Source organism: Leptospira biflexa serovar Patoc strain 'Patoc 1 (Paris)', from assembly GCF_000017685.1.
Taxonomy (GTDB): Bacteria; Spirochaetota; Leptospiria; order Leptospirales; family Leptospiraceae; genus Leptospira_A; species Leptospira_A biflexa.
On record NC_010602.1, the window covers coordinates 2,622,501 to 2,680,171 of the forward strand.

Consider the following 57,671-nt stretch of genomic DNA (forward strand, 5'->3'; position numbering starts at 1 on the left):
GGTCTTGCCCACATTGCTGTGTTACTAGGTTTTGCCTAGTAGGGTTCCCCCATTCGGAAATCAACGGATCAAAGCTTGTTTACAACTCCCCGTTGCTTATCGCAGCAAACCACGTCCTTCATCGCCTTCTAGTGCCTTGGCATCCACCGTACGCCCTTAATTACTTGACCATATTACTCTTGTTAAAGAATAACATTTCCTAAAGTTTTTTTGTTCGTCTTTTTTGATGAACCATACATGACTCGGCGTCTGTATGGTCCTCGGCGCATTGTTTGTTTTCTTTACAATGTCGTATATATGTTGTCAAAGAACGAATGTTTCCCTACAGACTAATCACCCAGGAGTATTCTCGTGGAAAATTAAAATGTCGGTTATTCGTTTTGCTTTCGCAAAGGAAGTTCTTCCCCTTCCTCCGCACACAGTCGCCTGCATACTACCGGTTCCATGATTCGCTAAAGAATCATGCGGTAAAAACCAAAGTAATTTCAAAACCTAAGCAGTCAACTCAGTTTTATAAAAAAGTTCGCAGTTCACAGAGCAGGATGGAATTTTTTTTGCGAGTTTTGGGTTTGGATTTCTGGTGTCATGGAATGGATTTATAACGCAATGAGACATAATTCGGTGATGGGCGTTATGTATGTAATGATTGCAAAAAGATGGACTAATCGGCGTTAATTGGCAGGCGGCACACCACCAAACAAATGATAAATGGTATTCGTGTCCTTTTTGCGAAGAAAAATAACGCGACACAACACTATGATTGAACCTGAGTCCATTGTAACATAATGGCATCTAACTTTGATTTGTTTTTTTGTTTATTTTGTAACAAGACGACTCTCTTTCGGTCGAAGATCCATTTTTACATACGTAAGAAAGTCTCAGAGCGGGAGGTTGAAATGCCTTGGGTTTGGAATTGATGTGTTTCTAATGTAGTCGGAAATCCTGATTTGTATCCCCCTCTACCACCTGACGTCAAAAAGGTGAACTTGTTCGGATTATTTTTTTGTGAAGGTTCGTTTGTGGTGGGAAGTTTTCTGGTTCTGTGGTATATGGAAGTCATTGGGTGGCGGGTGGATTACCCCACCCAGTTCGATACGGGCGGGGATCTATACCTTTCCATTACTCCAAAATCCCCTTCCGAGTCAGTGATTCTATTTTTCACACCACCCTTTGAAAAGTTCCGATACAGCTCCAATGCTAAGAAAACCAAAAATGATTCAAACACATTCGAGGCGTATGCAAATAGACTGAATGCACGCTGACGTTGAAATAACCTGAAAATTCACTTGCAATTTCTTGAATGAATGTAAGAATTTCAGAATTCCGATTAGGACTTTATTATATGAAAAAATTCCTTTTGATTGCCATTATTTCCATCTGTACATTCCCTTTATTTGCAATCAACACAGTCATTTTAAAAAACGGGAAAACGATTAAAGGAAAAGTAACAAACCAAAACGAAAAAGGTCTTACTGTTCAAACAAACGAAGGGAACCAGACCATAACCAAATCACAAATCCTAAAAGTAATTTATAAAGATGTCAGTGACCAAGAAGCAGAAAAGATTAGAATCGCAGAAGAAAAAAAACTAAAAGAGAAAGAAGAGAAAGAAAAAGCCAAACTTGAAAAAGAAAGACTAATCGCAGAAGCCAAAGAACAAAAACGTCTTGAAGAAGAAACAAAACTTGCTGAGAAAAAAAGATTAGAAGAAGAGAAATCAATAGAGACCCAAGCAGAAAAAGAAGCAAAAGCAGAGGCTGAATGGTTAGCGACTCGACAACTCGGACCATCACCTGCCTCAACCAAATGTGGAGGTCGTTTAGCATTAATTTGGCGATCAGCTGTTTTACCTGGCTGGGGGCAATACTGCGGTGGACAAACGACTTCCGCAGGAACCTTTGGTGTTTTATTTTTTGGCTCACTCTTTTATACTTTGGGCCCGCTTCGCACAGAAGAGAAAAATGCAAAAGCACATTACGATTCGATGGTTTTGTTGAACCAAATTGCAGGACCAAGTACCAGATTCAACGCACAGAACATAAGTTTGCCGATTGAGTTCGTTGGAGGTTTCATTGAAACTTCCATAGCAGAAGATCTCATCGTCAAAAGTAAAAATAATGCTAAAGAATCGAATGTGAAGTTTTTAGCAGGTCTCGGAACTGTAGGAATTATTTATATCACCAATGTTGTTCATGCCTACATAATCGGTAAGGATCGTTATCCAGAAAGACCTGTTGTCCAATCCGGTGGAAAACAATTCAAAGAAGGTTGGGATTTCGAATCCAGTTGGGACAGACCAACGACTGTGACTTCCTATCGACCTCAGATGAATTCCATTTATGCTGAAGTTCGTTATTCATTTCTATTTTAAGGAGTTTGTATGAACCGTATTGTTTTATTGATTTTACTTTCCATTTTGTCATTCCAATGCCGAATCTTCAAACCATCTAACCTTGACCCTACGGAAGATTTGGGATCCTTACAGTCTTTACTTCGATTTTTGGCTTTAGCGGATGCATATAATACACAAAGCCAAACCGTTTTATTTATGAAATTTGCAGATTCCAACGGAACACCATATGTGAATGGTATCATTGAATATTCTGTTTATAATGAAGCGGATGAGAATGGCATACAAATTTCTCCTTACGGAGAATCTGGCAATGTCCAATCATATACAGCAACATTAGATGCATCAGGTAGAGCCTTTATATTCTTCAGTGAAAGGGGAATTGCCAATATTATACTCAAAGATTCTTCCAATAATTTTGTCGGATCTGTTTCATTTCGAATTTACAATGGTATCACCAAACAATCGTTTTCCATCTTAAGTCGAAATGGGGATGCTCAGTTTATTTTGGAAGATCTTGCAAATTACAGAAATCGATTGGCATCTTATGAATCCTTTGTACCCCTTGGTTCTGCGAATGGAAGGCAGTTTATATACTTACAGGTCCCAAGGACTTATTTCGGTATTAATGATTTTGTATCCGATGGATACATTGCCTCCAGTGCCGATGGAGAAAATTACGACTTAGTGACAAAGATTGATGGCGTCACATTAGAAAGAAAAGTAACCTATGAAACTATATTAGAAATTTCCAAACCGGTATTTAATGGTTATGAGTATGTATTTTTCCTCTCAGAAGAGAAAAGAGACTACCCTACAATAGCAAATTACCAAAGTAATCGTAATTTAGCATTACGGATTTCTGCTTTTTTTCCACCGGCCGCAAGTTCTGTGACCAGTCTTTCATTAGACTCTAATCTCTTTTTATTTAGAGATACCAACTTTCCTTGGATGTATCCTGTATTTTACTTTGGGAATGGTCGGTATCTGATAACTCCCACGCTTTATACTGCAGTGGAAGTCACACCCATCCTCCTCCATTCTGATTTTTCAGTGAACCAAAATATGGTATCAGGGTTTAGTTGTAGCCTTGCGGATTCTACGAGAAATTCTGTTGGTTTTCAGCTTGTAACCATTGGTGGAACTGAATATCTGCAATGTCCCAATTCTAGTTTTCCCATTCCGTCTCAATCCATAGAAGTTCGAAGCATTAATGGGAATGGACTAGAAAATCGAGCCGTCACGTTTGACGCGACACCACAAAGCTTTGATTCATACCCGATTTTTGTAAGAGGTAAATTTGTAGCTACATTTGGTGCTACTCCTATTGGTTATACTTTCAATTCTGAAAACTACTTATTATCTTCACCAACTTTAACAAGGAGTAGCACTCCAATTTCAGGTTTCACATCATTTCTTAACAATGGTAATACGAGCTCCATATTGAGATCTGTGAAAAGTTCCGGGAACGCCGATTATTTTCTCCTTTCAACAGTTCCATCATTTGTAACTCCCACAATCGAAATCTTTCGTAGCACTGATGGGTTATCCAGTGTGAGTCCAATTCCATCACTTCCAAGTTTGTATAGCACCTCCATTTCCAATCCTGAACAAATCCAATCGGCAAATGGAAAGTTAAACTACAGTTATTCGATTTCGGCAGGTATCGGAATTGGTTCTTTGCCAGTGTATCTGACGTATTTCACTCGTGATGACGGAACTTGGGAAGACCTACCGAAACTCATCAAAATTAGATAAATGAAGGTGAATGAAAACAAGGAAATCTCGAACAATGTTTAAATTGATAAAAGATCCGAATCCATTTTATTTACGCAGATTCGAATGCTTTTTCGATAGAAATTGAAATAATTATCTTTATGAATTCAAATGGAATGTCACTTGCTAGCGAGGCGGTATTCCTTTAAAAAAATCTCTATGTGGCCATCATATTCCTCAGTTAAGATTTTTTTTTCGTCTTTTAAAACAAAAGAGTCTTCATAATAGAAAATCTTTTTGAATTTTGTTTTTAGATTTTGAAAAATAAGTTCGGATCCACTTGGATCTATTGTTTTCTCATTTTTGTCATGCAGTAACAAAACTGGTTTCGTGATGAATTTTGCTGTATTGAGTGGTGATACGTCATTCACAAGTAAGTCCCCCCGTAATTCAGCAATTGATAAACTGAGAGGCGTTATGAATCGAATCATCCGAGAATAGGCAATCGAATAAGATTGTTCGACATAAGAACGCATGTCTTTGAAAGAAGTATCGGCAATGATAAATCCGTAATCGAATTGGCCATCCGCAAATTGTAACGCTGTGGCGGCACCTAAGTTCACTCCAAAGATTCCGATCCGATCTTCTGGTGTATTGTCAATTTCAGAGAAGTATTCCACTGCTCTTTCCAAATCCATTTTTTCATGGTATCCAAAAGTAGAATATTTTCCATCACTCTCCCCATGAGCACGGGCATCATACATAAAAAGACTGCAACCACGTTTCCAAAAACTAGGTGCGTAAGATAACATTTGCATTTTTGATTCTGAAAATCCGTGGAGTAGAATCATACCACAATTTTGTTTTTTAGAATGTTTAAAATACCAACCCCTGAGTCGTAAGGTTCCATTTTGGAAACGAATTGTTTCAGGCTCAGGTAAACTATAATCCTGGAACGATATATGATTTTTGTCTTTGCCTTCGTCTACTTGACTAAGAAGAGTCGGAGTCAAAATAAATGCAGAAAAATAAATGGAAGCAACTAGCAGGATCAAGGTGATGATAAGAAGGAATAAACTGAGAGGTTTTTTCATGAATGAGGACCTAGTAGGAAAATCTAGGAACAGAGGAAAGTGGAAAGCGAATTTTTCAAAATCTCCTAAATTAGCCCGAAAAAGAATTGCTCTCTTTCCAACATTACTTTCCTCTTTAAGGAAATCTATGAAACATTATTTAGCGTTTTTCTCTCTCATATTAGCCGTAATTTCCGGCAACTGTCGAACAATGGATGCTGCCATCCAATACCCAGAATCTGGAAAATCCAACTTAGGAATCACGAAAGTAGCAGTACTTGTTTTCGATATAGAAGAGGCCAAATGGGGAGATGAATTCACCGACGCGGTCTCTCTACAAATTGCAAAATCACTACCATTTAAGGTCATCGAAAGGGAACAACTTTCCAAAGTTGTCAATGAACAAAGTTTTTCGAAAACAGGGATCATTGACACACAAACAGCAGTTAGACTAGGGAAAGTATTGGGAGTGGATGCTTTGGTTTTTGGCCGAGGATCTGCTCTAAAGAAATTCGATGAAAAGGGCAAATTAATCCCCAATTTAGTTGATACGGTTTCTCTCAAGATTGTACACATCGAATCTGGCCATGTCATTGTCAATGCGAGGAAAAAACCTGGTGCCGATTGGACAATGGCACGCCTCCTTCAATATAGCCTTGGCCTTGGTTTGATTTGGAGTCGCGAAGATATTTTGATTGCGACAAGTCAATATGACTTTGTGGCAGAAAGTTTAGTCGATCGGATTGTGAGTGAATTAAAAAAATAAGTCACTCAAATCATATAGTTTGAAAATTTCATTAGATCAATATAAATTATCAATAAGGAGTCTAGAATGAAAATTAACATTGGAATTCCAGAAGAAGAAAGAAGTGCCATTTCCGAGTCATTAAAAAAACTATTAGCAGATACGTACACTTTGTACCAAAAAACACATAGTTACCATTGGAATGTAACGGGACCAATGTTCCAAACATTACACCTACTCTTTATGACCCAATACACAGAACTTTGGAATGCCATAGACCCGATTGCAGAACGAATTCGTTCCCTTGGGTATTATGCACCGATGGGCGGTTGGGAGTTTGCCAAGTATTCCAGTATCACAGAAGACAAAGAAGTACCCAAAGCCAAAGAAATGATCCAACATTTAGTCGAAGGGAACGAAGCTGTGATCCGTACCGCACGCGCCGCCTATGCACCAGCCGAAAAGGGAAATGACCAAGCGACCTTGGATCTTTTAACACAAAGATTGGATGTACATGAAAAAACCGCTTGGATGTTACGTTCGCTACTAGAAGAGTAATCTAAATAGTATTGGTTGGTCATTGCGAAGGAAGTTAAGTGAATTCACTTTGTAACCACTTCCCAAGTTGATCCAAATATTCTTTTTGGTGGGTAAAATGAATGTAATGCCCACCTCCTTTGATTCTGACCTTTTGATTCTTATCAAAAAACCGATCCATCAGGCTGAAATCTGACTCTCGAATGTAATCTGATTCTCCACCTAATAAAAACAAGGTTGGAGTTTCGGACGTTTGATCAAAAGTAAATACATCTTCAAACACTCTCCTTGCATGGTTTAGACCATCAACATTCAATTTCCAATGGTAAGATCCATCTTCCTTACGTTCCAAACTCATTTGCAAAAATTGGCGGATAAAACTATCCGAGACGAATTTTGCCATTTCCTGGTCGATTTCGGTACGTGAGGAAAACCCAACGAGAGGGAATGACATAGAAGCGATTTCATTGTCATAAGCGAAAGGATAAGACCTTGGCGCGATATCTTGGATGATGAGTTCTTGAAGTAAACCAGGGTGGGTCAAATCAAAGTACATGGCGACTAATCCACCCATTGAGTGGCCAAGTAAAACGGGTTTTTGGATTTGATGTGTCAGAATGAATTCTTCTAGATCACCTGCCATCACTTGGATGGAATGTTCTGCGCTATGTGGTGAATCTCCATGGTTCCTTTGGTCCAAAGTATACACATTCCCAAATTCGGATAAAAACTTTCCAACAGTCACCCAGTTTTTCGAAGAACCAAATAACCCATGTAAAATGATAATATCTCCAATTGATTTTTTATTTGAATCTTGATTTAGAAATGGGTAGAGTTTGTAACTTAATTTCACAGAAACTTCCTGCTAAATTATTTTCAGTTTTCGATTACCGAATACATTCTTTCTTAAGGATTTGCAAATGAGGCAGGATTTGTTTTTTTTCTCTTGGACCGATCTCAGACGCATACCGAATCATTTGGTTGATTTCAGATTTAATTCCTTCACTCACTGGTTGGAAACATGGAATTGAATCTGGATCCTTTGTCATAGATCCAAGTTCTTTTACCAAATCTTTGGTATAAAGCGAAACATAGTTTCCTGTGGGGAATAGATACAAATATCGCAATTTTCCTTTTCGTAACTCTTCCAATCGGCAACGTAAATCCACTCCGCAATCAACTAAGGGAAGACTCTCCGTAGCAAGATAACCTGCATAATCCGAATGTTTTGTTTTAGGGTACGATTCCAATAACTTCCAAAAATAATTTGAGTCCACATAGTATTTCCCGGATGTATAATCGTATAATAATTTTGTTTGGTGGTGTTTTAGAAATTCTAAGGTGGCAGGATCATTGTCAGGTTTGATCCCTTTTTCATTCATTAAATCCACGGTTTTTTTTAAGAAAAATCCTGCTTTGGCACGAATGAAGATAAACTCATCCCCTGTGAATTTTCCAGTGGAAGAAATGGTGAAAATTGAATCAGTTATCTCTTGTTTTGCTAAAAAATCAACCTGTTTCGATAAAATCATTCGTTCGGCTTCAAAGAGTAATGTGGATAAGTATTGTTTCGGAGGAACAGAACGAACAACGGAACGTTTGATAAATCCGGAAAGTCCATCGTTCAATTTCACAGGGATCCAATCTTCTTTTGGACTCTCTAATGAATTTTTATCGTATTGAACAGGCTCTCCAAATTTTAATTTTCGTAACACATCACTTTTCTCGTCAGCAAACAGGTGCAAGTTGAGACCTACAACAGGAATCACAATCTCTGAATGTGAATCACGTTTGATTAATTCCGATGGTTTTGTTTGTTTTTGTTTTTCTTGGAGAGTCGGTGCAGAATCTAGTGTCGAGATTGAGAAAAAAACAACGAACAGTAGATACAGTAAAACTTGTTTCTCCATAAATTGATTCATAAATCTATGACCCATATCCACAAAAAAAATCCTGCGCATATTCCAGAAGTTGAATCCTCTCTTCTGCGAATTCCAATCATATCTATATGATCGCCACAATTTTTCCGTGAACTTTGCCCCTCTACCAAGATATTTCAGTAAAGGGACAGGTTTCATTTTATTTTTGTAAATCCTCTACCATTTGTTTGATGCGAGAGACACCTTTTTCAATGTCTTTTTCACCTAACGCATACGACAAACGAATGGCTTTGTCATCTCCGAAGGCAATTCCTGGCACTGCTGCCACATTGTATTTCTCGAGGAGGACATCACAAAAAAGTTTGGAATAAGAAGTTTCTTTTGTTTCAGCGAGAAGTTTTTTGAATCCAGGCATTTCATACACACCTGTCATATATGGAAATGCATAAAAAGCACCTTCTGGCATCCGGCATTCCACCCCAGGGATCTCACGGAGTAACCCCACGATGAGTTTTCTACGTTTGTCAAAAGCCTTTAGCATTTCCGCTACTGGTGTTTGGTCTCCAGTTAGAGCCGCTTCAGCCGCCGCTTGGGAAATGGAAGAAGCGTTACTTGTGGATTGGCCTTGCATGGTATCCATGTTTTTCACAATCTCGGCATTGCCTGCCCCGTATCCAATCCTCCATCCTGTCATGGAATAGGCTTTGGACACTCCATTGATGACAAAGGTTTTTTCCTTCATCTTAGCTGAGATCATCGCAGGATTCACAAATTCCAATCCATCATAGATGATTTTTTCGTAGATATCATCGGAGACAGTGATGATGTCTTTTGGTTCCAAAACCTTTACAAGTGCTTCCACATCGGAACGAGTGTAAGCGGCTCCTGTTGGATTGGAAGGAGAGTTAAAAATAAACACTTTGGTTTTGGGTGTGATGGCTTTTTCCAATTGTTCCGCTGTGATTTTAAATCCACTGGAAATATCAGTAGCTACAATCACGGGTGTCCCTTCTGCCAATCGAACGATGTCCGCATAACTTACCCAATACGGCGCTGGGATGATCACTTCATCACCAGGATTGAGAGTCGCCATAAAAAAATTGTAGAGAACCTGTTTCCCACCTGTTCCGACAATGATTTGGTTTTTTTCGTATTTTAAACCATTTTCAGTTTCAAACTTTTTAATGATGGCATCTTTTAGGGAAACAGTTCCACTCACGGGAGTGTATTTTGTTTTCCCTTGGTCCATCGCTTTTTTAGCAGCTTCTTTGATATGATTTGGTGTATCAAAGTCAGGTTCCCCTGCTCCAAATCCAACCACATCAAGGCCACTCGCTTTTAACTGATTGGCTTTCGCCGTGATCGCGAGAGTGGGAGAAGGTTCTACGACATCGAGTCGTTTTGCTACAAGTTTCATTTTGTCCTCTATTTCGTGAGTGATTCTTCTGGAACCGTTTCTTTGAACTGGTCCAAAGTATAAATTTCGTATTCATACCCTTGTTCGGTGAGGAAGAGTTGTCGGTTTTGTCCGAATCTCTCTTCATTTGTATCACGCGAAATCAGTGAGTAAAAAATCGCAGTATTGTCCTGTGCTTTTGGACGTAGGATACGCCCCAATCGTTGTGCTTCCTCTTGTCTGGAACCAAATGTTCCCGATACCTGGATGGCAATGTTGGCATCTGGTAAGTCGATGGAAAAGTTTGCTACCTTTGAAACCACAAGTTGTTTGATCTGGCCTGTTCGGAACGCTTGGTAGAGTTCTTGTCTTTCAGGGAGTGGGGTTTTTCCAGTAATCAAAGGGATTTTGAAGGTATTGGAAATTTCTTCTAGCTGATTGATGTACTGCCCAATCACCAAAATATTGTTAGTGGAGTGTTTTTTCAAAATATAGCTGATCGCACGGAGTTTCTCTGGATTTTCGGAAGCCAAACGAAACTTTTCGCGGTCATCAGCAACAGAATACTTCATACGAAGGTCATCTTCCATAGGAACACGGATTTCTACACAATTGGCTTCGGCAATCCAAGATTTGGCTTCCAGTTCTTTCCATGGTACATCGTATTTTTTCGGACCGATGAGAGAAAATACATCTTCTTCCAATCCATCTTCACGCACAAGTGTTGCCGTGAGACCTAACCTACGTTTGGCTTGTAGTTCAGAAGTCATACGAAAGACTGGTGCTGGTAATAAGTGAACCTCATCATAAACGATAAGTCCCCAGTTATTGGCACTGAAGATATGAAAATGGGTAAAGTCCCCACCTTTTTTCTTTCTATGAGTTAAGATATTATAAGTTGCAATGGTGATCGGTTTGATTTCTTTCATCTCACCTGAATATTCACCGATGTCTGATTCTGGAATGTCCGTTTTGTCTAGGATTTCATTTCGCCACTGACGGATAGATAAAGTGTTCGTCACAAGAATGAGTGTTTCTGCCCCAACAATTTGCATCACTCCCATACCCACGATGGTTTTCCCCGCACCACAAGGAAGTACCACAACACCAGATCCCCCTTCGTTACGTCCACCTGCGTGAAAGGCTTCCACAGATGCTCTTTGGTAATCACGCATCCCAAACTTAATCCCACCTTTTGTCGTAGGACGTAAGTTAAATGGGTATTTGTTTCCTTCATCGTAACCAGCAAGGTCTTCCACAGGAAAACCAATCTTGATTAACGCTTGTTTGATGTGACCACGATATTCTTTTTTGATTCGGATTTTATCACCTTCCATTCCATCCACAAAGGGTTGGACGGCACGGTTGTTCGCAATTTCTGTGATGAAACCTTTTTCATTGGAGATGATGTACAATTCGCCGGATTCTTCTTTGACGAGCTTTACTTTTCCATACCGAGAGATTTGTTCTCGGATTTCGTTCATCACGTTTTTAGGAACAGAATAACGGGCAAATTTAGTCAGGCCTTCAATGATCTCTTCTGCCGTCATTTTGATCGATGCAGCATTCCACAAAGAAAGTGGAGAAATACGGTAGGTATGCATATATTCCGGGCTTTTTTCAAGCTCGGCAAACTTGGCAACGAGGTCCCGACACGCTTCAAATTCTGGGTTATCCACCTCAAGAAGCATTGTTTTATCACTTTGTACGGTGAGTGGCTTGGTCATGGTATTCCCTCTCAATTTAACCAGGCTGTGTAGAGAAACCGCCCTGTCAACCCATTTGATTTTAAGAGATTTTGGATGCATTTTCCTGCCATTTTTAGGGCAAAACCAAAAAATAGAGAACAAATCTCACGTAAGTACCGTCTAATCCACGTTATTCTATACTATTTTGATTGATCAAAATGTTCTTTGGTAGGAGGAAACAAACTCAAGTTCATTTAACTTCTCCTATTTGATTAGGGCGTTCCCAATTTGATTGTGTAACAATATTTTTCCGAGACATGGGCCAGGCTCCTTCGGGGTCCGCTCACGCTTCCGTCTTTTGTCTTCGTCTTTGCGACGAATCCAAAAGACCAAGCCCTTCGGATCCTTAACGCTGTAAATAGGATTCTAAAATGGACTCAGTGGCTGATGTTAGGTGCATTCCATTAGTGAAATACCTTCGAAATTCCCTTGCTCCTTTTTCGCCGTGGTACAATCCCAAAATATGCCGAAGTATGTGGCTGACTTTTCCGCCACTCATTCGTACAGATTGTACGTATGGAATCATTTTTTGTAAAATGGATTCTCTCGTGATTGTTCCCTCCTTGGAACCAAAGTAGAGGGAATCCACATCAGCAAATAAAAATGGATTGTCGTATGCCGCACGCCCGACCATCACTCCATCTGCTTTTGTTAGGTGAGTTTTAATTTCTGCGTGCGTTTTGATCCCTCCATTGATGGTGATCGGCAGATTGGGAAAATCTGATTTCAAACGATAGACATCTTCATAACGGAGAGGTGGAATGGTTCGATTTTCTTTGGGAGAAAGTCCCTCTAAAATCGCAATCCTTGCATGGACGATACAATGGTCCACACCCGCTTTTTGGATTTTGGATACAAATTGGTGAAGGTCTTCGTAACTTTCTTTTCCATTCACACCAATTCGATGTTTGACGGTCACAGGAATTTTGACCTTCGACTTACAAAAAGCTACCATCTCCGCCACAAGATCTGGTTCTTTCATGAGACAAGCCCCAAAACTGCCACTCTGTACCCGGTCCGAAGGGCAACCAACATTCAGATTGATTTCATCATACCCATAGTCTTCCCCAATTTTGGCACATTCAGCTAGAGCTTTGGGTGAGTCACCACCTAACTGGAGAGCAATGGGGTGTTCTTCCTTGGAAAAATCTAAGTATCTGTGGTTGTCTTTGCCACGAAGGATGGCACCTGTTGTCACCATCTCCGTATACAGTAACGCATGTTTGGAGATAAGTCGGATAAAATAACGAAAATGCCTGTCGGTCCAGTCCATCATCGGAGCAACAGAAATGCGGTGCGATGGGACTGGGTCTGTCAAAGGGATCTCCTTAAGCTTCTTGTGGGTGTTCCTCTCGCGATGGAAGGCTTAATACCGAGGCAATTTCTGTCGGAACCCCTCGATGGATTTCTTCAGAAGCAATTACTGCAAAGTTCCTTGGGGGTAGTTCCTTTGTCAAAAAGAATGCAAAGGCTTGTCTTAAGTACCTAGAGACTACAAAGATCAGGAATCTGTTTTCATCCAATGCCTTTTGTAGTTCATTGTAAACCGATTCTAATATTCTCACTCGAACATCATGAGGAAGGATGATGAGTTTACTTCCATCAGTTTCATCAAGTGTGATACTTTTGTTCATACGATCAATGATCCTCGGATCAATGGTTACCACATGGAGTTTTCCATCGGGAGAGAGGAAATCATTGATGATTTGTCGTGATAAGGCTTGTCTAACATGTTCCGCTAAATCAAATGGATTGTTCGTACGAGGGAGATGGTTCGCAATTGCATCCATGATTTTCGGAAGGTTCTTAATGGACAAACCTTCTGCCAAAAGATTCTGTAATGTTTGTTGGATGATCCCGAGCCTTCCTTGTTTGTCATAATCCAATTCCCCGACAAGGGTTGGGTGGGTTTGGCGGAGATGTTCGAGGAGAGCTTTCACTTCTTCTCTTCCGAGAAGTTGCGATGCATAATTGGAAATGAGTTCTTTGAGATGAGTGATGATGACTGTCGATGGATCTACAACCGAATACCCTTTGTTTTCCACTTCGATTTTATCATTCGGGTCAATCCAAGTCGCCTTTAAACCAAACGCTGGTTCGGTGAAAGGTTCCCCAATAATAGCTTCCAAATTACGCGTAGTATTGTTCATGGCCATAAGCCTGTCAGCTCGCACTGCAGATTGCCCCACTACCACCCCATTGATCCGAATGCTATAATTGTCATGAGGGATTTCTAAATTGTCAATGATCCGTATCGCAGGGATCACAAGGCCAAAATCAATCGCAAATTTTTTCCGCGTATTCGCAATTTGTTCGAGTAAGTGCCCACCAGAAGAGGCGTCCACTAACGGTAGTAAATCGCGACCAAGTTCCACCTGGATTGCTTCCACTGAAATTTCTTTGATATAATTTTCTGGCTTTTTTTCTTGGGTCTTTTCTTGGGAAACGGTTTCGATTTTTTTGATCTCTTCTTTGGCCACTTGTTCGATGGAATACCCTAAGTATCCAATGGCACCTGCCAAAAAGAGAAGGGAGAAAAAAGGGAGCCCCGGAATGAAACTTGCTAACCCAAGTGCACCCGCCACCACATACAATGTTTTGGCATTCCCAAAGAGTTGGTCTTTGATCTCGACAGTGAGTTTTTTTTCAGAACTAGAACGAGTGACAATGATACCTGTAGCAGTTGTAGAGAGGAGTCCTGGAATTTGGGAAACAAGACCATCTCCAATCGTAAACTTTCCGTAGGTTTCAATTGATGCTAAAAACGATTCCCCGCGAATCGTAGAACCAATGAGAATCCCACCGAGTAAATTGATGGCCGTGATGATAAGACCAGCCCTAACATCCCCTTGCACAAATTTGGATGCTCCATCCATGGCCCCATAAAAATCTACTTCGCGTTGGACTTTTTTACGTTTCACCTTGGCTTCTGCTTCCGTGATCGCCCCACTATTCAGTTCCATATCAATGGACATTTGTTTTTGTGGCAATCCATCGAGTGTAAACCTTGCAGCCACTTCCGAGATCCTTGTCGCACCTTTTGTGATGACTAACACCTGTACAATGGTGAGGATGATAAAGATAATAAGACCCACTACATACTTTCCAAGTCCCGATTCCCCACCCACAACAAATGTTCCAAAGGCTTCGATCACACTGGAATTCATCGCAGGGCCTTTGGAAAGAATCTGCCGAGTGGTGGATACGTTCAGTGCCAGACGAAAGAGGGTCGTGATCAGGAGTAAACTTGGAAAAATCGAAAATTCACTGGGTTCCGTCACAGACAAAGCGGTCATGAGGATGAGAAGTCCAAGCCCAATGCTCACCACAATGAGAATGTCCAAAACAAAACCAGGTAAAGGGACTATGAGCATCCCTAGGATCATCAATGTTCCTACACCTAAAATGACATCAGATTGTTTCAGGATATCTTTAAAGTTCATATGGTTATGCCATTCCTACTTTTTTTTTGAACTTTTCCAGAGTGATGAGGATCTGCACCACAGCTTGGAAGAACTCTTGTGGGATTTCATCTCCCACTTCTACTTGTGCATACAAAAGCCTTGCTTGTTTGGGACTTTCCACGATGGGAACATCGTTTTCACGAGCAATCCTTCGTATTTCCAGCGCTAGGCGGTTTTCACCCTTTGCAATCACACGAGGAGCAGAATCCCTTCCCATCTCATACGATAGAGCGACAGAATAATGAGTTGGGTTTGTGATCACAACATCTGCTTTAGGCACTTCGCGTAACATATTTCCTTGCATCATGTCGCGTGCCAATTGCATCCTGCGATTTTTCATCACGGGGTCGCCTGAATCTTCCTTCATCTCTCGTTTGGCTTCCGAAGGAGTTTGTTTTAAGGATTCTTCAAATTCTGATTTTTGAAAAAAGAAATCGGCAACAGCAATCCCAAGTAAGAGTAGTCCCGCTGCCATCATGATCTTAAATCCAGAGTATGTCACAAGTGTAATGGCCTGCATCATACCCATATTCCCCGTGAGTAATACTTTTAAAAAATCTCCAGAGATTAAAATATAACTTATTACCCCAATTAACACGACTTTGGCGAGCGATTTTACTAGATTAAACAATGTTTGGCGATTCGGCAAAACTCTTTTAAAATTGGGGGAGATGCGATCAAACCGAAAAGACAAAGCCCTTGGGGAAAACATAAACCCCACTTGCACCACATTTCCTACAATCGCAAAAACAAGGGTAATCGCAAGGACGGGCCAAAGTAGATTAAAAAAATCTTTGGAAACGCCAGATAAGATCACCCGAAATTCTTCTGCCCCAAACCGTTCATGGTGCATGCCCATCGGCAGGTATTTTTTAATAAAGATAGCTGTATTTTTGATAAAGGTATCACCGAGTAAAAACAAAACACCGGTTCCACCAAGTAATACCATGGTTGAGGCCACTTCGTTGGATTTGGGAACATTCCCTTTTTCCTTCTCTTCCCGCCGACGCCTTTCACTCGGAGGTTCGGTTCTCCCTTCATCTGCCGCCGCAAAAAGTTGCAGTTGGATTTCATAGATCCCCGTCGCATACCGAAGCGGGAATTCAAAACCGTTTGATTCAGAATCTTCGTTCGTTTGCTCTGAAATGATATGTCCGCCTACGATTACCTTACAGAAACAAATATACTTCCCCATCGAACCAATCGTCCTATGGAAGAAAGATTTTATTTTGGGAGAAAATATGAATTCACATATCAAATCATAGGTGGATACCCGGATTTGTTTCAAAGTGCAAAAAAGGGGATCTTTCTCTTTCATAAACTAGGCCACTCCCGAACGAGTAAACTTGCCTTGTCCATGGAGATTTGGATCCCTTGCACCATCTGTGTGGCGATAAAAGTTAACGTAGCAATGAGAGTGAGAGTTCCGATAAATACTTTCAAAGGGAAGGACATGGACATCACATTCATTTGTTGTGCCGCCTTTCCCATAAGCCCTTCCGCAAGAGATACCAAAAAAAGAATCCCCATCACAGGTAAGGCAATTTTAAATGAAACCACAAACATGGCCCCAATCGCATCTTCTACCAATCGGTAAAGCCCACTATTGACCTTTCCTGTAAACGATATGATGCGAATTTTTTCAAAGGAATAAGCAAGTGTTTCAATGAGAAACCTGTGCGCACCAATCACGAGGAAAAGTGCTGTGGCCATTAGGTTTTTCATCGTTCCAATGGCAGGGAGTGAGTTTTGTGTGACGGGGTCTAGGATCTCGGTGTAACCAAATCCAATTTGGTTATTAAAAAATTCACCTGCCATCTGGAAAGCACTGAACACAAGCGAAACAAGAAATCCAATAAAAACTCCAATGAGCATCTCAGACAAAATCATAATCCCAAAATTGATCATATGACCAGGCACAGGTGGCATATAGTTTGCCACCACTGGATACACGATGAGAGAAACCATAAAAGAAAAGATCATTCGTAACGAGAAGTTGATGGATTCAGAAGAGAAAAAAGGCGCAACGAGGAAGAGTCCGAGGATTCGAACTAAAACAAAAAGAAAGGATTGAAAGTGTAAAATGAATGCTTCCATATCATATCTTTTCGATCATAAAAAAAATTTCCCTCGTGTAGTCAGTCATCACTCGCACCATCCATGCTGAAAAAAAGACAATCACGGCAAAAATGGAAACAAGTTTCGGTACAAAGGCAATGGTAGGTTCTTGGATGGATGTTGTGGTCTGTAAAATCCCAACAATGAGTCCAACCACAAGAGCTGTAATCAAAATAGGACTCGATATTTTTAAGGTAACGATGAAGGCTTCTCGCATCATATTGACCACGTCAACTTCTGTCATTTATAACTCCTTACGAGTTCCAGAACGAGTAAGTTCCATCCATCAATGAGGATAAAAAGTATCAGTTTCAATGGCAAAGAGATCATTACCGGAGGTAACATCATAAAACCCATTGCGAGTAAGGCAGAAGCGACAATCAGATCAATCACGATGAATGGAATAAAGATATAAATACCAATGATAAACGCTTTTTTAATTTCACTTAACATAAAAGCGGGCACTAAAACATAAGAAGGGACATCTTCAAATGACTTTACATTTTGCACTTTTCCGATCTTCAAAAAGAGAGCCACATCCTTTGTTCCATCTTTACCGAGTTGACGGATCATAAATTGTCGCAGATGTTTCATGGATCCTTCCATAAAAGCAGACTGGTCAATTTTCCCATTTAAATAAGGTTGCAGAGCTTCATCATTCACCTTACCGATAGTAGGTGCCATGATAAAAAATGTAACAAAGAGGGCAAGCCCCATCATGACCTGGTTAGGTGGAAGGTTCTGAAGTGATAGTGCCCTTCTCACAAAATCAAACACAATGACTACTTTTGTAAACGATGTCACGCTCATCACAATCGCTGGAGCAAGCGAGAGGATCGTAACAAGGAAAAGGATCATAAGGGATAAACTGGTCTCTTTTGGCCCTCTCGCCTCATTTACGTTAAATGACAAATTTGGAATTGGAATTCGTGAACCCTTGTCCTGCGCGAGTAAGCCTGCAAATCCACTTGCCGATACCAAAAACAAAATACTAATGAGAAAAATAACTGATTTATGTCTCTTTACAAAGGAAAAAAAACGATCTCTCATGTTTCTCCTCCTTCCAAAAGTTTTCGGTGTTTGCGTAGCCGTTCCAATCCTTCTTTGGCTTTCCGTTGGATTTCCGCTGCCCCGTCCATTTCTAAAGTTTCCATTTGGTTGGGGTTGATTCGGATTTTTCGTTGTGCCTTCGACTGTAGGCTCTCGAGGACTGTTTCCAAAAAATTAGGAACGTAAGGATCAGCTTCCTCTTTCATTTTTTGGATTTGGTTTTTTTCATCGGGAGCAGTGACTTCTGTGAGTAAACTGACTGATCCATCGGCAACACCTAACACGAGTGTACGACCACCCACTTCAATGATTTGCACCGATTGTGTGGCAGACAAAGGTAAACTCGACAATACCTTCATAAACCCTTTCACTGGATACTTTGCCGATTTGGATTTTTGCATTTGCAAAATTAAATAATAACCTGCACCCACTAAAATCGCTAATACAAATAGTATTTTCAGTAATATCCAAGTGGCCGACGGAGAATCATCTTGGTTTTCGGCATAACGCTCTTGGATTAGGTTCGGTTCTTCTTTGTTTCCTTCAGAAGATGCCGACTGACTACCGTTTGCTTGGGGATTGGAAGTATTTCCATTTGCGGATTTTCCATTTGAGTTTGAATCGAAATTAGGATTGGATCCTGAATTTCCATTGGATCCACTATCAGATCCAACCGGTTTGGATTTAGTCTCACCCAACTCTTGGCGTAGGATTTGGTCCAGTTCCTTTGTATCTGTCGTTTGTGAAAATAGAGGGTTCAGTAGCGGGAAAAAAGAAAAAAGAAAGACAATCGAAAAGTACATAACTTCCCTACTTCCTTTTTTGATTTTCCTATCAGCTTGGATCATTTTTCGCCTTTGAGTCTGTCTGTGGGACTTACGATATCGGTGACACGAACACCAAAGTTTTCATCGATGACCACAACCTCACCCTTTGCAATGAGTTTGCCATTCACAAGTAAATCAACAGGTTCACCGGCTAATTTATCGAGCTCAATGATGGAACCTTCCCCCAAACCCAAAATATCTTTGATGTACATTTTGGTTCGCCCAAGCTCCACTGTCAGAGCCATTTGTACGTCCATCAGTAGATTGAGATTGGTTTGGCCAGGCCCTCCGCCAGCAGTGGCTAAAGAAGGGAAATTCACACCTTTGATTCCAACAGAACCCTGTCCTCCACCCATGCCCATGTTAGGCTGCATGTTGACATTCATTCCGCCGGATTGTTGTTGGGGTTTTTGACCTCCGCCCTTTTGGATATCTAGGATGGAGTTTGCCATGGATAATGCAATTACATAGTATACTTTAAAGGATCCGACTCCATCAATATTCAAACTGAGGGAAGTTTTCACCAAACTACTGTCATCTGGAAGTTGCAAGTCACGACCAGAATTGACAAGTGCAATCTCTGGTGGATTCCCAGACATCGTTCCGCCGAGTTTCATACCAATTTGAGCAGTGACTGTTCCAAGGATAGGTGCTAATGAATCTTTTAGTGTTTGTAATTGAGCGTTGTCGAGTTGGCCTGGAGGAGTCATCCCCCCCATCATCACACCTGCAATTTTTGCAGCATTTTCTTGGGCCATCACAAGGCAAACTCGCCCCGCCAAACTACCGCTAATTGTTGAAAACAAACTAACCGATTTTGAGCCTAATTCTTTTTGGATGTCAGCGGAAGAGCTCGATTCCGTGGCAGGGTTCATAAAACGAGTGTTTTTTGCCAAGATCGTGCCAAGTGTGTTCCCCGCCACCTGGAATGCAGAGCCGATCACATCTGAAATAATGTCGCGGTCAATCGGAGATAGGTTGTCCGATGACGAGCTGGATGCGCCACTTAAGGAAGAGAGGTCGAATGTATCATCCGCGCCTTGTAGTAATGCGTCTATCTCGTCTTGTGAGAGTGAACCTTCACCCATGCCCTTTTATCTCCGGAAAAACTTAGGATAATGAGACATAATACGAATGATTTTGTCACTCAGTTTTTTTCTGAATTGACAAAAAGTAACCAAACCCTAGTCAAAGGCGCTGGAATTTCCCATCGCGTAAGCCCTTAGGTGGTCGTAGGAATAAATTCCCGTGTTGTGGTAGTCGCTCCAAACGATCGAAATGGCATAACGGCCAACTTTGGTCCATGAAATGAGTTTGATGGACTCAATGTGACCTGTCGCCTGCCCTACTTTTCCCCCATGCCCACCCCGACAAGTGGCGCAGGGGCATTTTTTCCGTAGGTCGAGTAACGAATATTTGCTACCATGCCCATCCTTCCACTCGATGTAGAGATACTCATCATCAAAGGAAATTTCTTTCGGAAAGGTGGCAAGTTGAGAATTCATCATCTTAAAATTTGACCGGTAAACTTGTCTTTTTGGATTTAAAATGTCCTACCGTTGTCCCGTATTGGATTTTATCTCCGAGTTGGATGTTTGTCAAATCGATTGTGCCATTTTCAAAGACAAGGATGACAGTGGAGCCCATTTCAAAACGGCCCATTTCTGAACCCTTCTCAATCATGATCGAAACATCTTTATAGTGATGTTCTTTGGCAAAACGGATCCAGTTGTTTGTGACAATTTTATTGTCATACGTCACTCGGATTTTTCCTACATTGGAAGCCCCCACTTTGATCACGGCAATTTTACCATATTCTGTTTGTAAGAAGGTGATAAGCCTTTCGTTTTTTGGAAAGAGCCCCCGGATATTGAGTACGGCCAAATCGTTTACAGGAAACAATTTTCCTGGTTCATAATAATAACCTAAAATTTGACCTGCAAATGGACTGTGAATACGGTGGTAGTCTTGGGGCGAAAGGTAAAAGGTAATGTATTTTCCGTTAGTAAAATGAGGGTAAAATTTCTCAGAACCTAACAATTCTTTTACGGAATAGTCAATTCCTTTTGCTTGGATGATGGTCGACTGGTTGATGTTTCCAAAACTTGTGATTTTGGAATCCGTAGGAGACACCACTGCATTCGGAGCAGAGTCAATGATCCGCGCTTCTGCCCGGAGTGCTCTTGTGAAAAACTGATTGAGGGAAGCATATTCTTTGATTTCCAATTCCGCTTCACTCAAATTGATTTTGTATGCCTTTGCAAAAGCCTTTAAAATAGGGATCATCATAAATCTTGGTAACTTCATTGTAGAAAAGTAACCGAAAATTTTAGAGATCAAGTTTTTAGGAAGTAAGGTCAAAAAGAGTAAATAAATATCTTTAAAAATTTCATACCTTGCCCCAGACTCGGAGAGGTATTTTTTTAATTCAAAATTAGCGGATTTTCCGAGTAACATTAAGGAAACAAGGAGGGGCACGCTCGTAATGACAGCTGCCACATAACCCCAATGCATCACAAAGGATAAAACTTCGATTCCATATTTTACATATAAATAGGAAAAACCAAGCGTAGATCCGATGAATAACATTCTAAAAAAATTGGCAAACTTCTCACCAAACACATAAAATGCGTTTTGTTCACCACTATAAAACCAACCAGCAAGACTAAGGATCCCAAAACATAGAAACGATACAACAAAAAGGATCACAGAAATGGAATCCTTTTGCTCCAAAATCCGACCAGGGAAAGTTATGATGGTATCCAAATTAACGGCCCCATAGGAATACAATACATATCCCACCAAGGTTGCCATGATAAATCCCTCAAAAAAAGATGCGAGCATACTCACTAATCCTTGTTTTGCGGCGTAATCAGTTCTCACAACTCCTGCTATCCCTGAAGACTTTCCTACTGCGGTTTCTGTAGACAAAAAGAATGTACTGAGCGAAACCGAAAGTCCACGGAGGATCCCAAAAGCTCCACCACCTTGCAATGCTTTGATGGAAAACGCTTCTTTTGTGACATCAGACAAAAATCCAAAAAAGGAAATCATACCATTCGAAAAAAGAGAAACGTAACCAAATATAAAAAGAATAATCCCAATAGGGGCAAGGATACTCGCAGCCCTACCCACTCGCCTAACGCCGCCCACAACAATGAATAATAATATGACAGAAAGGGAGATCGGACCAGACAAACCCGATAAACTCAGTCCTTCTTTTGTCAAATATGTGAGTCCAACAAATGGAAAAATCCCACCAAATACCAAAACGGTGACAAGACTGGCCAATGAAAAGGCAACGGCGAGCCATTTTGCCCGTAAGGCCTTTTCGATAAAATACATGGGCCCCGAAAGGTAACGCCCGCTAGGGAGTTGGTTACGGAATTTTACCGCAAGCGTTGACGAAACAAACCGAATTGGCATCACAAGTAAGCTCATCACCCAAATCCAAAAAAGAACACCAATCCCACCATAGGCGATTGCGAGGGCGGTTCCAATGACGGATCCAGCAAGTAAGGAAGATCCGATCCCCGCAAAAAAAGCTTGGGAATGGACCAGTTGCCCTTTGGACCCTTTAAAATCCATATTCCCTGTGAGGATTTTCAAGGAAAGAAAGAGGAAGCGAATCTGCGGAAATCCCAACCGAAAGCTTAAGTAAACTGAGGCAATCAGGATGAGGTAAAAATAAGGACTTAGGATGTCAGATCCTAAAATGAGATTAAACTGAGATCCGTTTTGAAAGAGTGTTTCCATATTGGTTCTTCCTCACGAAATTGGATGAAATTGTTATGTCAAGATGTATTGTAATCCTTTCGTTTCTCGTTTTTTTGATTTTGTTTCTTCCGAACAAGGATCTCTTTGCGGAGTCTTCTGGAATCGAAGTGGGAATGCGATATGGAGTTGGAGAAAGAGTTCCTGGTCGGTTTGATGGTGACCTCAAACAATTCACCTCTACTTTCAATCCTATTATTTTTTCCGATGTAAACCTAAAAGGTGGGAAAACAACATATCTCTATGAGGGATTTTTACGGTTCCTACTAGATTCTCGAAATCGTGTGGGTTTTTTTGTCGGAAGGAATGATTGGCAGATTCTACAACTAACTGAAGTTACAAGCGACTTATATTATACAAAACTTAATTCAGAAATATATTCCTATCACGTGATGGGAATGTATCATTTTTCAATGCCAATCTGGAAAAATTGGGAATGGGAAAGTGGCCTGGGAATGGGCTTTACATCTGCAGATTGGAATGTGCGAGGGTATTCCATAGGAGAGCCTCTTCCTGATACACAATATTTCAATCAAAAAGGTAGGCTTCGTGGGAGTGGACTTGTGTATCGTGCGGAAACTGCCATCAATCATAGGTTATACGAAAATACTTTTTTCCAAATTGGTATTGGTTACCACCACATTGCAATCGATAAATTCAGCGGGAATTATAACGGCGAAACATCAAGTTTTTATATTCGTGCCGATGGCCAAGTTGGTGTGATCGATGATACAAGAATCATCGATGCAACAGTGAGCACTGCACAATCGTTTCGAAGGTTGGATATGAATTCAGGTGCATGGATTTTGTATTTTTCAGCCTTCCAAAGGTTTTTAGATTGACGATCCAAAAGATTGGATGAAATTCTTTAGGAAATTACATGAAATCCTCAAAAATCATTACCATCGGTATCAAAGAATTGGCCCACCAAAAGGTCATCCTAGCTGCTTGGTATAACTTTCTAAAAGAAAACTTCGATGCAAAAAAAGTTTCTGCTGAAGAGTTTACCTTGTTCTTGCAAGCTCATGTTATGTATGATTTAGATAAGGACCAAATTGAATTGATGTTATCTGGATCAGAAACCCTACTCGAAGAATTTAAAAAGTCAATTTTTGGATGAATCTCCAGATCTTCGGAACAAAAAAATGTAAGGATTCTAAAAAGGCCCAACTTTTTTTCCAAGAACGACGTATACCATTCCAATTCATCAACCTGCAAGAGAAGGAGATGAGCAAAGGGGAGCTCAGATCGATTCTTGGTAGTGTCAAACTGGATGACCTCATTGACACAGAATCAAAAGTTTACGAAGATAAAAATCTAAAGTATATGTTATATGATAAAGAAGAGGCACTACTAACAAACCCTCTCCTGTTTAAAACTCCCATTGTCAGAGACGGTAAAAGGGCCACAATCGGCTTTGTTCCTGAAATTTGGAAACAGTGGATCAATGATTCCAAAAAATAAATGATCGAAACCAAAGTTGAAACGTTAATTCACAAACCCATCACTGAAGTTTTTTCCTATGTTCGAAATATGTTGAATCAAACTTCCTATAACAAAAGCATTCATTCGGTAGAAGCTATCAACCCAGAAGCAACTGAATATAAAATCAAAATTGATTTAGGAATCTTCCATTTAAATGAAATTTATAAAATCGATGAAGTGAAAGAAAACAAACTGATCATTGCAAGTTGTACTGCCAATGGAATGAAGTTTACTGATAGATATGAATTTATAGAAGATGGAAACCATTGCCATTTGGTCATTTCCGACAAAATGGAACTCAATGGCCTTTTCAAACTGAGTGAAGGCCTTGTCAAAATGAATCTCAAATCACAAATGAACGAAAATCTTCAGTCTTTGAAAAAAAATATAGAATCAATCTCTTTATAATGATTTAATTCTCTTTGTTTTTTCGTTTTGTGTGTTCCTTTGCAATTTCAGGTAACATTGGCAAGGAAGTGTGAATGCGATGCATCTCGAGTGCTGGCCTTGCGGGAATTCCAAAATATGCTGTTTTTTCTTTTGAATCTTCCGTTAGACCAGAAAGTCCCAATAGAATTGATCCTTTTTTCATCGTTAGGTGTTCTGCGACTGCGGATTGACCCGCCAAAAAACAACCATCTTCAATTGTGACAGAACCTGCAAGCACTGTGGCTCCAGCAATGTACACATAGTTCCCCACTCTACAATTATGACCAACATGTACGTGATCATCAAATTTTGTAAAATTTCCGATGGTTGTCGATTCTAAAGCCGCTCTATCTACCGTACAATGTGCGCCCATCTCGACATCATCTCCAATCACGACATTGCCAATTTGAGGGACTTTGTATCGTATTCCGCCATAATCATAAAAACCAAATCCATCGGCACCGATGACTGTGTTAGCGTGGATTAAATTTCTTTTCCCGATTTTGCAATTATAGTAGACCACAACACCAGATTTAATCTCAGTATCATTTCCTACTTCCACGTTCGATTCAATGACAACATTTGGGTGTAAAACCACATGATCACCGATCACAACATTTTCTTGGATCACGACAAAGTCCATAATGGTAACATTTTTACCGATCTTTGCTGAAGGATGGATACTTGCTTTTTGTGAAATAGAAGGTAAATGGTTTGGTTTTCTTTCGAAAAATGAAATCACTTGGATGAATTTCACTTTCGAACCTTCTTCAGGAATGATGATGGCATTTGGAAACGAAGAGGCAAGAGAATCAATCGTTAGCGCAATTTTAACATCAGCTGCTTTTTTATGTTTATTTAAATATTTTTTAGATGCCACATAATAGATGCTATTCGGATCAACAGATGAGTGGTGTTCTAAATCTTTGATTCCATTTACTTCCAAATCACCGTTCCCAGTGAAATTTGCTTCCAATCGTTCAGCTAACTCTCTTAGTTTCATTTTAAGACCTTAAGTGAGAAAATAATGGTAAGGGACATATTTCAATCATAATTTTCAAAGCCTCCCTTCTGAAAATTTGAAAACATACCGAAGATTAAAATATGTCACGATTCCAGTGGAACAAAGCACTCTTCTTCATTTTTTTAACTTACACTGTTCAATATTTTCTGAGACCAAACTTCGATTTGTTGGCAGAAGAAGGAGTGATTTTTGAAAATCCATATCAAAAAACTGAAAAACAAACAGACGTTACTTCGTTTACAATTTATTTTGCAAAAAAATCGAATTTAATACCCAAACCTGACTTAGTCCGCTTACAAACGGTAGCCGATTTTCTGAATCGAAACCGAAACTATGAAATTCATATTGATGCTCATGCTGTGGAGGGAAAAAATAACGAAGAAAATATAATGATCAGCGAAAAACGATCTTTAGAGGTAGAACGTTTTTTATTGATCCACTTTGTGGAACCGAATCAAATCAGGCGTTTGTTCTATGGAAATACTAAATCTCCGAACCAAACAAAGGAACACGAAGCATTGAATCGGCGAGTTGAGATCCAATTACATCCAATGAATTAATGATTTTGTTTCCATTCCTTCCAATCTTCAACCGTGTCAATGTCATTTAATTCTTCTAATAATGTAAAGGTAAGGTTTTGATCTTGTATCCTTTTTATGGTCAAAGGTAAAACAGATTCCGTACTCCAAGGAATTTCTAAAAAAACATTCGGAAAAAATTCTTTCATCCCAAGTAAATAATACCCGCCGTCTTTTGCGGGTCCGATGACAAAATCTGATTTCTCTAATTCTTTGTATGCCTTCTCAAATGTTGCTACCGTGAGATAAGGACAGTCAGTACCGATGATGAGAGTTTGACATGGTTTCGGATCGAGTTCATTTTGAAATGCTTTCCCCATTTTTTCTCCCAGATCTCCCCTTGATTGAAGACTATGTAGGAAGCCATTTTTAAAAAAGTGATTTGGTATACTTGGAATTTCATCCCAATATACGATTTTTTGCACATCCAAAGTTTCAGTGATGGCATTTGTAAAAGTTAATAATTCTTGGTATACATCCAATGCTCTTTCATCACCGATGGAATTAGCCAATCGTGTTTTAACTTTGCCAAGGAATGGCCGTTTTGCGAAGATAATTAATTTCTTTAATTCCATAGATACCAAAACCAATTAAGGATAAAATCCAATACAAATAAAAATACAACTCAGAAACATAAATGAGATAAGACAAAAAGGCAAGAATGATCACTAAAGTTTGTAATATCGGATTGATACGACAAATCATTCCCAAAATTACAAATAAAATCCAATACCAAGAATGGATCACAGGTGAAAACAGAAGGAAGATAGTGTATAAAAGGAACAATCTTCTTTCTATCGGAAGAGACAAAAACTTTTCATTCAAAAATAAATTAATCAATAAAAATGCAAAAGTACTTAACGATAAAATTCCAGACAAATATGAATATCCGAAAGAATGTAAAGTTATATAAAAAATAGGTTCGAGAATCCCTGCAAAACGAAAGGAATGAAAGAATAAACCAATCCCCCGGCTCCCTTGCGACTCTAAATTGCTGAAAACTGTTATTTTCCAAACAACAAGCGATAATAGAATTCCGAATGCTCCATACAATATTTTTTTTCTTTGGTGTGAAAAACCTAATAAAAATAAAACAGTGTTGATCTTGAATTGTGTAAGAATGATCATCGCCAACTCACGTATCCATAGATGGTTGGTTTGAACGAAAACCAGTAACCAAGGCACAAACAAAATTTCAGGGTGCATCTGAGATACCCCTTCAATGATAACAAGTGGATTGGCAAAATAGATCCAATAAAAATGAAATGATTCCTTTGGATAAAATCTGCGAATCAAATTTAAATTCAAAAAATCGAATAACAAAAAAATAATTTGGATTCCTAAAAACTGAGTTTGTAAGAGAGAATTTAATACAAAACCAATCAGAAAGATCGAAAGAAGTAACAGTGGATATACGGAAAAATAATTTGGGCTGTTCATATTTGTAAGTAATTCCTTCATATCCCCAAAAGGCATTTGGTTTGCGACAATCCAGGCGGAAGGTGTTTGCACATAAGGAGAAAATCCATTGAACAATAATTTCGCATCAAAAAGATAACGATAAATATCATCACTCAGGTTTGGATGGGAACCTAAAACAAAACAACGTAAGATTACAGAATAACATAAAAACATCCAAAACCGATTTTCAAACACATACAATTTTGTTTGTAAAAAAAAGAAATAGAGTCCAAGTGAAAATGTGGATGAAAGAATGGAAATGGTATCGCTACGATCGATTCCATTCGCAACAAAAAACAGAAGTAATGGGTAGATCAAAAAAAGGAACATTCTCTCTCTAAAATTTCATTTACCGAAAAGAAGTAATTTTAAAAAAGTATAAAGAATTTTGATTCCTACTCGGACTGACATGGAATAGGTTCCTGATATTTTCGAAACTCCAGCGATACGTTTACGATAATTGACTGGAATTTCAAGTATCTTCATTTGATTCTGTAAGGCCTTGACATGCATTTCTATATTCCATCCCCAAGTTTCATCTTTCATTTCCAACTGAAGGAGAGAATCGTAACGAATGATTCTGAGTGGGCCCATATCAGTGAATTTTTTTCGAAAGAAAATTTGGATGAGTAAACAAGTGAGTGCATTTCCAAAAATTTGAATGGAAGATAAAGAACCAAATTCTGCCACACCAAGTGTTCGGGAACCAATGACTAAGTCGGCATTAGTATCTCTTATCGTTTTTATGATGGAAAGGATGTCTTTGGGATCGTCTGAACCATCAGCATCACAAAACATGATATAGTTGGGAGTTAGATTTGATTTTTTGATCATTTCTAAAGCCACAAGGCATGCGTTCCCATATCCAATCTTTGGACAATCGAGTATCTTAATTCCCAATCGATTGACAATCGTTTTGGTTTGGTCTTTGGACGCATTGTTCACAACTAGGAAATCCGATCGATTCAGTCCAGACTTCTTTATCAGACCAGTTAATGCCTGTTCTATACTTTTTTCTTCATCCCTTGCAGGAATGATACAAATGATTTTATTCTCCTCTTCGTTCTGCATTTCGTTTGAATAATTCAACCAAAGAAGTATCTTTTCTTTTCCCCAACTTCACATCATATACCGTTTCAATAACGATAGAACTATGTGGGTAAAGTTCTTTGATTTTTTTGACATTCTCAAAATAGGGCTCTGGCACATGTTTAGCTGATTGTATCATATACTCAGAAGTTTGATCTTTCAATCGTACATGGATTGTTTGGAATTGCAAACGAGAGATTGCTCCACTTGGATTCGTTGGATTTAATTTCCAAACGAACTCTTCATTAGACGGGATCCGGTTGTCCTTTATCTTTTTTGCTTTTGGTGTCCATTCCCAATCTTGGCCAATTTTGGTTTCTTCTTGGTAAACAATCTTACCGGATGGATCATAACCATTTAAGATGAGACGGTAAAAACGTTCTGGATCACCTGTTGTGACATGGTGGCCTGCATTTTGATTTTTCAAACGAATCACGATTGTGTCTTTCTCCCATTTCAACTCCGCTAGGACAAGGCCTGGTTTGTAACCCAATCGAATTTGGTCCTTGTAAAGGGAAAATGTTTTGGGGACTCCACCTCCAATAAACCCATGCCTATGTGATGTTCGAATGGGTCGATTTAAAGTTGGTTTCACAAAAGACCGTTGAACCTCAGGTAGGTGGCATGAAACACAAGTTCCATTGGGATTGGAGCTTTGTAATTCAGTTCCTGTTTGGAAGGAACAAACTAAAGATTGATTGAGTGTATAGGTTTCATTATGGCAATCGTTACAACGATTATGCAAAAACTTCCGATTGATTTGAATGGGATGTGGTGGAGAAGTGTCACCGCTTGCCCCAATCACATAACTTTCATTTGTGATTGTATCCACACGAACATGACAAGTGGCACATGTGATTGCTTCTTCCATCATTTCTGGATTAAAATTTGGATTGGGGATTTCTATTGGTTGAAAAAAATCCCCACCACGTAAAGCAGTGACGATGGTTTCTCTTTGGTTTTGGATGGGTATATGGCAATTGAGGCAAAGCCATTTCGGGGAACTCGATTTTGCCAATTCCGATTGGAATTGGATATCCCGAAGGGCATTTGCATGAGTGGACAATTTCCATTCCTCATAAATTTCAGTATGGCAACTTCCACAATTTATTGCTGTAGGTGCGCCCACTCCTTTCACGTCGGGAAGGAATTCGATTGGTTTTCCCCATATTTTACCAACAAATACTTGTTCAATGGGTATGGCTCGCTTGTTCTGAAACAGATACACTCCAATTAAGAAAGTCATCATCAAAACCAATATAAGTATTAAATATCGTTTCAAATTTATTTTTCCATGGGAAGGTCTGGGTAAAAAGACCATTCCCACATCGATCCAGAATAGTTATAAGCATTATAACCATAAGATCGAAGGATTCCTACCACAAAAGCAGAGCGAACACCACCTGTACAATAAGCAATGATGGGTTTTGTCTTTGTAATACCCAACTGAGATAGGATTGTTTCTACTTCTTGTTTTGATTTGATACTTCCTTTCGCATCAAATAGATTTTGGTAATAGAATGATTTTGCGCCGGGGATATGCCCCCCTCGTGATTCGCCGTAGGGAGTAGAGCCGGAAAATTCCCTTGTCTCGCGCGTATCTAAGATTTGGTAAAAATTATTTTGTAACTGTTTGGAAATTTCTTCCTTTGTGATATTTGTTTTGATTTGGATTGTATCCTTTTCTATTGGATGGGATGCCCTTTGTTTGCGAACCACAAGTACCTCTTTTAATGATCTGACGTTACCATCAAACCAAAACACATTGGAAAATCCAACTTCCCGTAAACTCCAAACAATTCTCCCCTCTTCACCCCATCCACTGGCTCCATCACCTAACACGAGGATCAAATCCTCCAAGTGGAAGCCCAAACTCAAAAGTTTTTTTTGGATATCCTCTTCTTTTTGTAATTTTCCACGGAAAGGATTTTCTTTGAGAGAAAGGTCTTCCCAACCGAGGACTTGGGACATTGGAAGTTTTTCTAAGAGCCTAGAAGGAAAAGACCTTGTATCGATGGTTTTAAATTCTGGTAAGTCCAGGGCTTCTTTTGGGGAGAGAAACCAAGTATGGGTCTTTGGGTTCAGACCTTGTTTTTTAGGACCGGCACTTAATTGGAGCCAAAGAGCCCAAAACAAGGCGATGGCGAATAGGTAGATTCCGTAGCTTCTTTGGATTTTCACGAAAATACCCTCCCAAATTGATGTAACTACTCTTTTAAGACGAAATTTTCGTCAATAAGATAAACATTTCCTCCAAGAAAACGAATTTTTCTTGCTCTCTTGGGTCTAAATTTTAGAACATAAGAAAACGGAGGAAACATATGAAGCTTGGGTTTTATCCAGACGTCGTCAATGAAAATGTCACGCGTATTGTGGCGTCCACTGTCGTTTTTCTAGGAGTCCTTTCCATCCTATTCCCCAACTTAATTGTGTTAGGTTTACTTTTACTTGGATTTACACTGCGAGTGACCTATGGTCCCAAATGGGAACCATTTGCGTTTTTCACATCGAAGTATTTGGTTCCTTGGCTTGGGATTTCCTTTGTTCCGTCCGCAGGACCACCAAAACGATTTGCCCAATTGATTGGTTTTTCATTTAGCGTAATTGCAATCCTATTGTATAGCAATGGGTATTCGTTAGGTTACCAAATCACATTGGCAACACTAGTGTTCTTTGCCTCTTTAGAATCCTTTCTTGGATGGTGTGCGGGTTGTTTTATGTTTGGATTACTCATGAAAGTAGGAGTGATTCCAGAAGAAGTTTGTGAGCGTTGTAACAATTTGAATTTTAACAAATAGAAACGCTCACATGTGAGACCTATTTACTTTGAGTTTGCCAATGCCTGTTTCACTTCCGCAACAATATCATCTATGTGCTCTAGTCCAACGGACACACGAATGAGACCCGGTAAAATCCCCACAGCCAATCGTTCCGCTTCGGTGAGTTTGGAATGTGTTGTGGTTGTTGGATGAGTGACAGTTGTTCTTGTATCCCCTAAATTTGCAGTTAAGGAAAACCACTTGAGTGCATCTAAGAATTTTTTTGCTCGTTCCACGCCACCTTTGATCACAAAAGAAACGATACCTCCACCCGAGCGCATTTGTTTTTTAGCAATCGCATAACCTGGATCAGTTGGCAAAAACGGATATCGAACTAGTTCTACATCCTTTGATTCACTTAAGAATGTTGCAAGTTTCATTGCATTTTCGGCATGGCGGTCCATCCGTACTGCCAATGTTTCCAAACTTTTGGAAATGATCCACGCGTTCATTGGAGAAAGGGAAGGACCCGTATTTCTTGCCATATAACGAATGGGTTGGATGAATTCTTTTTTCCCTAAAATCACACCAGCAATCACTCTTCCTTGGCCATCTAAGTACTTTGTGGCAGAATGGATCACCACGTCAGCGCCAAAGTCAGCAGGACGTTGGATATAAGGAGAACAAAAACAATTGTCTACAATGAGGATGGCTTTTTTCTTTTTGCATAAAGCAGATACCCATTCCAAATCCACAATATCAAGTCCAGGATTCGATGGTGTTTCGATATAAACTATTTTTGTATTCTCTTGAAAGGCCTTTTCCCATTCTTCTGGTTTGGCGATATCAACATAGGTAGTTGTTACACCAAACCGTGGTAAGATGTTGGCAAAAATTTGGTGAGTGGATCCAAAGATAGCTCTTGCAGATACAATATGATCTCCTGATTTCACAAGACCAAAGATTGAGGTAAATACGGCGGACATCCCAGAGGCAGTTGCAATTCCATCTTCGGTTTGTTCCAATGCACAAAGTTTATCAATGAGTTCTGTAGTATTAGGGTTGGAAAACCTTGTGTATTGGTTTCCCGTGACTTCTTCCGCAAAAAGAGCCCTCGCATGTTCTGCATCATCAAAAACAAAACTGGAGGTTAAAAATAATGGGGTAGAGTGTTCTTTTTCCCCAGTGCGTTTGGTTTGGATGCGGATGGCTTCAGTTTCAAAATGTTCAAACATGTCTGTTACCAAACTTGTTGATGAGCATACGAATTCATCATTTTTTTTGGAAAATATCTGCTATAGAATCAGATTTAGACTACTATAGCAGATATTTTATGAAATTTCCGCAATTTTTCCATCAATCATATGAATCCTCTGCTCGGCAATTGCCGCATAATCAGGGTCATGCGTGACAAATAAAATGGTTGTACCATCTTCTTTGTTGATCCTCCTAAAGATTTCCATCACCTTATCACCGTTTGTTGTATCCAAATTCCCTGTTGGTTCATCAGCAAATAAAAACTTTGGTTTTTGGACGAGGGCTCTGGCAATCGCAACTCTTTGCCCTTCCCCTCCTGACATTTGGCTTGGGAATTTGTCTTTGCAATGGGAAACACCAAAACTTTCCATCAGATGAAGTGCATAATCTTCCACTTGTTTATGAGTTCCTGTTTTCCGAGCGGGCATCGTAATATTTTCTAATCCTGTTAATTCCGGTAATAAATAGTGGAATTGAAAGACAAATCCAATTGATAGATTCCGTAGTGCATGGAGTTCCTTACTATCCATTTGTTGTAATGATTTCCCACTCAATTTCACATCACCACTGGTTGGGTTGTCAAGCCCACTGACAATGTACAATAACGTTGATTTACCAGATCCAGACTTCCCGGTTAGAGCGACAAAGTTCCCTTCTTTGATGTTTAAGGATACATCTTGTAAAACCACTTGGGGTGGTTCCCCAAATGATTTAAAGATACGATCGGCTTCGATTCCAAAACTCATGTGGCACCTCGAATGATATCGACGGGCGACAGTCGGCTTGCCATTCGAGCCGGGATATAACTCGCAATGGATGCACTGAGGACAGCAATGGAAAACCCTTTTACATAAATCATCATATCCCAGGAGATCATCATGGTTTTCATCAAGGCTTTTGAATTTTGTTTTGGATCTCCAATGGGAATTCCATCAATGTAATAACAACCGAGGATTCCCACGAATATGCCAATGATGGCACCAAGTGTTCCTAAAAATAATCCTTGGAAAATAAAGAGTTGGATTGTATCCTTTTCATCAAATCCAATCGAACGTAAGATAGCCACTTCCTTTTTCTTTTGGTTTACTACCATATTTAGGATATTGTAAATTCCAAAGGCAACCACTAAGATGATGGTGAAAGTGGTTGAGTTTCTTACAATATCTTGTGTCCGAAAAACTTGTAAGATACTCGCATTCACTTCGTCCCAACTTTCCACCTTATCTTTGCTAAAGTATCGCCAGTCCTCAGCAATTTCTTTTGCCGTACGAATATCCTTAATTTTGACAATGATTTGAGAGATCTCACCACTTGATTTGGTGATACTTTGCACTGTGGATAAGGACGAATACACTGTGACCTCATCAACAAGACGGTTCCCCGTACTTAAAATGCCAACAATTTTGATGGGTACAAGATCTGTGCCTGGGATATAAACAAAGATTGTGTCATCAATCTTTGCTCCCAATTTATTGAGAACCCCTTCTCCCGCTATGGCAAGGGATGTCCCTTTAGATAAATCAACCAACTTCCCTTCGACAATGTAATCGCTTAGGTTGGTAACTTTCGGTTGGATGTTTGGATCCACACCCACAAATCTTGCGGGAGCAGTTGCTTTCCCATTCACAAAAATCACTTCTTTTGTGAGTTGGGGGGCAAAGGAAACCACCCTTTGGTCATTGGATAATTTATCCATCCACCCAAGAACATTGGTTAGCCTTGAATTATCGGTTCTTCCCGATGGGGGAGAAAGCCAACGAACTTCTTTTCCCTGAAAAAAAACGTCATCAAATGTACGTTCGGTGATCAGTTCATCTTTAGGTGAAATTTTAATTTGTCCATCTGAATTGACCAATTGGTCTGTGATCACGGCTTGGAACCCAAGCATAATCCCTGAAAAAACAATGTATCCAGCTGTCCCAAGGATGATCCCAATCAAAGTCAAAATAGACTGTTGTGGTCTGGATAAAATTTGGCGAATCGCAAGGAATAACATTTAATTTTTTACCAGTACTTCATCACCCTCAAGTAAATCACCTTGGATCAGTTCACCAAACTCTGAATTGATGGCACCAATTCGAATTTCCATTTTTTCTCGTTTCCCATTTCTGTAACGAACCACTTTCCCTCTTTCAACTGCTACAAGTGGGACAAGGATGACATTGTCTTTGGAAGAGACTTCAATTGCTACATCCGTCGTCATATCAGGTAAAATCCCTTGCGGTAATTCATGTGGTGCAATCCTCACCAAAAATTGCCCGTTTGATGGATAAATCCTTTCCACTTCACCTTTGTAAACATTCCCTCGGATGGATTCAAAACTGAGTTGGGCATGTTGGGCAGGTTTCACGCGTAAGGCAGACTCCTGGTCGAGTGAAACAGAGACATACACTTCTTTTAAATTTTGGATTTCTAAGATGGGGATGCCAGGCATTGCTGTTTCATTTTTGGCAACATTCAATTTGGTGATTGTGCCGGCAAAAGGAGAACGAAAGGTAATCCCAGAATCATTCACAAGAAGAGGATCACCTTTTTTTACTGATTGCCCTTCTTCCACAAAGATGTCTCGGATCGAGGCCGCAATTCCAAATTTTAATACAAAACTATCCACTGGTTTGACCGTACCCAATGCATACACCGCTTCCACGAGTGAACCTTTTTGAATGGAAAGACGATCGGACTTGGAATTTCGAAGGAAAAATAAAAAAACTAAACTTAGAATGATTACAAAAGTCGCGATCATCGCGAATATTTTTTTACGATTCATCATGACCTTATCATGACTGATTGAAAGAAATTGGGAATTCTTTTTCTTTTGGATTATCTTGCAAAGGTGAAAAGAAATTCACCTTCTTTGTCTTTGGCGGGGAAATACTCTTCACACCTAACATCCACAAATTGACCTTTTTGCAGGGTATCAATCGGGAACGAATCGGGAAGATGTCCTTTTAAATAATTGTCGGTGACTAACCTTCCATCATTTTCCAATATTGCTTCAAAGGTTTTTCCAATTGCTGTTTTTGCATAGGAAGTATGAAGGATGGAACTTAGAGCCATAAGTTCTAGGACTCGCCGTTTTTTTTCATCCCCTGGAATGGGGTCCCCTAAACTTTCAGCAGTGGTTCCTTTTCTCACAGAATATGGAAAAACATGTAATTTAGCAAAACCAAGTTCAATTAACAATTGTTTTGTTTCCTGAAATTCGACTTCGGTTTCGGAAGGAAATCCAACAATGACATCAGTTCCTAAAAAGAGATTGGGTAGTTTCGATTTAGCAAGTTCCATCCGTGTACGAAAGGCATCGGGGTGGTAGGTCCGTCTCATCTCTTTTAAAATTTTTCGACTACCACTCTGGATGGGAACGTGTAAAAACTTACAAAATCTAGGGTGTGACATGAGATCAAGTAATCCAGATCCAACGTCTGGTGGTTCAATGGAAGACAAACGAATGCGAGAGTATTCCAAAACCTTAAGAATGTCTTCCAACAAATTCAAAAAACCTTTTTCACCATTTTCTAAACGGTACCAACCTAAATTTACGCCTGTTAGTTGAATTTCACCAACACCATTGTCTTGCAAGTATTTCACTTGGTCCAAAATATCATCGTATTTTCGGCTGACACCAAGCCCTCTTGCGGCAGGGATTTTGCAGTAAGAACATTTTCTGTTGCAACCATCTTGGATTTTGAGATAAGCTCTTGTATGACCTTCCGGTAATACATCTGAATAAGAAAAACGATCGAGTGATTTTTCAGGAAGGTAGGATTTCCCCTCCCAGTCTGCGAGAATTTGGTAAGGCAAAGAACTTTTTTCTGTATTTCCAAAAACTCCATACACACCAGGAATATTTTGTAAAACTTCTTTGTCAGTCTCCGCATAACAACCAGTTACAAATACTTTAGCTCCAGGGTTTGTGCGGATGGCATTTCGAATGATGTTTCTATTTTTGACATCTGCTTTATTTGTCACAGTACATGTGTTCACCACAATGTACTGTGCATTTTCGTCTGGTGTTGCCAAAGTAAACCCTTTGTCTTTGAGAACAGTATACATACCATCTGTCTCAAAAAAGTTTAAGCGACAACCAAGTGTGTGGAACTTAATTTTCACAGGGCAGTGAGAGCAGAAATCCTTTTTGAATTTTCTTTGATGGTATTACTTTCACCATTGAGTGAGGATGCTTTTTCAATGCAGGATTTTGCTTCTTCTAAGTAGGTATTCGCCTGATTTTTTTTCCCTAACTTTTTATTCGATTTGTAAAGAGCTTCTTGAACGAGGGCTAGGTTATTCCAAATCTCAGATGAGTTTTGGTTGATACTAGATGCCCAACGAAGGCTCATATCAGCTTTGTCATAATTTTTCAGTTGGTAATAAATTTTCCCTTCTAACTCAAGCATACGGACGTCACTCGGACTGCCTGCCTTTGCTTTTTCGATTTGGGAAAGGGCTGTTTTGGAAGCACCTTTTTCGGAAAGGGCCAAGGCATAAAAATATCGAATTTCTGGATTTTGTGGGTAAAGGGGAATGGCTTTTTCAGCCAGTTCAATTGCAGGTTTCCATTTTTTATGACGAGTTAATATCGCAAGGCTTCCTTGTAATAAGTCCTCATCATCTGGTTTTCGTTTCCTAGCTTCCAACATGTTTTTGTAAGCATTTTCAAAATCGTTTAATTTATCATAATTGAAAGCAAGTAGGGCGTAAAATTCGTAAGAGGATTTTCCATCGACAAGTAAACTTTTTACAAGTTCAATTGATTTAGCATAATTTTTAGTTTTGTATTCATCAACCGCTTGGAAATAAGCAGAACCAACTTGTTCTTTCTCTTGCGCATACAAAGAAGATACAAGTAGACAGATAACAGCAGTGATGTGAATCAAATGTTTCATAATAAATCCGAGGAAACCGTAATGGAGTTCAAATTGACCGTATCGATCCTAGAATGGTATGGCTCAATAGGGTCCAGGTATAGGAAAACGCTTCCCCCTTTGGAAAGCAAGTAATGTTCGATATGTTCTTCGGTAATGATTTCCAAATCTCCTACGTACAGGATCGGATTTTCCCCGAGTCCTAGGTGGAGGTGGAATTCTTCTGTGGGCAAAAAATCAGATAAATTTAGATACCCTGAACCAAAATACAAACCTGATTGGAAATAGTATTTATAGTGAACTTTGACTTCAGGTAGGATTAAATTGGGTCGGATGTAACCCAATTCGATCCGTTCAATGGTTCCGACTGTCCGAATTTTACGAAGTTGGAACCATATTTTACGGATGAAAAAATAAGAAAATAGGAAGACGAGGGGAATGAGAATTGCCATTTCCTTTCGCCTTCCTAAAAACCCTTATACGAGGGCTAAGTCTTTTTCCTCAGTGTTTGGCGAAGATCCATCGTCTTTTTTAGGAACTTCTTTGTAATCTTCCCAAGCTGATTCGGAATACACAAGTTTTCCTTCTGCCATATCTACCAAAATTTTAGTAGGGTTTTCATAAACACCTTTGAGAGACTGAACCGCCATATAATCTTCCAATTCTCTTTGGAACACACGTCGGAGTGGTCGGGCTCCGTAGTTTTGGTCGTATCCAATCGTAGCAAAATGTTCTTTTGCAGCGAATGTGAGTTCCACGAATACTTTTTTCTCCGTCAAACGTTTGTTAAAATCTTTTAACATGATATCCACAATGCTAACGATTTCTTCTTTTTTGAGAGGAGCAAAGTAAACCACTTCATCCACACGGTTTAAAAACTCAGGATTAAAATGTTTTTTAAGTTGTTCTCTTGCCTGTTCAGCCTTATAAGCTTCCCTTTCGTCTGCAAAATCTTCAAAACCCAATCTTCCACCTTTGGATATTTCCTTCGCGGCAATATTGGATGTCATGATGATGATGGTATCTCGGAAGTTGACCTTACGACCTTTCGTATCGGTTAAATTCCCCTCTTCCATAATTTGCAAAAGGATATTAAACAAATCATGGTGGGCTTTTTCGATCTCATCAAGTAAAACCAAACTGTATGGTTTTCTTCTCACAAATTCTGTGAGTTGGCCACCATCATCATACCCTACATAACCAGGAGGAGCTCCAATCAGTCTTGATACCGCATGTGGCTCCATGTATTCCGACATATCGATACGAAGCATATTGTCTTCCGAACCGAACAATTGTTCCGCGAGGGCTTTTGCAAGTTCCGTTTTTCCCACACCAGTTGGTCCAAGGAAAATAAACGATCCAGTAGGTCGTTTTTCACTTTTGAGACCAGTGCGAGAGCGTCTGACGGCACGTGCCACTTTTTCAATCGCTTCGGTTTGCCCAACAATTCGAGATTTGATGTCTTCTTCCAAATTAAGAAGTTTTGTGTTTTCGGATTGTTCCATTTTTTTCAATGGAATTCCCGTCCAAAGACTGACAACAGAAAGGATGTCTTCTTCCTCGATGGAAACGGCATACCCTTCCATTCTCTCTTGCCATTGTTTGGTTTTTTCTTCCAATTCACCTTTTTTACGATTCACTTCATCGCGAACAGCGGCCGCTTTTTCATACTCTTGGCTACGAACCAAATCTTCTTTTTTCAGAGATAACGATTTGATCTCTTCTTCGATCTCTTTGATTTCATTTGGTCGTTGGCAATTGGCAAGTCTTGCTTTGGCTCCTGCTTCATCGATGATATCAATTGCTTTGTCTGGTAAAAACCTGTCGTTGATATAACGGTGTGAAAGTTTGACTGCCTGTTCGATGGCTTTTTCCGAATAACGCACCTTATGGTGGGATTCGTATGCTTTTTTCAATCCATCCAAAATAAGAACCGCATCGTCAACGGAAGGTTCGAGTACCTTCACCATTTGGAACCTTCGTTCCAATGCAGAATCTTTTTCGATGTATTTACGATATTCGTTATTCGTTGTTGCTCCAATGCATTGGAGTTCGCCACGTGCGAGTGCCGGTTTTAAAATGTTTGCGGCATCCACTGCCCCTTCTGCGGCCCCAGCCCCAATCAGAGTGTGCAACTCATCAATGAAGATGATGATGTTTTGGGAAGTGACGATTTCTTTCATGATTTTTTTCAATCGTTCTTCAAACTCACCACGGTATTTGGTACCTGCAATGAGGCTTGCCAAATCTAAAGATAACACTCGTTTATCGAAAAGTAAATCTGGGACCAATTTTTCGATCACAGCTTGCGCAAGGCCTTCCACGATCGCCGTTTTCCCAACACCTGATTCTCCGACGAGAACCGGGTTGTTTTTGGTTTTTCTCGATAAAATTTGGATCACACGTTCGATTTCTTTTGAGCGCCCAATGACTGGGTCCAATTTTTTCTCACGTGCCAATTGTGTGAGGTCTCGTGCAAATTCATCAAGGATCGGAGTTTTACTTTTTTCTTGTCTTGGTGCTGCCGTTTGTGATTGGCTTTGGCCTGTGGACTGGGTCCCAGTGGAACCACCCACAGCTCCTGAAGGAGGTGCGCCTAACAGACGTAAAATTTCCGATTTGATGACATTATAATTTACGCTAAAGGAAGATAAAGATCCTCCCGCTATATTATTATTATCACGAAGTAATGCGAGGAGAATGTGCTCGGTTCCCACATAGTTATGTTTGAGGCGTTTTGCCTCTTCTTTGGAAACTTCGATCATTTTTTGGTACTTGTCTTGCCCTTGGCTGACATCGAGTAACAAAGCACCCGAACCCTCGCGGGTACGTTTCTCCACTTCTTTACGGAGTTCGTTTAAATTGATGTTTAGATTCGTGAGAATCTTAATCGCGACAGAGTCCTCCTCCCGGAGAAGCCCAAGTAGAATGTGTTCAGGACCGATAAAATCGGAACCTAAACGTTTAGCCTCATCTTGGGCGATTTCGTTGATGACTCTTTTTGCTCTTTTGGTGAATTCCAACATGCCGCACCCTGCCTTTAGTAATTAGACGAACGTCCTTGTTCCCATCTTGACCGTACTGGGTCAAAGGGAGCCTCGTAAACCAAGAATTTTGTAAAACTGACGTTTTTGGACCGCGAATGCGTTCTTCCACGAGATTTTTACGACAAGTCCTCGGAAATTTCCGAGTGACTCTCTTCTATGATCGGTGGAAGGAGCAAATTCTATACCAAATTCAGAAAGTTTCTCAAAAAGTGAAAAGAAGCTAGGATCCACTCCTGATTCAATGCCAATGAGGAGGGAATCTCGCCTCCCCTTTCCCAAATTGGTTGGGCAAGAGGAAAGGAAACCAATCCCTCGTGAAAACGCCCAATTTTTTTTTTGGTACAAAAAGCGAAGGAGAGATCGAACTTCTTTTGGAAATTTTTTTGAAAACTCTCGCTTTTGTTTGGGAATCTGATCATCCATCACATCGATCGTTTCCAAAATTTCGAAACGCAAATGGTCTTCACTACCCAAATACAAACGATAAATTGGATCTGGATTTTCATTCGCATGTAAAAATTCCAAAAACCCATTTTCGACTAACATTCGTTTCACTTCCTTTTCCTTAGAATCATAAAAGGGAAATACGGAATGAGAAAGGTTACGTGTGATCCGAGTCCGGTAAGAAAGGAAATGGATTTTGGAATGTTTTTTTTGAAGGGCCAATTGTATCTCCTCGAGTAGAGAAGAAGGGATCCATTTTTTGATTGGAAGTCTTGGATACGAAAATTGTGTGATACAATGTTCGCACCCAAATTTACCAGAGATCCGAAACTGGAACAGGGTGGTCCCACAGAAACGGCAAAACATCACAGACTAACGGGCGATAGCTTACCGGATACGATTCGATTTCGTTTGTGAGCCATGGAAGCAAGTTCCAAGTCATGGGTCACAAGAATGAGAGAAAATTTGAACTCATTCTGCAATTCTTTGATCAGATCCATCAGATGCCTGGAATTGTCTCGGTCAAGGTTACCAGTTGGTTCATCAGCAAGGATGAGTTGCCTTCTTCCCACAAGGGCACGTGCCACACCCACACGAGCACTTTCTCCACCAGAGAGTTGGGAAGGAAAACTTTCCGTACGTTCCCCAAGTCCTACTTTTTTTAGGATTTCAATCGCTTGTGATTTGGCAAGCGATGGGTTCATCCTTGCGATGAGAAGTGGCATCATTACATTTTCCAACGCGGTAAAATCGGGGAGTAGTAAATGTTGTTGGAAAATAAAGGAAATTTTTTCAGCACGAAAACTTTCTCTTTGTTTTTCATTTAGATTCTTTAAAGAAACTCCGCAAACTTCCACCTCACCATCGTCAAACGAATCCATGGCACCTAAGATATTCAGGAGTGTTGATTTCCCAACGCCCGAGGCACCTTCCACCGAAACGATTTCACCGGGTAACACTTCAAAGTCGAGCCCTGATATGATATGATACCTTTTGTCGACGACTTGGTAATACTTTTCAAGCTGCCTTACGGAGACTGTTGGTTTGATTTCAGAATTAGTCATTGCGAATCGTATCCACTGGGTTTAGATTGGCGGCCATTCGAGCTGGGAAATAACCTGCAAGGCCAGAGAGAATGGTAGCAGCAGTTGTTACCATAAAGATAAAGGAAATATCAATATCCACAGGGATATGATCAAAATAATAAATGTCTTTGGGAACCAGTTCCACGGGATCCCAATCTCCAGGATTTAAGAGACTCCCCACTCCATTGATGATCTCAGAGATGGCGTTGATGATGACTTCCAATTTGGTGGCGATAAAGATCCCCGTCATACCACCAACAAGAGAAGATAAAATTCCGACAATCATCGCGTTTAAGGTAAAGATAAGGAGGATATCATTGGAAGCAAGTCCCAGAGCTTTCAACGTTCCAATCGACCTACGTTTGGCACGAATGAGAGAGTGAACCGTTGCTACCATCCCAAGGGCCGCAAGGACGATGAACAAAAAGACAATGATGGAGATGATGGTTTTTTCCAAACGAAGGGCCGCAAGAAAATTCTCTTGTTCTTCGGCAATGGTTCGCACTGACCATGACGTATCATCTTGGATCTTTTGGTTCCAGTTCTCCTCATTCAAACGAGATAAAATTCGATGTTTGGTGAGTTTCAGATCATCGAGCGATCGAACCTTGATGGCAATTTGGTTCACAGCACCTTTCATCTTAAAAAACTCTTGGGCCTGAGGAAGCGATAAAAACACAAACTTGGAATCGTAATTATAATAACCAGTTTTAAAGAGGCCAACCAATCGAAAGGATTGCACATTGACTTGGACACCACGTTCTACAGTAAACCGTCCACCAGGCACTGCCATGGTGATCTCCCGACCAATCCCATACCCATAAATGGCACTCATTTCTTTTCCCACTACGACCATCTTTTTAGAATTGATCGAAGAAATTTCATCTCGGTTGTACTGTAAGATCCGAGGGAAGTTCGGGAGGCCATTTTCCACTAATTTTTCAATCGAATCAATGGGCACAGCTCGGATCATGATAGGGTTGAAGTTATTATTGCTCTGGATGAGGCCGTGGCTTGTGATATTACCTTCCACCGAAACAAAGGATTCAGCAAGTTTCGGATCAGACTTCAAATGGGCGATCACAGTCTCATAATCGTAGATGGCCCCTGATCCATAGGAGTTTTCGATTGTGATATGAGGCCCACCCTGCCAAAGGGATTCTTTCACTTGTTTTTGGAATCCATTAAAAATGGACAAAACCACAACAAGAAGTCCCACTCCCACAGCCATCACGATAAACGATAGTCTGGATTTGATAGAGAGGAAACCCAATACGCGGGACCCTCGGATGTAACGGATTGTGATTAAAGAGACGATTCCCATGATGACCTAATCTTTTTGACAGCTTTCTCTGAAAGATGGATACTGTCAAAAAAGAACCTTATGCCTGAAACACCAAACTATTATTCTGTCAAAGTCAATCTACGAGACGAAGCCAATATGGTGTACACCATGGTTTCTGCCATCATCGACCCGGTTGAAATCAAATCGGTGAAATATGAGGGAGTTTCGTGCTCAAGTCCCCTTTCGCTTTTGCCTGTTCGTTCGACATTCCAAGACTTTTACAACCGAATGCAACGTGTGATCTACAAAGGGGAACAACAAAAAAACATCACGAAGTCCCTACAAGAACTCATCAAAACGAAGTTTGGTTCAGAGAGTTTTTTAGAAGAAATTTTACATTATATGGACCACAACTTGACCGACCGTTTGGACTTTGTCTTCAGCGAAATCCACAAACGGACAGCAGGGAATTCAGAACCCAAAGTGGAAATCCATTTTGAACTGATTGATCCGAATGACATGACAAAGACCACAGTGGACGAAGAGGAAATTGCCAAAAAGGAAGCCCCTCCCGTAACCCCGGTCCCGCAAGCATCTGGATTTCTCATCCCAGCCGATAAACAAATTGTTCAGTTTAAGTTCCAACTTTCGCCTGTCAATGGAATCCCCCTTGTGGAACTAAAAGCAGGTGATAATGTATACATACGACTCGTACCAGGGGATGCAGTCACAGATTCCATCATCAATACTTTGGAACTCAAAGAAGAATCAGGTGCCATCAAACAAATTCCTGCAAAAATTGTGAACATTTCGAATAACAAAAATTTTTCGGAAGTGGTGATCAAAATCAATGAACAGATTTATGGCAAAATCATCGAAGAAGAAAACTCAGTCAAAATCAAAACCACTGATAGTAATGCGGGTGCTGCAAATATCATGAACTCGGTTGCCTCACCTACGGCAAAAATCACAAAAGCCAAACAAAATCCAAATCTGTCGGCCGATGAAAGTTTCCATTTGATGCCTTATATCATCATGTTAGTGGTGCTTGCCATTGGGATGATGACAATCTTTGTAATTCTCTAAACTAAATGACTCAATTCAAAAAAAAATTACCAATCCTTTCCCCTCTCTTCATTGCACTGGTTGTTCTTCACTCTTTGTTTGTGGATTACACAGTCCAATTTCCCGACTTTATCAGTTCCGAAAATTCGGAAACAAGTCTACAAACAATGAAACCACAAGTGATCGCTGAGAATGGGATTATGGGAAGGATCTCCTACTTAGAATCATTTTTGATCGAATTAGAATCAAAAGAACTGCCAATTGATACAGAGATGGAAGAGACAAAAGACAGCGTCAAACGTGTGCTCATCGGTCAAAAGTTGTTACTTGGATTATTATTCTTTTATCTTTTCCTTAACTTTTCGACTGCTGTCACTTATGTAACGCGAGCTTGGTTTCATAAATCAATGGCACATGTATTGTATCCTGTATCGCTTGTGGTTTTATTACCAAAGATTTTTTTCCAATTGAATCTAATGGTACAAAAGGATATCTTTTCCTATTTTTATTTTGTATTTTTAGTTTTTACATATATCATAACGATTCTTGCATACAGAACCATTATTAAAGATAAAGAAAGCTACGAAGGATTCCAATCCTTACAATTTTCTTCTTCTTTAGAAGAAGAAGGCCGATCTCCAAGTAATACGAAAACGGGAACCTACTTTGCACCGATTTTCCATGTTCTCGTCATCATCCTGATTGGAATTTTGATTGGGAATTTGATTTATATTCCGTTATTCCTTCTACAAAAGCACTATGTGAGCGAATTTAGTTATTTTATCTTCTTTTTGATCAGTTTATTATCTGTTTTTTATATTTTTAATTATAACAAGGTAGGTGGTGAGGCAAAAAATCCAAACTGGCAAAATTTATCCGTCAGTTTTGCTTATTTGCAGTATCGATTCTTACGGAATGGGTTCATGTCCATTTTTAGTACGATACTCATCATCTTGTTTGTCACGTTTTTATTTAGTTTATTACTCTTTAATATCGATGTGATTCAGAACAGTTTAGGTTTGTTTGGGAAAACGACTGAGTTTTGAGAAGAAAAACCATGGAAGAGAATGATTGATTCCAACCAATTCTCTTTCGTTTCCTTGATTTTTGATTGAGTGGTCGACAATCCTTAATTACATTCTGGAGTTTTGTCTTTTTTCACGACACACCAACTTTTCCCATTCGGGTAATATGTATTTCGTGAGAGTAACTCGCCAGATTCCGAATACAATTCAGTAGCTTCTTTTACGCCAGTAGGATAGTAATAAAACCACTCTCCTACTTTTTTGTCTTCCGCATAACTACCTTTTGCTTCTACTTTTGTATCGGGATAATATCTCACCCAATCACCAGTTCGTAGTCCTCCATCAAAAAATCCTTTTTCATTCAAACGCCCCGTACGATAGTAACGAATGTAGGCTCCATTTTCATTGCCAATTTCAGGGCTTTGGATCCATATCTGTTTTTTTCGGTATCCTACTTTGTAATTCTGTTCTATATAAATTTTTCCGTCAGAAAAATAAAATTTCCAAAGCCCATCTCTTTCCCCGTTTACCATCTTTCCTTCCATAATGGTATTCCCTGCAAGATAATTTAATTTTTTACCCAATCCATTGGGTTGGCTCAATGAATTCACCGGAACTATTGTGACCAGATTTCCATTCTCGTACCATTCACGAAGGTACCCGTCTCCAATCATCGAATAATGATTTGTTTTTTTTTCGAAACTTGCATCTTTAGGGACAGTAGATGGTCTTTCCACACTTCCCTTGCAGGGACCAAATACAACACCAGACAGTAAAACAACTGCTAGGAGAGAGATAAAAATCCAAAAGGAATTGTCTTTAATGGGTGTGGATGTAGATGTCATTTTCTTCTTTGAATTTAGTTAAAATTTCTTTTGAGATTAAGATACGATTGAGACGTTTCGATCGGATGGGCGTTAGATAACGTAAACACATAAGAATTGTACCTTCTGGTTCCAAAGAAGTATAAACGATTGGTGTTGTTTTTCCAAGTCTCACAAGATAGTTTTTTGACATTTCTCTGATTTTTGATTCTACAAGTTCAGGTGCGAGTACCAATTCTTCATGTAATATTTGAGTACAAATCTTTTCTGCTTTTTGCCAGTTTGATTTTAAATCTAAATAGATTCGGAACTCATCCCAAACAAAATCCATAGTTTCTGAAACAATAAAAAATCGATGCAGGACGATGTTATAGTTTGGAAAATGAATGAGTCTGTTTGTGGATTGTTCAAACCTCGGATCTGGTGCAATTTCAAGTAAGGTAAATTTAAAAAATCCAATATTGACAACATCTCCTTTGATGTTCTCAATTTCAATCCTGTCTCCCACTTTAAAACCGTTAGCACCCATGATCATAAACCAACCCACCATGTTGAGCCATACTTCTTTGAGTGAAATGACAATACCAGCTCCTGCAAGACCAAGAACTGTGGGAAGTAACGATAAACTAGAAAAAATAACGGGGAGGTAAGCAATTCCAAAAACGAGAATAAATCCCATCCTTGCAACTTTTCTTCGGTTGTATTCGTGAACGGGATCTATCGCAGGTTTGACTCTCTCTACAAGAAACATTGTGATTTTGTAACAAATCACAGCAAAGACAACCATATAGGCAAAAAGTATCAGCGTCTCAGCAAATTCCCGATTCGAACTTCTGAGAAGAGTTAAAGGATTAAGATCTAAATAAAATTCTTTTAAACTTCCACTACCCATTGAGGTTCATTCCTTTGTGGCGTTTTAAGATTTCCAAAATGGTTTTTCGTTCCACTGTTACTCCAAACTTTGGTTTACCAAAATCTTCCAGTAGGACAAACTTCAAGGTATTCCCATCCTTTTTTTTGTCATGTTCCATGTGTTTCAAAACTAATTCTGGTTTTTCTTCTAGAACTGTTGGCAACTCTAATTGTAACATAAGAGAAATTGCTTTTTGGAAATTGGAATCCGAAAAACCTAATATTTCTTTGGATAATAACAACGCGGTAACAAGACCTACAGAAACTGCTTCCCCATGAGAGTATTTTTTGTATAAGGTGAGTGATTCGATCGCGTGTCCTGTCGTATGACCTAAATTGAGAACAGCACGTAAACCGGACTCCTTTTCATCTTGCGACACAATGGATGATTTGACACGCACTGATTCTTCGATCGCATAACGGAGAGTCTCTGATTTTTCATAAAAATCGGCACGTTTGGAATTAGAAATTCTTTCAAAAAAATCCCCTCCATCCAAAAACGAATGTTTGGCGACTTCTGCAAGACCACAACTCCACTCTTTTTTTGGTAATGTTGAAAGAGTAAAGAGAGGTGCAAAAACAAATTCAGGTTGGTAAAAAGCACCCACCATATTTTTGCCTGAATCTACATTCACAGCAACCTTTCCACCTACAGACGAATCCACACAAGCAAGTAAGGTTGTTGGCACTTGGATGAATCGAATTCCCCTTTGGTAAGTAGCCGCGATGAATCCTGCAAAGTCGCCAACCACTCCACCGCCAAATGCAATGATGACAGCATTTCGATCTGCATCTGCTTCGATGAGTTGGTGGTATACTTTTTTGACGCGGTCAATGTGTTTGTTTTTTTCACCCGCCTTTAAATAGATAAAAGAAAACGGGATGGAACTGGCTTTTAATTCTTTGATTAAATATTTTTCGTAGATGCCTGCAATTTCGCGACTGGTGAGAACGAATGCATGGGAGATTTTTTTGAGTGATCCAAGTTTTTCAGAAAGACCAACAAAGTCTTCATGTAATTCTACGGGGTAAACAAAACCCGAGCCTACAACTTTTCGTTCTGATAACTTCATGGTTCATTCACCCATGGGCTTGAAATATATCGAGGTTTATTTGTGCTTTTAGCCCGAAAGTAATGTTTTATGTCAGGCCTTAGATCCATCTCCAAAATCTCTTTGGGTGTAAAATAACCAAAACCGGAGATTGCTTTTTCTTTCGCATTCAGAACTGGCAATAATTCTTTTACCTTGGTTAAAAATACAATTTGGATCAAATGCCTTTTTTGGTTTGGATCAATGGATTCGTTTAATAATAAAAATTCAGAGTGACTCACTTCTAGAGACAATTCTTCTTTTAGTTCTCGTTTGAGTGCCTCTTCGCCTGATTCACCAAATTCGATCCCACCACCTGGAAGTAACCAATACCCAGATTGTTTTTTCTGTTGTTGGACGAGTAAAATTTTTCCCTTGGGATCTTGGATGAGAGCGGCCACTCGGACTCGCATAGATTTTGATTTTAATAAAAAATCGATCATAATAATTTCAAAATTCGAAGGGCAGCTTTCGCAGCCATTTGTTCTGCTCTCCGTTTATTTTTCCCATCGCCATTCGATTGAAAGTAATTTTCACAAGAAACGGATACAGAAAAATCTTTGTCGTGGTCTGGTCCCTCTTCTTTCAAGAGAATATATTCAGGCAATTTTTTCCATTTTTTTTGGCAATATTCCTGCAAAATGGTTTTATAATCTTTTGTCTCTTCCGCCGATTCTACACCTTTCTCCATGGTTTGGAAATGGGGTGTGAGAAATATCCGACAACTGTTTAGCCCTTGGTCGAGATACAAGGCACCAAGAAAAGCTTCAAAACAATCAGCCTGTAAGTTCAAATTGGCTTCCCCCTTTTCTTTTTCTCCTTTTCCCAAAAGTAAAAAATCAGGGAATCGATAGAAACGTGCCAGTTTGGCAATGGCGGGTGCTGAGACCATTTTGCTCTTGAGTTTCGCAAGGATCCCTTCCTTGCCCTTAGGGAGCGATTTGTAAAGGTATTCTGCGGCCAATATGCCAAGGACGGAGTCTCCTAAAAATTCCAATCGTTCATTATCAGAAAGATAACGATCCGAATCCTCATTGGCAAAGGACCTATGAACAAAAGCTAGGTGGAGGAGAGAAATATCCTTAAAACTTGTATCTGTGATGGATTGTAGTTCTTGGAGAGAGGTGATTCTTTCGGGAGTGAGTTTGATGCGAATGGAGTGGGACAAGGGAAAAAGATCCGGGTTCCTCTATTCGGGGAACCCGGTTTTTGGATTGGGAATTACCCCTTAAGTTTATCGATGAATTTAATTACATCGCCTACGGTTTGGATTTTTTCTGCGTCTTCATCAGAAATTTCCACACCAAACTCTTCTTCAAGAGCCATAACTAGTTCAACTGTATCAAGAGAGTCAGCACCAAGATCATTGATGAAGTGAGCTTCAGGTGTTACTTCTGATTCATCAACACCAAGTTGTTCTACGATGATTGACTTTATTTTTTCGAAATCTGCCATTTTATATCCTCCAGGCCACTGTGAACAGTGGGGCAAGTGTTAAATCGTTTTCCGCTAGGTATATATGTACGCCTAGCGTTTTTTTAAAATGAAATTGTCGAAATTTTTGGCAAGTCTAAATAGATTATTTTCCTCTTGAAACCTTTGACATCATTCTAACATCACCTAACCTGAATTAATCTGAATTGAAATCGATCGATTTGCTGAGAAAAGAGAACAGAAGGGCCCTGCATCCAGGTAATTTCCAAAATCCTGGTCCGATTTCCAAGCCTTTGATCCATTTTAGCAGATTTATATTCCATTATAACAGAAGAAGCTTCCCTTCCTAACCAGGAACACCAAAGTCAACTCTAAGAAAAAAATAAAGGAGAACTCCATGATTCAAAAATGGATCCAAACACTGACTGCTTTCCTCCTACTTTCCTTCTCGGTTTCCTGTGTCGAAAAGAAAGAAGACAAAAACACTTTACTAGCCGCTCTGCTTTACTTGGCCGCAAACCAAATCAAAGTCAATTCTGCCACTGATCTGGTGAACGAATCGGCCGATGATTACAACCAGAACAATTGGGGACTCATCACCCCGCAGACCTTGGCTCGATTTGTCACAAATTGGCCCGCAAACAAACCAAGTCATATCACAGGAAACCTCATCATCTTACAAACGGATGATGCGAATCGTGTTGCTGGCGGGGCTGCTTCCGCATACGTAGCAGAAAATCCTGGTCAAGGTGTCTATGTATACTTACTTGACGATTATAAACCGGCAGATTTACCAAGTGGTGGTTTTCGATTCAACCAAACAAGAGATACCGGCTTATTTACAAACTCTGTCCGTTATCAAGCAAATGGTCAGTTTGTGGATGATTGGCTAAAAACCTTTGGAATTAATCTCTCAAAAGACTTAGTTGTATTTGCGGTAGGTACTGGAAATGGAATTTCTGGTGGTGCCTATCCTGGCAAAGCTGTAGGGGCCGGTGCTGTCCAAGATATCACTCGTGGCGTTTATTGGTTACGTTATTGGGGGGCTGAAATCAAAAACCTCGCGATACTCAATGGGAACCTAAACAAAAAAGCAACTGGTGCTGGAATCCCACTTTCGACAAGTCGTTCCGGTATCAACTTAGAACGAAACGGTGGATTCTCCGTAAAACAACTGCGAGTCGATAATACGGTTCTTACCTTGGGCCTTGAGGATATATATGAGATTGCAAAAACTGGAGGAAATGCAAATCTCTCTGGTCTCACTGCTAAACAACAAATTATCGATGCAAGACCAGCGACTCAATATGATGGATCAGCAGATGGATTGAATGTGCCGAGAAATTTACTTGTTGCGAATCCTGCGAGCCAAGCTTATATCACAACTTCCTACCAATCGTCCGGTGCACCTTCCGCATCAGCAGGGAACCAAACTTTTGTGCCTTTCGAAGGAAGTATCAAATCCTCAAAAACATTTCCTTGGTCTGATCTACTAAAAGATAATGCAGATGGATATGAATATCTGGATAAAGCTGCACTTAAAACACTGTTTAATACAACAAGAGCTGTTTACACGCCGGGAGCTACAATAGTTAGTCAATGCCGAACCAATTTCGAAGCACAAGTCAATGGATTTGCCTCTTTGAATATTCTCGGATACCCAACAGTGTATTATGATGGTTCTCTTGTGGAATGGACAGCACTTGTCGCAGGACATGGAACATCATCCATCAACCAAATACCAACCGATTTTAAATGGAGAACTGATAACACGAGTGTATCAAACTTCCTATGGTATAACAACGCTACACATGTTGTACGTCCCAATGTCAATCTAACGGCAACCACCACAAAAAAATTCATTCAAGAAGATAAGGCTTATAAGTACTAATCTCTTTCCCAGTTTGCACACTTCGTCTCCTGGCATCTGCCGGGAGACATTCTTTTTGCTTTTTAAAATCCCTTTGCAAAAATGTTTTTGTCTGACAGTTTGTCATAATGGCAAGGAACGAAAAAGAAGAGTCCATTCATATAGGATTTAAAGAAGCATTTACGCTCATACTTCCCTACTTTCGAAAAAAACTTTGGGAACAAACAAAATCAGTCGTTTGGGTTGTTTCTTACTTAGTATTATTTCAACTCATTGTACTCAGAATCCCAATCAAAGAAGCAGGAATCATTTCATTCGGAATTTTTGCCGTCATCATGGGCCTAACTTTTTTTATGGAAGGTTTGTATTTAGGCATCATGCCACTGGGTGAAACAATCGGGTTACGACTTCCGCAAAAAGTAAACTTACTAATGATTATGGTTTTCTGTTTGTTTGTAGGAATTGTCGCAACACTCGCAGAACCTGCCATTTCTGTATTAAAACAAAGTGGTTCCGCAGTGAATCCTTGGGATGCCCCCTTATTATTTCATTTATTAAATGAAGGTGCGGATGTACTTTTTCTTAGCATCGCTATCGGTGTTGGATTCTCTATCGTTTTTGGAATCATCCGAATCATTTACGGAATTTCTTTATCAAAGTTTTTGATACCAAGCCTTATCATTCTAATTTTAATCACGGTATATTCCTTCAACAACGACAACTTAAGGTTGATTTCTGGACTTGCCTGGGATTCAGGAGTGGTGGCCACTGGCTCTCTTACCGTCCCCTTAATTGTGGCATTAGGACTTGGTGTATCGAAAGCATCACGCACAAGTGATACAACGACGGGTTTTGGTGTGGTGACACTGGCATCTCTATTTCCTATCTTAAGTGTATTTGTTGTTGGCCTTTACTTTGCACCAAAGTTACCCCAACCAATGCCAAAAGATAAATTTTTTAGTTCAGGGATCACTCTGGAACAATCCAAACTGATGTTTGGTGAAAAAAATCCAGAAACTCTATTTGGAATGAGTGAAAAAGAACATAATTCTCAACTATCCATTCATAACAAATTAGTAAAAATAATGGAAGGAATTTTAGAAAGTTTTTCCGGTTCCCTCCAAGCCATCATTCCCTTAGCAGGATGTTTGATCCTTTTTTTATATATTGTATTAAGAGAAAGTTTGCCATTCACAGATGAACTGTATCTGGGAATTTTATTTGTCTTTTTGGGGTTAGCCATTTTTAACTTTGGAATCTTTTTTGGACTTAGTAAACTAGGAAGTCAGGTGGGAAACAAACTTCCGTCTTCATTTCGTTCCATCGAACTCACCGATTCTACAAAAGAGATCAGAAATTTTAATCCCAAAATTGTTTTCACTGCCACAGATGAAAATGGAAATACAGAGGATTTCTTTTATTTAAAAGATAAAAAGTCATTTTCACAAATCCCCTTCAGAGAAAAAAACTATGATTCTGAATCAGAAATTTATAGTTATGTGCCAATTCATGGTCCACTTTTTGGAAAAGAAGATAACCTTTTAGGATATTTTGTTGCACTTCTATTTGCTTTTTTATTAGGATATAGCGCCACACTCGCAGAACCAGCGCTAAGCGCACTCGCAAATAGTGTGGAAGAAGTGACTGTGGGGACCGTGAAAAAGATGGTTCTCATCCAAGCGGTAGGGATTGGAGTTGGACTCGGAACCTTACTGGGAATCTTAAAAATATTTTTAGAGATTCCACTTTTATACATCCTTCTACCTTCTTATATTTTTCTCGTGTTCCTTACTTTACTCAGTAAACCCGAATTCATTGACATAGCTTGGGATAGTGCGGGTGTAACAACAGGCCCCATTACCGTTCCTCTAATCATTGTTCTTGGACTTGGAATTGGAAACCAATTGAATATCGTAGATGGATTTGGAATTCTTTCTTCCGCTGCCATCTTCCCAGTACTCACAGTACTCGTTATGGGATTGTGGATGGAAAGATCTCGAAGACAATCATTATCAAATATTGAGGCAGAAGAAAAATGAATCATTGCCCAGCCATTAGACTTACAGTCGTTGTTCATAAAGATCTCGCCGATGAGGTTCAAAAAGTTTTTACCAATTTAAGGGTTCCTTATTTTTCTCATGAACTAGGAAGGTATCCTATCCTCAAAAGAAACCATATATTTCTTTTAAACCTATATTCCAGTGCGCAGTTGTATAATTTGCCTGTTGTTATTTTCCAAGTACTCACGGATAAAAAATCAGAAGACTTTTTATTCAATCAAATCATCGAAGCAGCTGACCTAACCGTTCCCGGTCATGGTTCGATTTACACTGAAGAAATTTCTATTTTTTGTCCAATCGCAGAAAACTTAATCTACAAAAATCCAATCAAAACAAAGCCATTAGGTTTTACTGGACTCACAGGTATCTTTTGTATCATCCAAAGAGGAGCCGCTGATACCATGTCACACTACATTTTGGAAAACGGTGTGGCAGTTCCAACCATCACTTATGGTGTAGGAAGAGGTCTTAGAGACCGTTTGGGACTTTTGCGAATTACCATCCCTAAAGAAAAGGAAATTGTTAAATTAATTGTTCATTCTTCCGACGCAGAACATGCGCTAGACTTTATCATCGAAGCAGGTAAACTCGATTTACCCGGAAAAGGTTTCATCTTTGAATACCCGATCAAACGAGGCCTTATCAATACAAAGATTAGTTTGGATGGACCAAAACAAGCGGCTAGTATGGAACAAGTAATTTCTGCCTTAGATCATTTATACGGAAACATTGATTGGAGAAGACAGTTTACAAATTTCCGAAAGGGCGCAAGAAAACGCAGTTATTTCGAAGGTGTAAACATTCACCTCAATGCAAAAGAAGGTTCTGTGGAAAAAGTGCTCATGAAACTTTCTAAACTTGGAATTTCAGGGGCCACAATCTCCCAAGACCGTCTGATCAAGTTAGACGAGGAGAACAGTTTATATAACCCAGCAAGAGATTCTGCAAATTTATTAATTCCGAAAAGAATGTTAAACGAAGTCATTTCTGAATTAGAAACTTTGGATTTTTTTACTAAAGAAACAGAAGGAATTGCTTATACAATGGAGATTCCAAGGGCTTTCTCTTACCAATCCAAACTTGGCAGAAAGAATTAAATCCCCTCATCTCGAAGAATCGAAATCAGGGGATTCTTTATCTTCACCTGGCCATAAGGTGGTAACCTTTTAGGCCAGTCCATCACCACTACAATTGGAGCGGTGGATTAATTTCTAAATCTTAATGGCCGCCACCTGGTAAAAATCCACCGCCATTGATATCAAGGATATGTCCTGTGATAAAAGAAGATGCATCAGACGCAAGGAATGCGATTCCGTTTGCGATGTCTTCAGGAAGACCTGCGCGTTTTAATGGAATGGCTTGGACCATACCGTGTCTAATATTCTCTGGGATTGCTTCTGTCATTTCAGTTGCGATAAAACCAGGAGCGATCGCATTACAACGAACTTTTCTAGAAGCCATTTCAAGAGCTACCGCTTTAGTAAAACCAATCACACCTGCTTTAGAAGCAGAGTAGTTTGTTTGGCCGATATTACCATTTTCACCAGAGATAGAAGACAAGTTAATGATGGATCCACCGTTTTCTTGTTTCATCATCACTTTGATTGCCGCTTGCGTGCAAAGGTAGGTTCCTGTTAGGTTCACGGCAATCACTGCATCCCACTGCTCTTTTTTCATTCTCATGAGGAGAGTGTCACGAGTGATCCCTGCGTTATTCACAAGAATATCAACAGATCCAAATTCTTTTTTTGCTGTATCGATGAGTTTTTGAGCATCTTCTTCCACGGATACGTTGGCAACAACGGCGATTGCTTTGTAACCCTTGGACTTTAGTTCTTCCGCAGTTGCATTGGTTGCTTCTGGGTTCATGTCCGCTACGACAATGTTTGCGCCAAGAGAAGCAAGTTTCAAACAAGTTGCCTTTCCAATTCCTCTTGCACCACCGGTAACGATGGCCGTTTTCCCTGTTAAACTGATCATTTTTGTATCCTCTTTTTTTCTAATTCCTAAACAATTTACTAAACAAATAAAATAAAACTTCTACTCGGTATGTGCAAACAAAACGTAATACCACATATCAAGTGCTATGCGGCAAAGAATAACAACCATTCATGACAAGATAAATTACGCGTAACAGCAATCATTTATCCAATTCCAAACACCTGAATCATCCGCAGATTTCAAATCCAATGCCTTCATTCAGTTTGAATCTCCAAGAATCGTTTTGTATTCTCCAAGTCTTTCTCGTATTCTTTCGTTGATTTGGTGTTTGGCACATTCTGAAATCACTCGGACAGCATTTTTAACTGCCAATGCATTGGAAGATCCATGTCCGATCATACAAATCCCTTCGACACCGAGTAATAATGCTCCACCGTATTCAGCATAATCTAATCGTTTTTTAACAGCAGTGAAGGTTGATTTGAGGAGAAGAGCACCTGTTTGGGCAAGACTGGATTGTCTGATGGAATTTCGTAAGACATTAAAAATAGATTTGGCTAGGCCTTCTGTGGCTTTTAAGACAATGTTTCCAATAAAACCATCACAAACGACAACGTCCACATCTCGGCCACTGCCGTATAAATCGCGGCCTTCCACATTTCCTACAAAGTTAAAGGGGATTTTTTTTAAGAGATCAAAGGTTTTGACAGAGACTGTATTGCCTTTTTTGTCTTCTTCTCCATTGGAAAGAATGCCTACCTTTGGATTTTTGACACCAAAAAGTTCACGTGAATAGATTTCACCCATAATGGCAAACTGTGCTAAGTATTCGGGTTTGCAGTCAACATTGGCACCAGCATCTAACAAGATTACAGGTGGTCCCTCTTCTCTTGGAATCGGGGCAGCAATTGGAGGTCGTAAAACTCCTGGTAGGCGGCCAAGATGTAACAATGCGGCGGCCATAGTAGCGCCAGTGTTTCCCGGAGAAAACACACCGATACATTCTTTGTCTGCTACCAAACGAACTGCTTTGACTACGGAAGAATCCTCCATAGCGCGGACTGCTATGGAAGGAGAATCATTCATCCCGATGATCTCGGTAGAATGTATGACACGGATCTTTTCTGTGTCATAATCGAATTTTAACAGGATATCAAGTAACTCTTGTTCATCGCCAACGAGCGAAACAGACAGTCCGAATTCTCGTACTGCCAGCACCGCGCCCTCGACGATACCTTCAGGGCCGTAATCTCCGCTCATCGCGTCCACGGCGACCCACATGACGGTTAGTTATCTTCGGTCGTTTTTTTAACTTTTTGAGCGACTACGAGTTTTCCCTTATAAAAACCGCAATAAGGGCAAACACGGTGGGACAGAACAAATGATCCACAATTGGAACACGGGTTTAAGTTAGGTTTGCCAATCGCGTGATGGGCTCTTTTGGTTCTAACTTTCGATTTTGATTTACGTCTCTTTGGGACTGCCATGGCTATCCTCTATGGAATTATAACTGGTTTTTACTATGTTTTGGAAATCCAATGTGAAAACAATATTTTAATTTTCTAGGCTCTCGATAAGAGACCGTAATTCGGCGTGTTTGTGATAAAAAGAGGAGCGATTGCTGACCAAACGGGCTGTACTAAACAAAATGGACTCAAATTCTTTCAAACCATTGGCTTTTAGGGTACCACCAGTCGAAACTAAGTCCACAATACAATCGGAAAGTCCAACGATGGGAGCCAGTTCAATGGAACCATAAAGTTTGATGATTTCACAAGAAATGCCCTTGGAAAAAAAATACTCCCGAGTCAGGTTCGGGTATTTGGTCGCCACGCGTACTTTGGAACGTTTGGCAAACAGGTCAAAGTCAGGGAAGGATGCAAGGGAGAGCCTACATGCTCCGAGTTTTAAATCCACAGGTGCAATGAGGTCAAATCCCCCTTCTCTGATGATGTCCCAACCC

The 57,671-nt window shown here is 39.9% G+C and carries 57 protein-coding genes and 1 rRNA gene (2 of these 58 cut by a window edge); 15 read left to right on the top strand and 43 right to left on the bottom strand.

Annotation, left to right across the window (positions count from 1 at the left end):
* Window positions 1-170 (bottom strand): 23S ribosomal RNA (locus LEPBI_RS12470) (it extends 2,755 nt beyond the left edge of the window).
* A gap of 1,172 nt (window positions 171-1,342) precedes the next feature.
* Here LEPBI_RS12470 and LEPBI_RS12480 point away from each other — a divergent pair.
* Both LEPBI_RS12480 and LEPBI_RS12485 read left to right on the top strand, forming a co-directional pair.
* Window positions 1,343-2,371, top strand: a complete 1,029-nt coding sequence (locus tag LEPBI_RS12480; RefSeq protein ID WP_012389478.1) for an LA_0442/LA_0875 N-terminal domain-containing protein — start codon at window positions 1,343-1,345, stop codon at window positions 2,369-2,371.
* 9 nt (window positions 2,372-2,380) lie between these two features.
* Window positions 2,381-4,108, top strand: a complete 1,728-nt coding sequence (locus tag LEPBI_RS12485) for a hypothetical protein (protein WP_012389479.1) — start codon at window positions 2,381-2,383, stop codon at window positions 4,106-4,108.
* 137 nt (window positions 4,109-4,245) lie between these two features.
* On the opposite strand, the gene LEPBI_RS12490 is transcribed toward LEPBI_RS12485, so the two are convergent.
* The gene (locus tag LEPBI_RS12490) at window positions 4,246-5,160 is read right to left on the bottom strand and encodes an alpha/beta hydrolase (RefSeq protein WP_012389480.1); all 915 of its coding nucleotides are present in this window, start codon (window positions 5,158-5,160) and stop codon (window positions 4,246-4,248) included.
* 127 nt (window positions 5,161-5,287) lie between these two features.
* Here LEPBI_RS12490 and LEPBI_RS12495 point away from each other — a divergent pair, with 127 nt between their 5' ends.
* Together LEPBI_RS12495 and LEPBI_RS12500 are read left to right on the top strand one after the other, a co-directional pair.
* Window positions 5,288-5,905, top strand: a complete 618-nt coding sequence (locus tag LEPBI_RS12495) for a CsgG/HfaB family protein (protein WP_226992778.1) — start codon at window positions 5,288-5,290, stop codon at window positions 5,903-5,905.
* 66 nt (window positions 5,906-5,971) lie between these two features.
* Window positions 5,972-6,442 (top strand): Dps family protein, encoded by a 471-nt coding sequence (locus LEPBI_RS12500; protein ID WP_012389482.1) that lies wholly within the window; start codon window positions 5,972-5,974, stop codon window positions 6,440-6,442.
* A gap of 34 nt (window positions 6,443-6,476) precedes the next feature.
* On the opposite strand, the gene LEPBI_RS12505 is transcribed toward LEPBI_RS12500, so the two are convergent.
* The 14 genes from LEPBI_RS12505 to asd all read right to left on the bottom strand — a co-directional run bounded on the left by LEPBI_RS12505 (window position 6,477) and on the right by asd (window position 22,660).
* On the bottom strand, window positions 6,477-7,274 hold the full coding sequence (locus LEPBI_RS12505; RefSeq protein WP_012389483.1) for an alpha/beta fold hydrolase: 798 nt from the start codon (window positions 7,272-7,274) through the stop codon (window positions 6,477-6,479).
* 34 nt (window positions 7,275-7,308) lie between these two features.
* Window positions 7,309-8,343: an SH3 domain-containing protein gene (locus tag LEPBI_RS12510; RefSeq protein WP_226992780.1), complete on the bottom strand. Its 1,035-nt coding sequence runs from the start codon at window positions 8,341-8,343 to the stop codon at window positions 7,309-7,311.
* A gap of 157 nt (window positions 8,344-8,500) precedes the next feature.
* Window positions 8,501-9,718: a pyridoxal phosphate-dependent aminotransferase gene (locus LEPBI_RS12515; RefSeq protein ID WP_012389485.1), complete on the bottom strand. Its 1,218-nt coding sequence runs from the start codon at window positions 9,716-9,718 to the stop codon at window positions 8,501-8,503.
* A gap of 8 nt (window positions 9,719-9,726) precedes the next feature.
* Window positions 9,727-11,424, bottom strand: coding sequence for a DNA repair helicase XPB (locus LEPBI_RS12520; protein WP_012389486.1), 1,698 nt, complete (start codon window positions 11,422-11,424; stop codon window positions 9,727-9,729).
* A 367-nt stretch (window positions 11,425-11,791) separates the two neighbouring features.
* Entirely contained in the window at window positions 11,792-12,763 is a 972-nt protein-coding gene (gene dusA, locus LEPBI_RS12525) for a tRNA dihydrouridine(20/20a) synthase DusA (RefSeq protein ID WP_012389487.1), read from the bottom strand.
* Window positions 12,764-12,773: 10 nt separating this feature from the next.
* The gene (locus LEPBI_RS12530; protein WP_012389488.1) at window positions 12,774-14,888 is read right to left on the bottom strand and encodes a flagellar biosynthesis protein FlhA; all 2,115 of its coding nucleotides are present in this window, start codon (window positions 14,886-14,888) and stop codon (window positions 12,774-12,776) included.
* A gap of 4 nt (window positions 14,889-14,892) precedes the next feature.
* Window positions 14,893-16,227 carry an EscU/YscU/HrcU family type III secretion system export apparatus switch protein gene (locus LEPBI_RS12535; RefSeq protein WP_012476373.1) on the bottom strand — a complete coding sequence of 445 codons (1,335 nt, stop codon included), beginning with the start codon at window positions 16,225-16,227 and terminating at the stop codon, window positions 14,893-14,895.
* Window positions 16,224-17,006 carry a flagellar biosynthetic protein FliR gene (gene fliR / locus LEPBI_RS12540; protein WP_012389490.1) on the bottom strand — a complete coding sequence of 261 codons (783 nt, stop codon included), beginning with the start codon at window positions 17,004-17,006 and terminating at the stop codon, window positions 16,224-16,226. Before fliR ends, LEPBI_RS12535 begins: the two co-directional genes overlap by 4 nt.
* A 1-nt stretch (window position 17,007) precedes the next feature.
* Window positions 17,008-17,271 carry a flagellar biosynthesis protein FliQ gene (gene fliQ / locus LEPBI_RS12545; RefSeq protein ID WP_012389491.1) on the bottom strand — a complete coding sequence of 88 codons (264 nt, stop codon included), beginning with the start codon at window positions 17,269-17,271 and terminating at the stop codon, window positions 17,008-17,010.
* The gene (fliP, locus tag LEPBI_RS12550) at window positions 17,268-18,077 is read right to left on the bottom strand and encodes a flagellar type III secretion system pore protein FliP (RefSeq protein WP_012389492.1); all 810 of its coding nucleotides are present in this window, start codon (window positions 18,075-18,077) and stop codon (window positions 17,268-17,270) included. The genes fliQ and fliP overlap by 4 nt, the downstream gene beginning before the upstream one ends.
* The gene (locus LEPBI_RS12555; RefSeq protein ID WP_041770040.1) at window positions 18,074-18,880 is read right to left on the bottom strand and encodes a FliO/MopB family protein; all 807 of its coding nucleotides are present in this window, start codon (window positions 18,878-18,880) and stop codon (window positions 18,074-18,076) included. The genes fliP and LEPBI_RS12555 overlap by 4 nt, the downstream gene beginning before the upstream one ends.
* A gap of 41 nt (window positions 18,881-18,921) precedes the next feature.
* Window positions 18,922-19,992: a flagellar motor switch protein FliN gene (gene fliN, locus LEPBI_RS12560; RefSeq protein WP_012389494.1), complete on the bottom strand. Its 1,071-nt coding sequence runs from the start codon at window positions 19,990-19,992 to the stop codon at window positions 18,922-18,924.
* A gap of 96 nt (window positions 19,993-20,088) precedes the next feature.
* Window positions 20,089-20,412, bottom strand: a complete 324-nt coding sequence (locus tag LEPBI_RS12565) for a DUF971 domain-containing protein (protein WP_012389495.1) — start codon at window positions 20,410-20,412, stop codon at window positions 20,089-20,091.
* 1 nt (window position 20,413) lies between these two features.
* A complete protein-coding gene (gene asd, locus LEPBI_RS12570; RefSeq protein WP_012389496.1) occupies window positions 20,414-22,660 on the bottom strand; it encodes an archaetidylserine decarboxylase in 2,247 nt (748 codons plus the stop codon).
* A 35-nt stretch (window positions 22,661-22,695) separates the two neighbouring features.
* On the opposite strand from asd, the gene LEPBI_RS12575 reads away from it, so the two are divergent.
* From LEPBI_RS12575 to LEPBI_RS12590, 4 genes are read left to right on the top strand one after another with little or no spacing between them, the layout of a single operon-like run.
* A complete protein-coding gene (locus LEPBI_RS12575; protein WP_012389497.1) occupies window positions 22,696-23,520 on the top strand; it encodes an LIC_11366 family protein in 825 nt (274 codons plus the stop codon).
* A 38-nt stretch (window positions 23,521-23,558) separates the two neighbouring features.
* Window positions 23,559-23,798 carry a hypothetical protein gene (locus LEPBI_RS12580; protein ID WP_012389498.1) on the top strand — a complete coding sequence of 80 codons (240 nt, stop codon included), beginning with the start codon at window positions 23,559-23,561 and terminating at the stop codon, window positions 23,796-23,798.
* Entirely contained in the window at window positions 23,795-24,142 is a 348-nt protein-coding gene (locus LEPBI_RS12585) for an arsenate reductase family protein (protein WP_012389499.1), read from the top strand. The genes LEPBI_RS12580 and LEPBI_RS12585 overlap by 4 nt, the downstream gene beginning before the upstream one ends.
* Window positions 24,143-24,571 carry an SRPBCC family protein gene (locus tag LEPBI_RS12590; RefSeq protein WP_012389500.1) on the top strand — a complete coding sequence of 143 codons (429 nt, stop codon included), beginning with the start codon at window positions 24,143-24,145 and terminating at the stop codon, window positions 24,569-24,571.
* A 4-nt stretch (window positions 24,572-24,575) separates the two neighbouring features.
* Here LEPBI_RS12590 and lpxD read toward each other — a convergent pair whose 3' ends face one another.
* On the bottom strand, window positions 24,576-25,595 hold the full coding sequence (lpxD, locus tag LEPBI_RS12595; protein WP_012389501.1) for a UDP-3-O-(3-hydroxymyristoyl)glucosamine N-acyltransferase: 1,020 nt from the start codon (window positions 25,593-25,595) through the stop codon (window positions 24,576-24,578).
* A 101-nt stretch (window positions 25,596-25,696) separates the two neighbouring features.
* Here lpxD and LEPBI_RS12600 point away from each other — a divergent pair, with 101 nt between their 5' ends.
* A complete protein-coding gene (locus LEPBI_RS12600; protein WP_012476374.1) occupies window positions 25,697-26,176 on the top strand; it encodes an OmpA family protein in 480 nt (159 codons plus the stop codon).
* Here LEPBI_RS12600 and LEPBI_RS12605 read toward each other — a convergent pair.
* From LEPBI_RS12605 to LEPBI_RS12625, 5 genes are read right to left on the bottom strand one after another with little or no spacing between them, the layout of a single operon-like run.
* Window positions 26,173-26,706, bottom strand: coding sequence for a TIGR04282 family arsenosugar biosynthesis glycosyltransferase (locus LEPBI_RS12605; protein WP_012389503.1), 534 nt, complete (start codon window positions 26,704-26,706; stop codon window positions 26,173-26,175). The two genes, LEPBI_RS12600 and LEPBI_RS12605, sit on opposite strands and share 4 nt — an antisense overlap.
* A 7-nt stretch (window positions 26,707-26,713) precedes the next feature.
* Window positions 26,714-27,985 carry an MptA/MptB family glycosyltransferase gene (locus LEPBI_RS12610; protein WP_012389504.1) on the bottom strand — a complete coding sequence of 424 codons (1,272 nt, stop codon included), beginning with the start codon at window positions 27,983-27,985 and terminating at the stop codon, window positions 26,714-26,716.
* A 15-nt stretch (window positions 27,986-28,000) separates the two neighbouring features.
* Complete coding sequence (locus tag LEPBI_RS12615) at window positions 28,001-28,726, bottom strand: glycosyltransferase family 2 protein (protein ID WP_012389505.1); 726 nt, start codon at window positions 28,724-28,726, stop codon at window positions 28,001-28,003.
* A complete protein-coding gene (locus LEPBI_RS12620; RefSeq protein WP_012476376.1) occupies window positions 28,704-30,026 on the bottom strand; it encodes a multiheme c-type cytochrome in 1,323 nt (440 codons plus the stop codon). Before LEPBI_RS12620 ends, LEPBI_RS12615 begins: the two co-directional genes overlap by 23 nt.
* Before the next feature lie 2 nt (window positions 30,027-30,028).
* Window positions 30,029-30,925, bottom strand: coding sequence for a sulfurtransferase (locus LEPBI_RS12625; protein WP_012389507.1), 897 nt, complete (start codon window positions 30,923-30,925; stop codon window positions 30,029-30,031).
* A gap of 140 nt (window positions 30,926-31,065) precedes the next feature.
* Here LEPBI_RS12625 and LEPBI_RS12630 point away from each other — a divergent pair, with 140 nt between their 5' ends.
* Window positions 31,066-31,542: a DUF4395 domain-containing protein gene (locus LEPBI_RS12630; RefSeq protein WP_012389508.1), complete on the top strand. Its 477-nt coding sequence runs from the start codon at window positions 31,066-31,068 to the stop codon at window positions 31,540-31,542.
* A gap of 23 nt (window positions 31,543-31,565) precedes the next feature.
* Here the strand turns inward: LEPBI_RS12630 and LEPBI_RS12635 are convergent, their stop codons facing one another.
* From LEPBI_RS12635 to LEPBI_RS12685, 11 genes are all read right to left on the bottom strand, one after another.
* Window positions 31,566-32,738, bottom strand: coding sequence for a trans-sulfuration enzyme family protein (locus LEPBI_RS12635; protein WP_012476377.1), 1,173 nt, complete (start codon window positions 32,736-32,738; stop codon window positions 31,566-31,568).
* Window positions 32,739-32,834: 96 nt separating this feature from the next.
* Window positions 32,835-33,506 (bottom strand): ABC transporter ATP-binding protein, encoded by a 672-nt coding sequence (locus LEPBI_RS12640; protein ID WP_012389510.1) that lies wholly within the window; start codon window positions 33,504-33,506, stop codon window positions 32,835-32,837.
* The gene (locus tag LEPBI_RS12645) at window positions 33,503-34,756 is read right to left on the bottom strand and encodes an ABC transporter permease (protein WP_012389511.1); all 1,254 of its coding nucleotides are present in this window, start codon (window positions 34,754-34,756) and stop codon (window positions 33,503-33,505) included. The genes LEPBI_RS12640 and LEPBI_RS12645 overlap by 4 nt, the downstream gene beginning before the upstream one ends.
* Window positions 34,757-35,527, bottom strand: a complete 771-nt coding sequence (locus LEPBI_RS12650; protein WP_041770041.1) for an efflux RND transporter periplasmic adaptor subunit — start codon at window positions 35,525-35,527, stop codon at window positions 34,757-34,759.
* Window positions 35,528-35,580: 53 nt separating this feature from the next.
* The gene (gene mtaB / locus LEPBI_RS12655) at window positions 35,581-36,870 is read right to left on the bottom strand and encodes a tRNA (N(6)-L-threonylcarbamoyladenosine(37)-C(2))-methylthiotransferase MtaB (RefSeq protein ID WP_012389513.1); all 1,290 of its coding nucleotides are present in this window, start codon (window positions 36,868-36,870) and stop codon (window positions 35,581-35,583) included.
* Window positions 36,867-37,646, bottom strand: coding sequence for a tetratricopeptide repeat protein (locus LEPBI_RS12660; RefSeq protein WP_012389514.1), 780 nt, complete (start codon window positions 37,644-37,646; stop codon window positions 36,867-36,869). The genes mtaB and LEPBI_RS12660 overlap by 4 nt, the downstream gene beginning before the upstream one ends.
* The gene (locus LEPBI_RS12665; protein ID WP_012389515.1) at window positions 37,643-38,077 is read right to left on the bottom strand and encodes a hypothetical protein; all 435 of its coding nucleotides are present in this window, start codon (window positions 38,075-38,077) and stop codon (window positions 37,643-37,645) included. The genes LEPBI_RS12660 and LEPBI_RS12665 overlap by 4 nt, the downstream gene beginning before the upstream one ends.
* A gap of 24 nt (window positions 38,078-38,101) precedes the next feature.
* Window positions 38,102-40,651, bottom strand: a complete 2,550-nt coding sequence (locus LEPBI_RS12670) for an ATP-dependent Clp protease ATP-binding subunit (protein ID WP_012389516.1) — start codon at window positions 40,649-40,651, stop codon at window positions 38,102-38,104.
* A 60-nt stretch (window positions 40,652-40,711) separates the two neighbouring features.
* Window positions 40,712-41,338 carry an ATP--guanido phosphotransferase gene (locus LEPBI_RS12675; protein WP_338033413.1) on the bottom strand — a complete coding sequence of 209 codons (627 nt, stop codon included), beginning with the start codon at window positions 41,336-41,338 and terminating at the stop codon, window positions 40,712-40,714.
* A 143-nt stretch (window positions 41,339-41,481) separates the two neighbouring features.
* Window positions 41,482-42,180, bottom strand: a complete 699-nt coding sequence (locus LEPBI_RS12680; protein WP_012389518.1) for an ABC transporter ATP-binding protein — start codon at window positions 42,178-42,180, stop codon at window positions 41,482-41,484.
* The gene (locus LEPBI_RS12685) at window positions 42,173-43,525 is read right to left on the bottom strand and encodes an ABC transporter permease (RefSeq protein WP_012389519.1); all 1,353 of its coding nucleotides are present in this window, start codon (window positions 43,523-43,525) and stop codon (window positions 42,173-42,175) included. The genes LEPBI_RS12680 and LEPBI_RS12685 overlap by 8 nt, the downstream gene beginning before the upstream one ends.
* A 60-nt stretch (window positions 43,526-43,585) precedes the next feature.
* On the opposite strand from LEPBI_RS12685, the gene LEPBI_RS12690 reads away from it, so the two are divergent.
* On the top strand, window positions 43,586-44,572 hold the full coding sequence (locus LEPBI_RS12690; protein WP_012389520.1) for a hypothetical protein: 987 nt from the start codon (window positions 43,586-43,588) through the stop codon (window positions 44,570-44,572).
* 5 nt (window positions 44,573-44,577) lie between these two features.
* Window positions 44,578-45,597 (top strand): LIC_10230 family protein, encoded by a 1,020-nt coding sequence (locus LEPBI_RS12695; RefSeq protein WP_012389521.1) that lies wholly within the window; start codon window positions 44,578-44,580, stop codon window positions 45,595-45,597.
* Window positions 45,598-45,680: 83 nt separating this feature from the next.
* Here LEPBI_RS12695 and LEPBI_RS12700 read toward each other — a convergent pair whose 3' ends face one another.
* The 6 genes from LEPBI_RS12700 to acpP are packed head-to-tail and all read right to left on the bottom strand — an operon-like array spanning window position 45,681 to window position 49,858.
* Window positions 45,681-46,421, bottom strand: coding sequence for a toxin-antitoxin system YwqK family antitoxin (locus tag LEPBI_RS12700; protein WP_012476378.1), 741 nt, complete (start codon window positions 46,419-46,421; stop codon window positions 45,681-45,683).
* Complete coding sequence (locus LEPBI_RS12705) at window positions 46,396-47,292, bottom strand: mechanosensitive ion channel family protein (protein ID WP_012389523.1); 897 nt, start codon at window positions 47,290-47,292, stop codon at window positions 46,396-46,398. Before LEPBI_RS12705 ends, LEPBI_RS12700 begins: the two co-directional genes overlap by 26 nt.
* Entirely contained in the window at window positions 47,285-48,385 is a 1,101-nt protein-coding gene (gene aroB, locus LEPBI_RS12710) for a 3-dehydroquinate synthase (RefSeq protein ID WP_012389524.1), read from the bottom strand. Before aroB ends, LEPBI_RS12705 begins: the two co-directional genes overlap by 8 nt.
* A complete protein-coding gene (locus LEPBI_RS12715; RefSeq protein WP_012389525.1) occupies window positions 48,382-48,846 on the bottom strand; it encodes an NUDIX hydrolase in 465 nt (154 codons plus the stop codon). Before LEPBI_RS12715 ends, aroB begins: the two co-directional genes overlap by 4 nt.
* Window positions 48,843-49,571 carry a ribonuclease III gene (rnc, locus tag LEPBI_RS12720; RefSeq protein ID WP_012389526.1) on the bottom strand — a complete coding sequence of 243 codons (729 nt, stop codon included), beginning with the start codon at window positions 49,569-49,571 and terminating at the stop codon, window positions 48,843-48,845. The genes LEPBI_RS12715 and rnc overlap by 4 nt, the downstream gene beginning before the upstream one ends.
* Before the next feature lie 53 nt (window positions 49,572-49,624).
* Window positions 49,625-49,858 carry an acyl carrier protein gene (gene acpP, locus LEPBI_RS12725; protein WP_002974954.1) on the bottom strand — a complete coding sequence of 78 codons (234 nt, stop codon included), beginning with the start codon at window positions 49,856-49,858 and terminating at the stop codon, window positions 49,625-49,627.
* A 376-nt stretch (window positions 49,859-50,234) separates the two neighbouring features.
* On the opposite strand from acpP, the gene LEPBI_RS12730 reads away from it, so the two are divergent.
* The 3 genes from LEPBI_RS12730 to LEPBI_RS12740 all read left to right on the top strand — a co-directional run bounded on the left by LEPBI_RS12730 (window position 50,235) and on the right by LEPBI_RS12740 (window position 54,864).
* Entirely contained in the window at window positions 50,235-51,728 is a 1,494-nt protein-coding gene (locus LEPBI_RS12730) for a sulfurtransferase (protein WP_012389527.1), read from the top strand.
* Between the two features lie 107 nt (window positions 51,729-51,835).
* Window positions 51,836-53,746: a DUF1538 domain-containing protein gene (locus tag LEPBI_RS12735; RefSeq protein ID WP_012389528.1), complete on the top strand. Its 1,911-nt coding sequence runs from the start codon at window positions 51,836-51,838 to the stop codon at window positions 53,744-53,746.
* On the top strand, window positions 53,743-54,864 hold the full coding sequence (locus tag LEPBI_RS12740; RefSeq protein WP_012389529.1) for a P-II family nitrogen regulator: 1,122 nt from the start codon (window positions 53,743-53,745) through the stop codon (window positions 54,862-54,864). The genes LEPBI_RS12735 and LEPBI_RS12740 overlap by 4 nt, the downstream gene beginning before the upstream one ends.
* Window positions 54,865-54,985: 121 nt before the next feature.
* Here LEPBI_RS12740 and fabG read toward each other — a convergent pair whose 3' ends face one another.
* The 4 genes from fabG to hisG form a co-directional block, all read right to left on the bottom strand.
* Window positions 54,986-55,747: a 3-oxoacyl-ACP reductase FabG gene (gene fabG, locus LEPBI_RS12745; RefSeq protein WP_012389530.1), complete on the bottom strand. Its 762-nt coding sequence runs from the start codon at window positions 55,745-55,747 to the stop codon at window positions 54,986-54,988.
* A 219-nt stretch (window positions 55,748-55,966) separates the two neighbouring features.
* Complete coding sequence (plsX, locus tag LEPBI_RS12750; RefSeq protein ID WP_012389531.1) at window positions 55,967-56,989, bottom strand: phosphate acyltransferase PlsX; 1,023 nt, start codon at window positions 56,987-56,989, stop codon at window positions 55,967-55,969.
* A 5-nt stretch (window positions 56,990-56,994) separates the two neighbouring features.
* Complete coding sequence (gene rpmF / locus LEPBI_RS18950; RefSeq protein ID WP_015679024.1) at window positions 56,995-57,195, bottom strand: 50S ribosomal protein L32; 201 nt, start codon at window positions 57,193-57,195, stop codon at window positions 56,995-56,997.
* A gap of 67 nt (window positions 57,196-57,262) precedes the next feature.
* A protein-coding gene (gene hisG, locus LEPBI_RS12755) for an ATP phosphoribosyltransferase (RefSeq protein WP_012389532.1) crosses the window boundary here: on the bottom strand, window positions 57,263-57,671 show its 3' portion. It continues 206 nt past the right edge of the window; 409 of the gene's 615 nt are visible here — the last part of the coding sequence; its start codon lies off the right edge, out of view; its stop codon occupies window positions 57,263-57,265.

Bases quoted from the DNA above. Each gene is read 5' to 3' on its own strand.
- LEPBI_RS12480 (WP_012389478.1), top strand. From the start codon at position 1,343: ATGAAAAAATTCCTTTTGATTGCCATTATTTCCATCTGTACATTCCCT.
- LEPBI_RS12485 (WP_012389479.1), top strand. From the start codon at position 2,381: ATGAACCGTATTGTTTTATTGATTTTACTTTCCATTTTGTCATTCCAA.
- LEPBI_RS12490 (WP_012389480.1), bottom strand. From the start codon at position 5,160: ATGAAAAAACCTCTCAGTTTATTCCTTCTTATCATCACCTTGATCCTG.
- LEPBI_RS12495 (WP_226992778.1), top strand. From the start codon at position 5,288: ATGAAACATTATTTAGCGTTTTTCTCTCTCATATTAGCCGTAATTTCC.
- LEPBI_RS12500 (WP_012389482.1), top strand. From the start codon at position 5,972: ATGAAAATTAACATTGGAATTCCAGAAGAAGAAAGAAGTGCCATTTCC.
- LEPBI_RS12510 (WP_226992780.1), bottom strand. From the start codon at position 8,343: ATGAATCAATTTATGGAGAAACAAGTTTTACTGTATCTACTGTTCGTT.
- LEPBI_RS12515 (WP_012389485.1), bottom strand. From the start codon at position 9,718: ATGAAACTTGTAGCAAAACGACTCGATGTCGTAGAACCTTCTCCCACT.
- LEPBI_RS12520 (WP_012389486.1), bottom strand. From the start codon at position 11,424: ATGACCAAGCCACTCACCGTACAAAGTGATAAAACAATGCTTCTTGAG.
- LEPBI_RS12530 (WP_012389488.1), bottom strand. From the start codon at position 14,888: ATGAACTTTAAAGATATCCTGAAACAATCTGATGTCATTTTAGGTGTA.
- LEPBI_RS12535 (WP_012476373.1), bottom strand. From the start codon at position 16,227: ATGAAAGAGAAAGATCCCCTTTTTTGCACTTTGAAACAAATCCGGGTA.
- fliR (WP_012389490.1), bottom strand. From the start codon at position 17,006: ATGGAAGCATTCATTTTACACTTTCAATCCTTTCTTTTTGTTTTAGTT.
- fliQ (WP_012389491.1), bottom strand. From the start codon at position 17,271: ATGACAGAAGTTGACGTGGTCAATATGATGCGAGAAGCCTTCATCGTT.
- fliP (WP_012389492.1), bottom strand. From the start codon at position 18,077: ATGAGAGATCGTTTTTTTTCCTTTGTAAAGAGACATAAATCAGTTATT.
- LEPBI_RS12555 (WP_041770040.1), bottom strand. From the start codon at position 18,880: ATGTACTTTTCGATTGTCTTTCTTTTTTCTTTTTTCCCGCTACTGAAC.
- fliN (WP_012389494.1), bottom strand. From the start codon at position 19,992: ATGGGTGAAGGTTCACTCTCACAAGACGAGATAGACGCATTACTACAA.
- LEPBI_RS12565 (WP_012389495.1), bottom strand. From the start codon at position 20,412: ATGATGAATTCTCAACTTGCCACCTTTCCGAAAGAAATTTCCTTTGAT.
- asd (WP_012389496.1), bottom strand. From the start codon at position 22,660: ATGGAAACACTCTTTCAAAACGGATCTCAGTTTAATCTCATTTTAGGA.
- LEPBI_RS12575 (WP_012389497.1), top strand. From the start codon at position 22,696: ATGTCAAGATGTATTGTAATCCTTTCGTTTCTCGTTTTTTTGATTTTG.
- LEPBI_RS12580 (WP_012389498.1), top strand. From the start codon at position 23,559: ATGAAATCCTCAAAAATCATTACCATCGGTATCAAAGAATTGGCCCAC.
- LEPBI_RS12585 (WP_012389499.1), top strand. From the start codon at position 23,795: ATGAATCTCCAGATCTTCGGAACAAAAAAATGTAAGGATTCTAAAAAG.
- LEPBI_RS12590 (WP_012389500.1), top strand. From the start codon at position 24,143: ATGATCGAAACCAAAGTTGAAACGTTAATTCACAAACCCATCACTGAA.
- lpxD (WP_012389501.1), bottom strand. From the start codon at position 25,595: ATGAAACTAAGAGAGTTAGCTGAACGATTGGAAGCAAATTTCACTGGG.
- LEPBI_RS12600 (WP_012476374.1), top strand. From the start codon at position 25,697: ATGTCACGATTCCAGTGGAACAAAGCACTCTTCTTCATTTTTTTAACT.
- LEPBI_RS12610 (WP_012389504.1), bottom strand. From the start codon at position 27,985: ATGTTCCTTTTTTTGATCTACCCATTACTTCTGTTTTTTGTTGCGAAT.
- LEPBI_RS12615 (WP_012389505.1), bottom strand. From the start codon at position 28,726: ATGCAGAACGAAGAGGAGAATAAAATCATTTGTATCATTCCTGCAAGG.
- LEPBI_RS12630 (WP_012389508.1), top strand. From the start codon at position 31,066: ATGAAGCTTGGGTTTTATCCAGACGTCGTCAATGAAAATGTCACGCGT.
- LEPBI_RS12635 (WP_012476377.1), bottom strand. From the start codon at position 32,738: ATGTTTGAACATTTTGAAACTGAAGCCATCCGCATCCAAACCAAACGC.
- LEPBI_RS12640 (WP_012389510.1), bottom strand. From the start codon at position 33,506: ATGAGTTTTGGAATCGAAGCCGATCGTATCTTTAAATCATTTGGGGAA.
- LEPBI_RS12645 (WP_012389511.1), bottom strand. From the start codon at position 34,756: ATGTTATTCCTTGCGATTCGCCAAATTTTATCCAGACCACAACAGTCT.
- LEPBI_RS12650 (WP_041770041.1), bottom strand. From the start codon at position 35,527: ATGAATCGTAAAAAAATATTCGCGATGATCGCGACTTTTGTAATCATT.
- LEPBI_RS12660 (WP_012389514.1), bottom strand. From the start codon at position 37,646: ATGAAACATTTGATTCACATCACTGCTGTTATCTGTCTACTTGTATCT.
- LEPBI_RS12665 (WP_012389515.1), bottom strand. From the start codon at position 38,077: ATGGCAATTCTCATTCCCCTCGTCTTCCTATTTTCTTATTTTTTCATC.
- LEPBI_RS12670 (WP_012389516.1), bottom strand. From the start codon at position 40,651: ATGTTGGAATTCACCAAAAGAGCAAAAAGAGTCATCAACGAAATCGCC.
- LEPBI_RS12680 (WP_012389518.1), bottom strand. From the start codon at position 42,180: ATGACTAATTCTGAAATCAAACCAACAGTCTCCGTAAGGCAGCTTGAA.
- LEPBI_RS12685 (WP_012389519.1), bottom strand. From the start codon at position 43,525: ATGGGAATCGTCTCTTTAATCACAATCCGTTACATCCGAGGGTCCCGC.
- LEPBI_RS12690 (WP_012389520.1), top strand. From the start codon at position 43,586: ATGCCTGAAACACCAAACTATTATTCTGTCAAAGTCAATCTACGAGAC.
- LEPBI_RS12695 (WP_012389521.1), top strand. From the start codon at position 44,578: ATGACTCAATTCAAAAAAAAATTACCAATCCTTTCCCCTCTCTTCATT.
- LEPBI_RS12700 (WP_012476378.1), bottom strand. From the start codon at position 46,421: ATGACATCTACATCCACACCCATTAAAGACAATTCCTTTTGGATTTTT.
- LEPBI_RS12705 (WP_012389523.1), bottom strand. From the start codon at position 47,292: ATGGGTAGTGGAAGTTTAAAAGAATTTTATTTAGATCTTAATCCTTTA.
- aroB (WP_012389524.1), bottom strand. From the start codon at position 48,385: ATGAAGTTATCAGAACGAAAAGTTGTAGGCTCGGGTTTTGTTTACCCC.
- LEPBI_RS12715 (WP_012389525.1), bottom strand. From the start codon at position 48,846: ATGATCGATTTTTTATTAAAATCAAAATCTATGCGAGTCCGAGTGGCC.
- acpP (WP_002974954.1), bottom strand. From the start codon at position 49,858: ATGGCAGATTTCGAAAAAATAAAGTCAATCATCGTAGAACAACTTGGT.
- LEPBI_RS12730 (WP_012389527.1), top strand. From the start codon at position 50,235: ATGATTCAAAAATGGATCCAAACACTGACTGCTTTCCTCCTACTTTCC.
- LEPBI_RS12735 (WP_012389528.1), top strand. From the start codon at position 51,836: ATGGCAAGGAACGAAAAAGAAGAGTCCATTCATATAGGATTTAAAGAA.
- LEPBI_RS12740 (WP_012389529.1), top strand. From the start codon at position 53,743: ATGAATCATTGCCCAGCCATTAGACTTACAGTCGTTGTTCATAAAGAT.
- fabG (WP_012389530.1), bottom strand. From the start codon at position 55,747: ATGATCAGTTTAACAGGGAAAACGGCCATCGTTACCGGTGGTGCAAGA.
- plsX (WP_012389531.1), bottom strand. From the start codon at position 56,989: ATGTGGGTCGCCGTGGACGCGATGAGCGGAGATTACGGCCCTGAAGGT.
- rpmF (WP_015679024.1), bottom strand. From the start codon at position 57,195: ATGGCAGTCCCAAAGAGACGTAAATCAAAATCGAAAGTTAGAACCAAA.